The following is a 47,934-nucleotide window of genomic DNA, read 5'->3' as shown; positions in this document are numbered from 1 at the left end:
CATGGTCAAAATCGGCGACCCTTGCTGCAGTCCCCAGATTGAGACCGGGCAATGATGCAGGAAAATGCCCAATCCCATCATCCGCAAACGAACCGCTGCCGTCGTTGGTCCACAATGTAACGCTGGTTCCCGTTCCTCCTTCCTGGGTCAGGATGTCAATATCGCCATCATTATCGAAGTCGCCCACTTGAAGAATCCCAAAATTGGATGTGCCGCTGTCAGTCAGCGGCAACGTGCCGGAGGTGAAGGTGGGGCTGGTGGAGGCGCTGACGTTAGCCGGCAGAGCAAAAAAATAAAGCAGCATTGCGGTAAAAGCCATGATTGCAACAAAAGTTTTCCTTATTGAACTAAGTATAGGCAAGTTTCTCTCTCCTATTGTTTTCAAGCTTCTATAACGATTCATAGTGAAATTCCTCCCAAATACTGTCTTCTTCGTCAAAATAGATACATCCAAGATAATAGTTGTTGTCCGATGACCGCCCCTCGCAGCGCAATCTTCTTCATTTCCTATGCCATCACTTTTCCATTCTGCCTAGCCACAATTCCATACACTTTCTCACCTACGGCAATATGCTCGCGCACGTCCAACTACAGCCGTTACCCGAGCTCCACGCAACTGTTCTTATTTCTAAATAACACCAGAACAAACATTAGCCTTCATAATAAACACTTATATTCGATTATTTTCTACACTAATCGACATTTTCAGCATAACATACCGTTCTGATCAAATTCTGAACACTTTCAAATCCATAAAAAAAGTAACGGCAGCGCCACGATCAATATCCTTGGCGCTGCCGCTCACAATCGCTGGTACAATTGAACCGTGGTTTCCATCGGATCAATTCCCAATTCTTCCTTCATCAACCTCGTATATCGTTCATAGTGACGGATCGTGGACGTCATCAACCAGAACCACTCGCAGCATATTCGCATCACCTCGTAGGAATTCGTATCTTTATTTTCGTACCGCTTCCCGGCACACTCCCGATTTCCAGTCCTGAGCCGTATAAGTTGTGCAATCGGCGTTCAATATTAATCAGACCTACGCCTCTGCGACCTTGTCGCCTTTCTTTCAGATCGGCCAACACGGCTTCCGGAATTCCCGGCCCATCATCACTTACGATAATGACAACGGCTTCCTCATTTGATTTTATTGAAATATGCAAGCTTCCCCCATCCAGTCGATGCATGGCCCCGTGCCTAACTGCATTTTCTACAATAGGTTGAATGATAAGCGGAGGAATCTCATGTCGGATATTCTCGTCAACATCGAGAACGATTTGCAACCGTTCCCCAAACCGCGCTTTCTCGATCTTCAAGTATGAATCCACCAGCTCCAATTCTTTGCTAATGGAAACGAGTCGCTCCCGATTTTGAAAATCGAAGCTTCCTCGCAAGTATTCGCTTAGGTCCTCAAGCAAAGCCTGCGCCTTGCCGACATCGGTATGGCTGACCGATATTATCGTCGTGAACGCGTTAAACAGAAAATGAGGCTTGATCTGCGCTTGCAAGAAAGCCATCTCGGAGCTGATCAGCTCGCTTACGGAAGTTTTCATGTTCAGCAACGTCCGGATACGTGCTCTGAGCTCCCCGGCCTCGACCGGTTTGCTAAGAAAATCGTTAACCCCGGCTTCGAAGGCTGACAGCATGTCCTCCGATCGGTTTTTCGAGGTCAGTAGCAGCACCGGGAGCTCGGACAATGAATACCGCTCGCGGATGCTGCGACACACTTCGTAACCGGACATGCCAGGCATCATCAGATCGAGCACGGCCAAGTCGATACGATGATTGCGTTCCAACGCCGCAAGCGCCATCATGCCATCCGAAACAGCGATAACCGAGCAGTTGTCCGAAGATAAGAGAGTCGTCAGCACATGCCGATTGATAGGATCATCATCCGCGACGAGAATAGTAAATTCTCTTCCACCGCTCGATATCAAAGTCTCCTCCGATGAAACCTCCACGCCTGCTGCCAGCTCCGTCAATCCGCGCGGCAGCTCAGCGATCACGCCGTGCTCCACCGGTTGGCTATTTACTCCGGTTGCCACAGGTAGAGTGAATGTAAATACCGATCCTTTACCGACGGCAGACGACACGACAATCGTCCCGCCATGAAGTTCAACCAGTCGCTTGGTGATGCTGAGACCAAGCCCTGTTCCGCCATATTCCATGGCAATCGTTCTGCCCGCCTGATCAAACGATTCAAAGATCGCTTGCAGATTTTCCCGAGGAATGCCGATTCCCGTATCGTGAACAGATATTTCCAACCATCCGTCCCTTTCGCTAGCCGTAATCCGGATCTCGCCCTCCGCAGTGAACTTGAGCGCATTGCCGATCAGGTTGTACATGATTTGCACAAGCCTGTCTTCGTCGGCATTCACGCTTGGAACTTCGAGCGGCAATCCGTCTATAAACCGAACCTGCTTATCTCCAGCCAGATGCCGGAACATCTCCAACACCACGCTTACCAACGGCCGCAATCCCACCGTATTCCGCCTAAGAATAAGCTCGCCATTTTTCAATTTGGAAAAATCGAGAATATCATTGATCAGATTGGCTAATCTGCGCGAAATGGACACGATTGCTCCCATATTTCCCTTTTCGGAGTCGTTCAATCGGTTGGATGCGCCTTCGAGTACCGACTGCGAGAGGTTGATGATACCGTGAATCGGTGTCTTCAACTCATGCGACGTATTGGCCAGAAACTCATCCTTCAATCGATCGAGGGAAAGCAGCTTATCCGACATCGTCTCAATCGTCCGGAAAGCGTCCGAGAATCGCCTCGCCAGAACGGCCGCCTCGATAAAAATCAGCGCGAACATACCAAAAGGAAATATGGGTTTGCCGATCCAGTAATATTGGTACGGGTTTTGCAAGAACAGAATGTCATGAACCATAGTCGCAATCAAAATAACCCCGCCGGTAATCTGCAGCCCAGCACCGCTTCGTTTTCTCCATACGGCCACAACAAGACCGAAAATATAATAAACGCAGCTTAATAGAACAAAAAAATGAAAGAGGTTCGTCCACTGCGTATACATTTCAGTCGGGAATACAACAATGGTCAGAATGAATCCGCAGCCGATCCACACCATCGGTCTGATGATCTTCTTTGAAAATTCTTCAGGGTAAAGCTCGCGAATGAACAGCGTCGTGAGCGTAAGTCCTCCGTAATAGGTAAGATATTCGAAGAAAATAAGCAAGCGTATATCGGTATCCGGGAACAGATGCAGCAGGAAAATCTCTTTTAACGACATGATCCGTATGACGACTAGCAAACAAATAAGTCCGAAATAGAGAGCAGACCTATTCGTTCTGCGTAAAATAAAAATGGCGATATGATATAATCCCATCATTAACGTACTGCCCAGAATAATCATATCTATTGCAAATTCCTCTTGATTCAAGTCAGCGATTCGTTCCACGGTACCGAGCTTCATCGCATTCCATATCCCTCCGCGGGCATACAGATAGTTGGATACTTGCACGACGATTTCAAATTCCTTGGCAGTAGGCTGAAACTCGATCGTTTGGGGCAGATAAGCGGCAATAGCCCGATCCTTGGATTCCGCCACCTTTCCGCCTACGGCTACCGTCTCGCATTCAATCATTACCTTATAAGCAGTGGATATCGTCGGGATTTTCAATGATAAAGTAGAAAGTTGACCATCCGTCTTCACCTTCAGTCGGTACGTCGCATACCCCTGTCCAGGCAAATGCTTTCCTTCCACTTGATACTTATTCCAAACACTCGGCACGTCGACATACTCGCTAGATTGTTGAAGGTCCAATCGTTTGAAATCATCCGTTGCAAGAAGCCGTTCCCAATAAAAGCCCCACTCCCCGTCAAGCTTAATCTCACCCTCTCTTTGGAGGTCCCATTGCGTCAAATCCAGTTCGCCATGTACGACCTGCGGGTCCTCCTTGTCAGGCTGCTGATTCGTGTTTGATCTGAGCAGTAGAACCGCACTAGATGCCGCCAACGTAATCAATACAATCATTGCGATTACTTTAATATAGCGTTTTTTAAATTGCACCCTATTACACATCCTTCTGGTTATAAGAAAAGCCCCAAAGACCGCAAGATCCTTGGAGCAACTATTTCTTCTTTTTTAATATGACCCAAACCCAGTTCACTTAAGGTTATCCCCTTGGCTCGGTTATTGTCAATGTGAACATTAAGGAATGCGCGCGTTTGAGCAGATGAAAAAGATACCCATTTTGTCGTCATGCGCGACGAAAAAACCCCGCCTTAGTCCGATACGGGACTAGGCGGGGCAAAGCTTCTTCGTTAAGTGACGGCAGACGTTGCGGCAGCGGCGGCTAGGCGCTGGCGCCTGCGCCGTACGACCAAGCCATGGGACGGCGAGAACAGGAACGTAAGCAGGAACAGCAGCCCCGCCGCGCATACCATGCAGCCGGCGATCGAGGCGTCCAGGAAGACGGCCGCGAAATACCCGCCGACGGCGCTGACGATGCCGATCGCGAGGCTTAGGCCGATCATCGCGCTTAAGCGGTCGGTGAGCAGATAAGCCGTCGAAGGCGGAATGATGAGCAGCCCGACGACGAGGATGGCGCCTACGCTCTCGAAGGAGCTGACAGTCGCCATCGACACAAGGCCCATGAGCACGTAGTGGAAAATCGCAACCGGTATCCCAAGAGCCGCAGCCAGCGCCGGGTCGAAGGCGCACAGCTTGAACTGCTTGTAGAACAAGCCGACGACCAGGGCGATCGCAAGCAAGGCGAGTCCGAGCAGCCAGACCGCTTTCGGTCCGATACCGACTCCCCCGATCGTGAGCGTATTCCATTGCACATAAGCGATTTCCCCGTACAGCACGCAGTCGAGGTCCAGGTCGACTTGCCCGGTGTTAAGGCTGACGAGAATAATGCCGACGGCGAACAGCGCGGTGAAGACGACGCCGATGGAGGCGTCGCTCTGCACGCCGCTCTGGTGGAACATCTGGATAAGAAACACGGTCAGGAAGCCGAAGGCTGCCGCTCCAAGGAGCATGAAGAACGAGTCCCGCGAGCCGCTGACGAGAAACGCGATGACGATGCCGGGAAGCACGGAATGGCTGATCGCATCGCCGATCATCGACATTTTGCGAAGGATGAGGAAGCATCCGAGAATGCCGCAGCAAGACGCGACGAGCACGCCCGTCAGAATGATCCACAGTCCGCTCATGATGCCGATACCTCTCTCTCTCCTTTAGCCGAAACGCCGGACGACGACACGCTCGTTTTCTTCTCGCTTTGCCAGCTTTTCTTGGCGTTCGACCTTCTCAGAAGCTTAGGGATGACGCCCCGGCGCGGACCGAACAGCACCGACGCCACGAAGAAAGAAGTCGCCGTAAGCACGCTGAGCGGACCCGTCGGAAGCTGGGCGACACCCGCGCTCACCCACGTACCGATGGCGCCGCTTAGCGCCCCGAACAAACCCGCGAGCACGGTCATCACGCCGAGCCGGTCCGTCCAATACCGCGCCGATACCGCCGGCGTAATAAGCAAGGCGGCCACGAGCACGACGCCGACCGCTTGAATGCCGACGACGACGCTTATGGTGACGAGGCAGAGCAGCAGCTGCTCGAGCGTCTTGACCGGAAAGCCGATGCCGCTCGCGAAGCCCGAGTCGAAGCTGATCAGCTTGAATTCCTTGAACAGGAGCGCGCAAGCGCCGATAAGCAGTATGGCAACGCCGCCCATAACGTACACGTCGGACAACGTCATCGACGCCGCCTGGCCGAACAGGAATTTGTCCAGTCCGCTCTGGTTGCCGTAGGAGCTATGTTGGATTTGGGTCAACAGCACGATGCCGATGGCGAAGAAGACGGAGAGGACGATACCCATTGCCGCGTCGGGCTTGATGCGGGAATGGCGAATGATCCAGCTCATGCCGAATGTGGCTAGCAGGCCCGAGAGAATGGCGCCGATCAGGAACAAGCCGACGGACTTCACGCCCGTCAGCATGAAAGCAATGCAGATGCCGGGAAGCGCCGCGTGAGCAAGCGTATCGCCGATCAGGCTCTGCTTGCGCAGGTAAGAGAACGTCCCGATCACCCCGCTGCTAAGGCCGAGGAGCAAACTACCGAACAGAATCCATTGCAGATTCGGATCGGTCAGTAGATTCCACATGGCTCGCTCACCCTCCCGTCCCGGCGGGTTGGAGCGAACCGGCGTCTTCCGCCGAAGCCGACTTGGTGACGAAAGCGAGTCGTCCTCCGTATGCCTTCTGCAAGTTTTCTTGCGTGAACGTGCTTGAAGTCGGCCCGAAGGCGACGAGCTCGCCGTTCAGCAGAAGCACGGAATCGAAATAATCGACAACGGTCGCAAGGTCGTGGTGAACGACGAGCACCGTCTTGCCTTGCCGCTTAAGCTCGTTCAGCAAGGTGACGATAGCTTTCTCCGTCGCGGCGTCGACGCCGGCGAACGGTTCATCCATGAAATACAGCGTCGCGTCCTGAGCGAGTGCCCGGGCTAGAAACACCCGCTGTTGTTGCCCGCCCGACAGCTGGCTGATTTGGCGATTCGCGTAGTCCGCCATGCCGACCTTATCCAGGCAGTCGAGCGCGATCGCTTTCTCCTTGGAGCCGGGGCGGCGAAACAAGCCCAAGTGGCCGTACCGCCCCATCATGACGACGTCGAGCGCGTTCGTCGGAAAATCCCAGTCTACCGATTCCCGCTGAGGAACGTACCCTACCGTCTTCCGTTGCAGCCGATACGGCTGACCGTAGACGGCGACTTCGCCGCCAAGCGTCGGCTGAAGACCCATGATCGCTTTGATCAGCGTCGATTTGCCCGCTCCGTTCGGTCCGACTATGCCGATAAGTTCCCCTTCGTTCACAGTGAACGTCACGTCGCGAAGCACAGGTTTTTTCTGATAGGCGACGGTCAGTCCGTACACCGCCAGCGGGGGAATCGTTGTCGTTCTCTCCTTCATCCTGACTCTCTCCTCCCGGCAATCTAGTTATTTTAAGGCATTAACGATCGTATCGACGTTATGCCGCACCATTCCGATGTATGTGCCTTCAATCGTGCCTTCCTTACCCATGGCGTCCGAGAACAGCTCTCCGCCGATAACGACGTCGTGCCCATTGCTCTTAGCCCCTTCGATAACGGCCTCGATCGATTTCTTCGGCACGCTGGACTCGACGAACACGGCTTTGATTTTCCGTTCCACCAGCATGTCGCGAAGAGCGATCACGTCTTTGGAGCCGTATTCCGAGGCGGTACTGATACCCTGCAATCCGACGACTTCGATGTCGTACGCAGCGCCGAAATAACCGAAAGCGTCGTGAGCCGTTACCATGACGCGTCCTTCCTTCGGAATCGTGTCGATCTGGGCGCGCGCATAGTCATCCAATTCCTTCAGATTCGCTAGATAGGCTTCGGCGTTCGATTGGTATGCCGCCTTGTTCGTAGGGTCCGCTTCGATCAACGTATCCCGGATCGTCTCCGCTGCGTTCATCCAGAGCGAGACGTCGAACCAGACGTGCGGATCGTGGGCGCCGTCAGCCTCGCGGAGCTTCTCTTCGGGAATGTTTTTCGTTACGGCGACGACGCGTTTCGATTTGCTCATTTTCTCGAACATTTCCGTCATTTTGCCTTCCAGATGCAGTCCGCTATAGAGGATCAGATCCGCGTCCTCGAGCTTCTTGATGTCTCCTTGGGATGCTTTGTACAGATGGGGATCTACGCCCGGTCCCATCAGCCCGGTTACTTCCACGTGCTCTCCGCCGATTTCCCGGGCAACGTCGTTGATCATGCCGATGGTTGTCGTTAACTTCAAAGCTCCGCTTGCCGTTTCTGACTCGGACTTGTTGCCGCATCCCGACAATAACAATAAGCCCATGGATAGGAACAAGACCGCCAATAGTAATCGTTTCACGGATGATGGCTGCTTTCTCATGATTCGCTCTCCCTCTAGTTATCTATTTTATTCTGTTGTCTACCGGCAAATATGTTGTGATTAGGACGAATACTTTACCTCGCACCTCTTTCTTTATAATACACAAAAATGTTTCATCAATGCAACATTTTATTTTAAAAGGCTGAGTTCCACTCTGTTGTGGCTAAAGCGGACAAACGAACTGTAAAACATACAGTTATTTCCCGGCAGAAAAGTTCGAATCGCATTTAATAATGAATACAACGCAAGGACAATAAAGAGACGCGCGGGAGTAACCCGGCGTCTCATTTAGGTTTCCCATACCAACAGAGTAACCGCCTCCATATGTGTGGGTTGCGTAAAATGGACAGTTCTGAGTGGCAGTATTCGCGGCTCCCTACATCATTAATTCATAAGTATGTTAGCGCATTCCTCTACCGCCACCTGCCCCCCCTCGACCTCCACCCCCGCGTGATGGGGTAATTTGAGTGATTTTTTCTCCATTGACCGTAACTTCGCCGCCATTTAATTGAGCAGTACCATCAGGGTCGAAAGCGGAAGCTGCTTCTACATTAATGGTTCCTCCATTAATGTAGATATCTCCGTTCGAATCAAATGCATCCGTATCACCGCTAGCCATACTTACGTCTATGGTACCGCCATTGACTTCAATCGCCGCATCAGAGTTGACTTTTGGCGAGGCATTTATGCCATCATTATTCGCATTCAAAGTAATCTTTCCATCATTCACCTTGATATAGTTTGCCTCGATGCCTTCCTCACTGGTCTCTATGTTAATGGTGCCGCCATCTATTTGAACAAAGCTGTTGCCGCGGATGGCATCATCGGCAGCGGCGATATTTAATGTACCGCCTTCAATATAGATATACCCAAGGGAAGCATCTTCATCGTTTTCGCTATGCAGGGCATCCTTATCAGAATCTATTGTAATCGTTCCATCATTGATAAGAATGGCATCATTGGCCTCTATAGCATCCGCAGATGAATGAATGGTATACACGCCTCCAGTAATTTTGAGATCATCTTTCGAAGAAATACCATTACCTTCATTAGATACAATTTCTAAGGTTCCGGTTCCATTCAGTGTCATATCTGCTTTAGAGAAAATTACTGCATCCAAATTGGTATCTCCATCCGCCCCATAGCTTCCTGAAACCTCCATATGGTTCTTACTGTCAGTGGATGTAACGAATACTTTATCCGCTGCTTTCACATAAATGGCGGGTGAATCTTCATTGGTTATACTGACGCCGTCAAGGACGATTTGAACTTTTGCATCCTCGGCAGCATCAACCACTACCGTCACATTTTCTACCTCGCCGCTTAAGACATAGACGCCTTCCTTATTCAATGTCACATCTTGATTGCTTTCCAAATCCATTTGTGTTGCAGCTGCAAGATCCGCCGACTGTTCTAAATCCCGATCACTGAATAATTCCGATGTGTCTAGAACGGAAGCTTCCGCTGCTGACGTTGCGCTTGACGTTGCGCTTGACGTTGCGCTTGACGTTGCGCTTGACGACACGGTCGAACTCGATGTTTGAGTGGTTGCAGTAGCATCCCCGCTGCCGGCTTGTGCCTTAGAGCATCCCACGGCAGATACGCAAAGTAATGCGGCCAAAGTAATGGCGCTTATGCTTTTCAGCTTTTTGTTTTTCATGAATTAACACTCCTCGTATAATTAGTAGCAATCATCTGTTTATTATTCAGAAAGCATTACCGCTTCATGACTTATTTAAATCTTAGTGCAGATATCTTAAATCAAACTTAAATAACGAATCCTAAAGTTCTCTTCCATGATTAAAGTCAGCCCAAAAAACAAAATTCCCTCAGACTTATCCGTCTGAGGGAATATAAAGATCGGGCTATTTCCTGTCTAGCCATATAACGCACTCCACATGGCTCGTATGCGGGAATAACCAAAATCGCCTTTTATGCAACCTGTTTCACATAGATGGCCATGTGACTTGCTTTTCGTTAGATGTTGAATCCGTGTCCAAAACGGAGTTAAGGCGTCCGGGCCAGAAACTCCACTTGCCCTGGATCAGCGTAATGGCCGGTACGAGGAATGGACGTACAACGAACGTATCGAGCAGAATCCCGAGCGCGGTAATGACTCCCATTTGCAACATCAACTGAACCGGCATCGTGATCAAAACGGCGAACGTACCCGCAAGAATGAGGCCTGCCGACGTAATGACGGACCCCGTCTCCCCCACGCCTTCCAAGACTGCTTGTTTCAACGGCATTCGCTTGCTTTTTTGCCATATGGAAGATATCACGAAAATGTTGTAATCCTCGCCCAGCGCGATTAAAAATACAAACGAATATAACGGTATCGTGCCTTGAATCACGTCCATGCCCAGGAAGTGGTGCAAGACGAGCCACCCTAATCCCAAAGCCGACAAATACGAGAGCAATACGGTTAAAATAAGGTAAGCCGCGGCGATCAAAGAACGTAGATACACGACTAGGAGAGTTGCGATCATGATAATGATCAGCGGCAAAATGATGCTCATATCCCGTATGTTTGTTTCTTTCGTGTCATATTGCTCCGCGGTCTCTCCGGAAATCCATACATGTTTCGCAGCGTCCGTGTCGCCTGACTGACGCAACGTGCCTTCGACCGATCGGCGGAGTTCCGGAATCACCTTCATCGCATCCATCGAATAAGGGCTCATGTTAAGGGATACGTCATACGCCAATAGTTCCGGGTTCGTCCGCCCGGCCAGCGGCTCGGATACTTGTGTCACGTAAGGAAGCGAGGCCAAAGTCTGTGCAATGTCCCGATCCTTGCCGTCGGTATCCACGATCACTTTAACGGGAGCGAGTTCGCCGGGCGAGAACTGCTCGCCGATGACGGAGAATCCTTCTATGGATGCCATCGTTTTTGGGAACATGGCCAGCTTATCAAACGTGAACTTAACCTGAGTCGAGAATACTGCAAATCCGCCGAGCACCATGCAGGTCAGGACGATAATGAGCCAAGGCCGACGTACGACAAGGGAACCGATAACATTGCGCGAGGGCTTGCTTGAAGCCGGGGCCGGATGTCCCTTACGCTTGGCTCGTTCGGCCAGCATGCCCGGCGTCCTCGGAATGAACGGCCAGAAGGAAACGCGCCCCATAATGGCGAGTAAAGCAGGTACAAGCGTCAAGCTGGCCAGTCCCATAATGAAGATGGAAATCCCAAACGGTGCGGCGAGTAGTCGGAACGAACCGTACTCCGCTGCGATCATCGCTAGGAGCGAGAGAATGACGGTTAAACCGCTCATCGCGATCGCGCCTGACGATCCGGTAATGGCGCTGCGAAGTGCCTTGCCCTTGTCCGGTTCAGACTTGAGCAGTTGACGGAACCGGTAAATGAGGAACAAGCAATAATCCGTACCGGCGCCGAACAATAATACCGTCATGATATTGGTTCCTTGCTTTTCCACCGTTATCATGCCGCTGTGCACCATCCACCCCAAAATCGGACTGATGACGAAGTAAGCGATGCCTACGGCAACCAGCGGGTGCATAGCCAGAATCGGCGAGCGGTAAATGAGCAGCAGCAGCACGAGCACAAGAAGTGCGGTACCGAAGAGCAACGTTTTGTCGGCCTGTTCGAATACTCCGGTTGCGTCGATCTGTATGCCGACCGGACCGGTCACTCTTGCGTTCAAGTCGGCCGGAGAATCGATGGCGACGGCGAACGGATCTGAACCGAATAGGACGGTTGCTTCTTCTTTCGCTTGATCTACGCCTTCCTTCCACTCATTCGATTGCGTGCTTTTACTGAAGAATACTGGCGAGACGATGGTGCTGCCATCCTCCGACAGCCTCGTTTTCAAATCCTGAAGCGGCATTTCATGCAAAGGCGGTACGGATGTCTGATACGGTACGGGATGTGTCGATAATCTTTCGGTAAATTGTTGGATGCGCTGTAGATCGGTATCGGTCAGTCCTCCTTGGCGGTGCCACACGAACAGAGCAGGAGCATCTTCCGCCTTCGGATATTCTCTTGTAACCAATTCACGTGCTTGTACGGATGGCCTGGTGTCAGCCAATGGGGGAGCGTTATTTACGACTTCTTTGCTAATGGAAGGTGCCAGCGTGCTTAACAGCCCTGCTGCGACTAACCAAATAAGCAAAGTAACCCATCTGGTTGTTGGTCCTGCCACCCATTTATCGATTCCAAATCGATTCTTCATTCCTGAGTCTCCTTTTTAAAAAGGTAATGTTCTCTCCATCATTTGCTTGGAGGCTCGAAGAGTTCGATAGGATTACCTGCCGGGTCATCTAGTAGGATCTGCCGCCGAGTTCCGGTTTTCGCCCATCCGGCATGGCTTGAGCGGCTCCACCTGGACCATTCGCGGCATTCACAAGAAGATTCAAGTCACCATTCTGCAAAATGGCAAAACCAGGCGCAGGATGTACTTTTACAGTGAAGTCCAGATGCTGTGTATAGCATGCGATAGTCAGTCATAGTCTTGGAATAAAATTAAAGAGAACAAGGATACCGGACATCCCATATAGAACAATTACAACGATTCGAAACCAACGCGTTCTATTCTCATAATCATGCGCAACCAGATACAGCGATACTCCAGACACAATAAGGAATAGAAAGATCAATAGATATTCGGATAGATAGGGTGGCATCATTTCCTCTCCATCCATGTTGAAGATTGTGATCAAAACTCAATTCAACCGCTTTTCTCCGCAGATTCTTGCTTTTTTTCTTTTTTGAGGGCATCGGTCTTCCTTATGAGGGACACAGTTCCAAAAAACAACAGCAGAGCGAGTACCGGATGAAGAGCAGATAAATATCCAATTCCAGACGGTAATTTGGCGCTGACCGCTATCAAAATGATGATGCCGAACAAACCCGCACTACGCAGTCGAAGAGAAAGCGGCAGCCGAGCGACGAAAGACATCACGAGTATCAGGATCGAAACAATGATCAGCAATCTGGAAAAGCCTGTATGGCTCGCCCATTGGGCCGAATCCCAAAATACTGCGAGACCGGCAAGAAACACCTGGATCAAAATGCAAATCGCAAATATCAAGACCATTGCCTTAAACATCAAACGCGATATAACCACCAACGGTGAAAGATTGGTTAATTCCACCGCGCGATCCCCGGCTTCAGGTTTACTGCGGTTTACGGGTAGGTTGCTCATCTTTGAATCCTCGCTTTCGTTAAATTATGATCGATCGGGTTTTTCTCTCGTTTCACAGTCAGTTTAAACAATAAATGTCGAGAACTTATGCAGATCCTCCCCCTTTTGTGTGGATTTCTTCAAGAACATGCTCAATCACGGTATAATTTTCGGTAAGCGGTGTATTCTCGCACTGGAAGCAGACTAAACTGGAAAGATGGGATTGGAATGGAACCGAAATTGTTGCTTGTAGAGGACGAACGGGGCATGCTTGAGGAGATGCGCACCTATCTGCAACGTGAAGGGTTTCGGGTATTGACCGCCTCTACCGGCAAGGAAGCGCTCACGATTGCCCGTTCTGAACGGCCTGATCTCGTCGTGCTTGATTGGATGCTCCCCGAGAAAAGCGGCATCGACGTATGCCGCGAATTAAGGCAAACCTCGCATTGCGGTATTATTATGGTCACGGCCCGATCGGATGAATCGGATAAAATCGTCGGTCTGGAAATCGGTGCGGACGATTATTTGACGAAACCGTTCAGCTTGCGAGAGCTTGCTTCGCGCATCCGGGCTTTACTTCGCCGCTTGCGCGGACCTGAAGACAGGTCGATTTTCTTGGAAAGAGACAACCTGATCATTTCCGAGGCCAAATGTCAGGTATTCAAGGACGGCCAGGAGATCCAACTGACACCGACGGAATTCAAAATTTTGTACACGTTGGCTGCGCGTCCCGGAATTGTTTTCAGCCGCCTGCAATTATTAAAAGCCGCACTCGAGGACGAATATATGGGATACGAAAGAACGATGGATTCCCATATCCGGAATCTTCGCCGCAAGTTGGGAGACGATCCGACCAATCCTCGTTATATTCAGACGGTATACGGTTTCGGTTACCGATTCGGTGAACAATCATGAGGTTGACGGTACGTATGAAAATATTTGCCTGTATGGGTCTTCTCGTGCTCATCGTAAGTTTCACTTTCTCCCTTACGACGCAAGTTTACACAAGCGGCTTGATCGATCAATTTCAAAGGGAACAACACGATGCCGACTATTTGAGCTTCTCGCCCGAAGAGCGAATCGAAATATTCAAATCTTATATCCTTGAACATACGCGGCTGAACGCGCTGCTCAAAGTCACGAATGGCGTGCGCTTGTTCTTTTTTGTTGCGGTCGGGTTGTTTTTCAGTTTTTGGATCTCGGGGGTGCTGACCCTTCCGCTCAAAAAGCTTATTGCCGCCATAGAGCGCGTGGCGCAGGGCGACCTGAACGTCAAAGTGCCTGTAGACTCGAAAGATGAGTATGGGAAAGTCGCCCAAACGTTCAATGATATGACATTTCGCCTGCGTGAAGCCGAGGAAGCCCGCAGACGGTTGGTAGCTGATGTCGCTCATGAGCTTCGAACTCCGCTGTCTATCATGCAGCTCAAATTAGAAAACGCTCAACAGACCGGTCAATACGTCCCTCCGGAAATGCTGCTTAGACTCCATGACGAAGTAATCCGCTTAGGCCTGCTTGTGGAAGATCTTCATGTCTTGTCGCTGGCTGAGGCGGGCCGGTTGGCATTGGATCGCAAACCGCTCGATCTGTCGGCAAGACTCGAACAAATCGTTGATGATGTGAAAATGGAGGCTGAGGATAACGGACTGGAAATACGCTTCTATTCGAACACGAGGCCGGTAACGGTGATGGCCGACGCGAGACGGATCACGCAGGTGTTCATTAATTTGTTGACTAATGCAATCCGCTACACGCCGGAAGGCGGAAAGATTTCGGTTGTCATTGAAGACAAGGTCCTGAATCGGAATGCAGTCTATACATGTGTCTCTGTGATAGACACCGGCATCGGTATTCCAGCCGAAGAGCTGGCCCACCTATTCGATCGTTTTTATCGCGTGGAAAAGGCCCGTTCGCGGCATACAGGCGGAACGGGGCTCGGATTATCGATCGCTCATCATTTTGTCAGAGCCCACGGCGGGTTCATCCGCGTCGTGAGTGAGCCTGATCAAGGTACGACATTTACCGTTTATTTGCCTTTGGATAAATGATGAAACTCGAGGAGGTTAAATAATGAACAGTTAATGAGGCGGCGTTGTCGGGTATCAAAGCGTTAAGATCGGTTGGTTGGCATATTCCATACCCCCCTGACTTAAGTATTAACGGCGGGCATGCTGCACTTATTTTGCGAAATCCACAAGTTAATCACATTCTTATGTATTTGCGAATACAATTCGCCGTTACTTGTGATAGGGTTCAGCTTATCATCCTAAAGGCGAAAATTATAGGGCACCCTCACTGCCCTGATTCATGCAAAAGTGTGTTACGATTCGGCTTGAACGTGCCGTCGGGATAGCCGCTGACGATTCCATCACTAACCGCTTGCTTGATGTTAGCCTCCGCCCAGTGTCCGGAGATATCGTTAAAGTTGATTGGCTGTATCGGGACTTCCGCATGCTCGTCCACCGCAAGCACAAATACGAGTTCGCCTCCATCATCTGGATGTAGCTTCCTTCCGGCATATGCCGGTCGAAAAGCTTCGTATATTCATTTGCTCGCCTAAAGTCCTTCCGGTAAACAGAAACAGCCGCCGACAAATAGAGAAGTGTTCCTGTGTATGGTTCCCACTCCGGCTTCGGAAGCTTGTCTTCTATCTGACGAAGCCGGGATTCCGCCGCCTCCATTTCGCCCGCTTCCACCAGCACTTTGACATAAAGAAACTGAATGCCCGGCTTTCCCGCCAAACAGGACTCCGGTAGCGCGCGCAAAGCGCGCGAATCCCAAGCGCGAATCCATGCTCCTCCAGCCAATCGGCCGCCTTGACATGGAAGGGCTTCGACGCTGCCGCATACTTCTGCCGAAAGAGCCTTCCCTGACTTTCAGCCTGTCCGGTAACCGCCTCGCACAATGGGTCGTTCATCCTGTCCAAGATCGAAGTTTGCAAGAGGAAGGACTGCATATCGTCGGACAGAATAGCGAAAGCCTCCTGAAACAGATAATCGGATATACTGCGGTGTTCCCCGCTAAAAGCGCGGATAAACTCAGGATAATTCCCGCTTTTTTGCAGCGAAAGGGCAGCTAGATGCAGTCCGCTGATCCATCCCTCCGTGCGGCTGACCAGATTCACGATCTGCTCAGCCGACAGCGACAATCCCATGCAGTCCTGAAAGTAGCGAATCCAATACCTTCGCGACCGCCGCTCGCTCGACCAGACTTTGCCAGAATGACGATAAATTCGGGCGCGTGACGTTATCCGCCGGGAGGTAGCTGCCGTTCCTCAAGCCAACCGACGAATTTCTCCGCAATAACGGGGTCGAACTGGCTTCCGCTGCCGTCTTTGATTCGGGAGATCGCTTCTTCCCTGCTCAAAGCATTGCGATAAGGCTGATCGTGCGTCATGACGTCGTAAGCGTCCACCACGGCGAACAAACGCGCCGGCTCGGGGATTTGATCCTTCATGATGCCGTGAGGATAACCGTTTCCGTCCCATCTCTCGTGCAAGGACAAGATCGACTCCGCCAATGCCGGTTCGCCCAGCGAGAATACAAGCCTATAACCGATTTCGCTATGGGTTTGCACAATCTCCCGCTGGTAAGGAGTCAATTCCCCCGCGTTCAGAAGGATATCCTTCGGAATTGCGATTTTACCCACATCATGCAGAGCGGCCAGCTTCTGAAGCAACTCCGTCTGGGAAGAATAACGAGGAATGTCCATCCGTTCCGCAAGCCCCAGTGCCATATCGGTAACTCTCGCAATATGGGCGGGATCTTCGATTCCCGACGCGTACATCTTTCCCGAGATGTCTTCGATCAATTGTCGGCGGACGTTACGGCTTTCAATTAGCTTTCTCTTGTACATCTCTTTCTCCGCCCGGACAAACAGCTCGGAGAAGCGTTCCTCCGGGTGGGTGAGCGTAGCCGTTCCGACGGCCATGCTGATCTTAATCGGCGAAGGTTCCGAGTCTTCGAACGCTTCCATCAAATGCCGGACTTTGGATTGACACGCTTCGGCGTCCGTATCCGGCAGCAGGATCAGGAATTCGTCGCCGCCCCAGCGTATGCAAACCGCTTCTTCGCGGAATATCCGCAGAATCAGTTCGGACGCGCGGATCAGCAGCCCGTCGCCCGACCGATGCCCGAAAACGTCGTTCACCAGCTTCAACCCGTTCATGTCCGCCATGACGACGCTAAGCGGAACGCCGCTCGTCTGTCGGTACTCCTTATCCACCCATAAGTCGAGATAATTCCGGTTATACATCCCGGTGAGGGGATCATGCGTACTCAGAAACTCCAGCATCTCTCTCGATTGGTGTTGTTCCGTCTCGTCCGTCATAATAATCATAATGCGGGGTTCCTCGATAACTCCCGGCATATCGATCCGCTTGTACTCGATGCGGATGCGCATTCCATCCCTTTCGATCATGGCTGGCAGCTCTGTCGATATCCTCTCGGGCCGCTTCTCTCGACTTGGCTCCAGCAACTGAAGCAGTTGCAGCTCCAAATAAGCCCGGGCGTCCGGTTCGTCCGGCCAGACAAGCATGGCAAACGGCAATCCGCCGATCTTGCGGCCGAATATTCTTGCGCATTCCGCGCTGTACTGTTTTTGCACTTTCAAGCTGCTGTCTATCATCAAAAATCCTTGTCCCGCATTATCGAGCAAAGTCTTTATCTCAGTCTCCATCCGGATCATGGCGAGGCTCATCTTATCGCTGATGTGAAGCACCTTGTTCATTTCCCGCAAAATTTTCTCATAACGGGACGAGAGCTTCTCATAGCCGGGCAGAAGCTCATTGTAGCGATGCTTGTCCGCCTGCATCTCCTGTCGTGCGGACAACAGCGACTCCTGCTCCTCGCTGAATACCGCTCTGATCTTTTCGTGTATTCCCACTCGTGCTGCCCCCTAACCGGCATTCGAGGACGCCGCTCTGAACGCAAACAGAGCGATGTCGTCGCGCTGAGGCTCGGTCCCCATATATTCCGCAAGCTTCCGTTCGAAAAGTATGCGCTGCTCCTGCAAAGAATACCCGTTGAATGATTCGATCCATCTCATGAGGAGAGATCTGCCCATCGAGATGTTTTTGACTCCGCCGTTCTGATCCGTTACGCCGTCGGTAACCAGATAATAGGCAGCATCTGCATCCGCGTCAAGCTGATGATTCGTGAACTCGCAATCGAACGGCGTTCTGCGGTAACCGATTTTAGGTTTGTCCCCCTTCACCCTCCGCACTCCCGCCGCATCCGCAATATAGATCGCCATGCCCGCTCCCGCGAATGTTACGATATTCCCATGGACGTAACAAAGTCCCAGATCAAGCCCGTCGTCGGAAAGCCCCTCCCGGTCTTCCTGACGAAGCATTTGCTTCAGAAGGACATTCAGCTTGCTGAGAACCTGCGAAGGAGCGTCGTTCCCGCCTTGATCGGCAATCCGGTTCAGCAGCGCAATCGTAAGCATCGACATTAGCGCCCCCGGTACGCCGTGACCGGTGCAATCCCCGACCGCCACCCATCGGACATCGCCGACCTGCTTCGTCCAGTAGAAGTCGCCGCCGACAACGTCCCTCGGCCTCCACACGACCAAATGCTCGGCAAACGCGCTTTCCAGGATGGAATCCTCCGGCATCACGGACTGTTGGATACGGTTCGCATAGGCAATGCTGTCCGTCATCTCTCGGTTGCGGACCGCCAATTCCCGAGTCCGGTCAGACACGGCAATTTCCAGCTCTTCGTTAATCCGCAGCGCGCGTTTATAAGGATCGGCCAGCTTTCGCGAGATGTAATAGAAGAAGAAAACGATGACAGCCAGCGTGAAGATGACGGCGACCGTCGTCTGCACCCGGATCGTATTCAAAAACCCGACTGTCTCACTCCGCGGCACGAGGACGAGAAGGCGCGTCTCCATCGAACGCATCGGATAGCTGATCATGTCCGTCAGCCGGCCACCCCTGTCCTTCGCTTCCAATACCAGCTCCTGCCCAGGGTCTGCAAGGGCAAGCTTGTCCTGCGCAGCCGGAGATATAAACTCGGAAATGTTCCGCCCTGTCTGTTCGAATCGGTCTGACAAGAAAATGGTGCCGTCCTTGCCGACCATCCACAAATTGCTGTCTTCCCCATAGCCGTATGCAGCGAAGTCGCCGGACAACGCCTTCAGACTCATGCCCATGGCTGCGATTCCAAGCGGTTCGCCAACATCTCCGATCAGGACATTCGTAAAGACAAACGTATCCTTGAGATTGTCGTTCCAGTCGATGTCCACCGTCGTTTTTTGTCCCGAAGCGATGTCCCTGAAAAACCAATCGTCATCCGGATCGTCGGGGCTGACGACTTGCAGCAGGCCCCTGTCCGACCAATATTGCTTCGTCCCAACGCTTGTAACGCTGGCAGTCGTATAATCCAAGGAAGCGGGGATGTTTTTTAACTTCTTCAGTATTGCTTCACCCAATCGCGAGTCCCTCTCTCCTCCCTTCAACCACTCGAGGACGATCGGATCGTCCGCCAGCATCGTAGAAGATTCGACAGCCCGAGCGATTCTCTCCTCGACCCGGGAAGAGATTGATTTCGCAATCGTATCCAGTTCATTCGTTTTCAGCTTTTTGACGACCTCGTTCCGGGTGATCCGGTAGGATAAGACGCCGACGAGCGTAGTCGAAAGTACGAGCAAGACAGCAGCAAGCAGCATTACTTTGAAGACGCTCCCATCGTATAAGGGCAGGTTCCGATCCAAAGAACTTCGCTTCTGGAACAACAAACTCTCATCTCCCATTGATGCGCTTTACTCTTCTTTGGCAATGATGTGAAACGGCAGAGTGAGATCCTCCTTAAACTCTTCGGCGCATTCCAACTCGCTTTCGTTATCTTCGTCATAGCGCCAATAAACCGTAATATTTTTGCCGCTTAGGTGCCCGGCCTCCATCTTCTCCAGAAGCATCATGAAGCATTTCGTGCTGGACGTGTTGATGTAAGGAAGCTCGAGTTCGAAATGAACGGTTGCTTCTGTGGAGAGCTGCACCAAATATTCGTCCACCCATTGAAGCAGCGGCTCGTAGAAATTGAACGCATTCTCCGGGTAAGATTGGCCGCGAATGAGCAGAGTACCCTGTTCCGGATCGAAATGTACCTCCGGCGAGGTTCTCGAGCTCTTAATGCTTATAGGTTGTAACTGATTCATCGCTAAACCACCGCTTTCAATATAAAAAATGATAGAAACTCGTCGACTTTCGTGACGGAATATTCGAGCGGCATCGTCGCTTTCCGCGCCATGTCGATAAGGCCGACGCCGGCGCCGCTTGCTCTATCCGGAAGCTCCTTCTTCAACTGTTCCTTATACGCTCGCTTGAGCCCGTCTTTGTCCAGCTTCACGACCGATTCTACGCGGGTGATAAGACTGTTCAAGTCGTCGTTTTCCACTAGATTTCCGGAACAGATATAAGTTCCCTGCTCGGTTTTACCGATCGTAACGATACTGGATTGGGAAATGCGGTCGCACACTGGGAGAACGCTCTTGGTCGCGCAGTAATTATTGATATTTTGCGTTTGCTCGATATAAATGGAAAAGATGTGCGATATTTCATTTTTCGGCTTATTTTCCGCTACCAGATACTTCTTGATGGCTTCGCCGTATTCTTCGATTAAATGCTGGGAAAGCCAGCCGGAGAAGCTGATCAGAATGCCGTTGTTCCGAAGCAGCGTTTGAACTTCGAGCAGATGGTTATCGATCATCTAAGTCCCTTCCTTTACGCGTTACTTGACCTGAACGTGCAGCCCTAATCCTCAAAATTATATACTTTTTAATAGGTTTAGAGAAGACCGTCCCGAAATTCGATTGTGCCTCCAAGCGCAAGAACAGTCTATCCGCAGGCAGAAATTTCTGCCTGCGGATAGACTGTTTATATCGTCGTGAGTGGTGCTGCTACAGGAGAGAAAACTTTTCTATTTTGACAAACGAATATCGTTACAGTAAACTGTAAACAATACACTAAAGTGTAACACAGACAGTCAAATGTCTTGGAGGTGTACCATGAATAGCTATACCGCTAAACAAATAGCTGAAATTCTCCAACAAGATGACCCACGCATGAATCTCCGAACGGTCAGGTACTATACGCAAATTGGTATGGTACCGCCCCTTGAATTATTAGGGAACAAGAGGGTTTACACGGAGAATCACATCCACTACTTTCGCGCCATTATTACCTTATCAAGGACTGGGGAGACATTGGCATCCATACAGGAAACATTGAAAAAACTTTCCTTGGAGGAAATTGAAAAAATAGGTCAGCAATTAACTTTGTATGAACCTAGCCGAATTATTGAAAACGAAACTCTGAAGATAACGGACGATGTCATTATAACGATTAGCCCTCGAATTTCTGCGGAGTTAAAACAAAGAGTAATTGATTCGGTATCTCAAGCACTAAGGGGTGAAAATCAATAATGCTTGACATTAAATTAGCCAAGTCAAAGATGGAGAACGAAGAAGGAATGAATCATTTATGGGTTCAGTTACTTCGGGATGAAAAAGTTGAATCCCAAAAGTCCGAAATCCAAATACGACTACCAAAAGGTATTTACCGCTCGCATAACCTCAATGGTTTTGTTGAGAATGAACGAGAACACATCGTAGTTGATGCCCTCGACCAAGATGTTATCATAGAAATTTTTACCCAAGACGCGATTCAATGTGGTGAAATGACAATCGTAGTATGCTTATTGACAGCCGCGACCACGGTAAGCAGAGAAATTTCGATTCAAGTAGTCGAAGAAGATGAAATGGATATGGTTGAGATTGACGAACAAGTTGTCGATCGAATCAAAGAGTTAAGTAATGCTACTCCACCCTACGATGAAGGAACAAATATTGTATCAATTCAACCAAGGATATTTGAGAAAAGTGATAATGAATTTTCGTACTTTGAAAAGAAATATCGTATTGACTACTGATGATAAAGGGGACGTAGCCATGAATCTGATTCCATATGTTGTCGAGCAATCCTCTAGGGGTGAAAGAGCCTACGATATTTACTCAAGGCTCCTGCAAGACCGCATCTTATTTGTGTCCGGAGAAATTACAGACGATGTTGCCAATAGCGTCATCGCACAGCTTCTATATTTAGATGCTATGGATTCGGAAAGAGACATCAACATGTATATCAACTCACCAGGCGGTTCAATTACAGCAGGCATGGGAATCTATGACGCCATGAATTTAGTAAAGGCTGACGTAACAACACTATGTGTTGGAATGGCGGCTTCAATGGGTGCCTTTTTATTGGCAAATGGAGCGAAAGGTAAACGGCTTGCACTTCCTAACAGTGAAATCATGATTCACAAACAAGATATTATCTCAACAAACAGGCCAAGAACTTGAGAAGATTGAAAGAGATACCGACAGAGACAACTTTATGGATGCCCACGAAGCAAAGGCATACGGGTTAATTGACAAAGTGATATATGTAGCACAATAAAGAACGGATTGGTGGTGAAGTGCGTGGAGAATGAACAAATCGAATACACCGTTGAGTACCAAGATGGTTACGGTGTGCTTTATTTTGAAAATATCAAAGCCTCTGACCTATCCGATGCAAAAATGCAAATCCGCCAAAGATTCCCTGATGTTACTATTAGAGCAGTTACCGTTGTTCCACACAACAATAGAGATGAACAACCTTAATTATAAGAGACCGTGCATTTATTGGCGGTCTTTTGTACGCACAAGCAGTTTTGAAAAAAAAAATTTGTACAGAACAAAGAATGAACGCCATGCATTAGAGGAACGAGCGGCACGACTTCAAACCGAAATCACCCACGAACATGATACGGAATCGCGAGTAACGAGGCGGAATTAATGATCAATCGAAATCAGTGTTACAACTTCCAAAACCCACCAAAACAGGGGGCGTAGCCTTTATACAGGTTCGCCCCACCATTTCATCAATATTACGCACTCCACATGTGTCGAGTGGGCGGAGTCAAGTTGTACAATCTTGACTTCTCCGCCCTCTAAAGCCATCTGCAGATGACTATGTAAATTTGTATGTTGATTATGGACTAAAAGAAACCGCTCTAAGTAAAGCCTGATCATTTAACTCAAATTTCGTTTATTTTTTACGCTTTGATCCGACAACGTCACACATCGTACATTTGATAAATGACATGTTGCGTTTTTTCTCTCTTCAATTAAATCCTCTCCGTTCGAACCAAACCGAGATTAATCGCTTCCCAAAGGTATAGCGATGCAATGGTAGAATACGGCTTCCAACAGGCTTGTTTACGATGCAACAGAGGCTGACCGCCGCTTTCTTCCGATGCATAAAGCCATTCCGCAGCCCGCTGAAGACCGATATCCCCATATGACAGAACATCCTGTCGTCCAAGATAGAAAATGAGAAACATCTCCGCGGTCCATCGGCCAATCCCCTTTAATGAGGTCAACAAACGAACGACTTCCTCGTCATCCATATCGCTGAACTTTCGAAAGTCGAGCGCCCCCTCCTTCACATGCTCGGCAACATTTCGGATATAACTCGACTTATTTTTGGACAATCCTACTGAACGCATGTCCTCTTCTGAGGTTGTCAAAATGGCATCAGGTGTAACATTCCCGCACAATCGTTCAAATCGAAGGAATATCGTCTCTGCAGCCTTGGCCGAAAGCTGTTGGGCGACTAACGATCTCACCAGGTAAATGTACCCATCCTGCTGAACAGGTATGCGGACGTGCTCAATCCGATGAATGAGTTTGTTTAGTGCAGTGTCGTTTCTACCCAATTCACGCACGCGATCATCATTTGGATGAAGATCGAAGAGATACTGCATGCTATACATCCTTTCTTGTCGCGGTCCATCCGAACAAGTGGGAATCAACGAGCATGTGAGCCGCTCTAGAAAAGTGATCGGGGTTAAAATCAGACTTTTTCAAATAAGACATGGTAATGGCGCCGCTGCATAACAAACGTAAGAGTTCCGCCAACTCGAACGGATTGGCGGCTCCGGCCTTTTCTGCTATTCGCGCGATGGCACTCCAATTTTCTTCCGTGCCTTTCACCGCGTTTACATGATGATGATGGGAAGTATCCGGAAATTCTACTGCCGTATTTACAAACGGACATCCTCGATAACCGGGCTCTTTTATTTTTCCCACAAATTTGTCAATTAGCGCATGCAGTTGCATGGAAGCCGATTCCGGATGCTGGACCCCCACTTCTTCCAGATCATTGGCATTTAAAGCTTGGTGATATTCCAAATAAGCCGTAACCAAATCATCCTTTGACGCGAAATTTCGATAAAAACTCGCCTTGGCAATCCCCGATTCGGCAATAATGCGGTCGACCCCTACCGCACGGATTCCTTCCCTGTAGAACAAATCCGAGGCAACTTGAAGAATATGACTCCTGGCTGATTTTCTCGGCATATAATCCCCCATTGATTCGAATACACCATCTATCAAAAATAAAGGTACAGGTCAGTTCAATACAATATTACAATTATCGCTGTGTACATGTCAAATCATTGTTTTTATGCCGAAAACAAGCAACTTGACAAAGAATCTCAATTCCTGTAGCATCGTTAAATAGAGACAAGTCTGTATCTTTATTCAATACCATGATACAGTCAGTCTACTTCAACATAACCAATTGGAGGTCGTTTGGAATGACGATAACGGAACAGTTAGTTGATGCTTGGGATTCCTGCTTTGACAAGGAGACTGGTTGGTACCCATCACTTGAACGTGGACTGCAAGGGTTAACGGCTGCACAGGCAAATTGGAAATTGGAAGGGAAAGAAATGAATACGATTTATGAATTGATCAGCCACATCACGTTTTACAAGTCATCTTTGTTTGCCGGTCTAACGGGCGACGGAGATGCTCCATCCTCGGATACAAGCTTCAATAACAATCTTACCGCTAGTACCGAGGAAGAATGGAATGCAGCCATTGCAAAATTGAAAAAAATACATAATCGCATACATGAAAAGCTGGCTGCGCTGAGCGATCAAGACCTGCAAAAAGAATTGGATGGAGTTACAATTTCCCAGTGGGTATCGGATCTTGTTCGACATGACATCTACCATACCGGGCAAGTAATTTTCATCCGCAAATTGCAAGGTTCATGGTCTTGCTGAAGATACATCTATCTGTTCCAGGACTCGATCAATTTCATTCTGGTTGATACATGGCAGCACTCGTCTGTCACGTACCCTTGGCATAAACAGAGCCGCTTCTTATTTAATCTCAAGCAAATGATGCTCTCTCAAATTAGCTGTGGAATTTGCGAAGCGCTAAAACAACGTAGTCCAAGCTTCCGCAGTGTTCCGGCGAAACATCAATGATGAATTACCGGATGTCACTCGTATTAACGGAACTTATTTCGCTGACACTGTTAGAATCCAGATACGTCAAAATTTTGCGTACAATTGAGCTGATCGAATTATTATTTCGGTTTAGGCACCCTATTATTTGTAAATTCGATGTGTTGACACTACGCACTCCACATGTGTCGAGTTGACAGGGAGTACAAACATTAAAATCGAACTGGAATGGCATTTGCCGGGCTTGTAATATATGGAACCTGACATTTCGATAAATTGCGTATAAATTAAGTGCGCCTTTAGCAGCGTCGACATACCCGTTCCCCCGGTGTACCCCTTCGCGATTACGTTTGAATTTCAGTTTCAAAAACGAATAGACGCCGATCATTTAGACCGACGCCGATTAGTTCTTCAAAAAACGGCAACCCCCCTTTATTTCGTCACGAGAAAGTTATGGAGATTTTTTTCAAGATACTTAATTCTTTCCGAATAATCTTGTTTTGCAAGAGTTTCCGAAAGTATATTGTTCGACACTAACAAGTCATAAAATGATTTCAGCATCTGGGCTGGTATAGCGGAAGTAATCATCATTCTTTGACCGTCGATCAGAACAGAAGATATTTTTTCAGGCTGTACAAGTTCAATCTGTACGCCGTTCCTGTCGATTATGAAATACATCTCCTTTACATTTTCAAACACTAAATGTTTTACTTCTGCCCCGTTTGCCAAGCGACTCTGAACTTCTTCCATTGAATAGCCCGGAATCGGATCATTTATCAGCAGCCATTTTGCAAAATCTTTTGCATCGACTTCATCTGTATCATATTTTTTCCAAACTGCGCCTTTATCTTTGCTTATCTGTATTGTGTTATCCATCATGACACGAAGATATATTTCGTTGTCCATATAAACTGCACGATATTTTGAAACCATGAGGCTGTCTATCAACTTCGGTACATCATATTTCTTGTTGAATGTTAAATCTTGCGGCATTAAATCGTTAGTGGTGCCACCTTGAGATAATGCGGGCACAATATCTGTAGTGATGGCACCTAGATCTAATTTGGACACTCTTTCGACTTTAGGTTCGGCTATTGGATTGTCGACACCCGTAGCATCTTCCGTTTTGTCCGATGCAGAAGTCGCGAAGATGATAACGACACTGGCTACAAGCCCAATAGCGAGCAGCATCGTGGCGATAGTGATTTTCTTGGTTTTCATGATCGATATAATCCTTTCTTCGGTTGAGTTTTTGGAAAAGCTACTAATCATCGGTGACAAGCCGATTTTCTTTTCTTCCAAACGTACAAGTGCCCTAGCATAAGTAGGTTTCGTGTTTTCCCCAAATTTTCGTATGACTGTTTCATCACAGAATAGCTCGATATCACGGTTGGCAAGGATATACATAACCCATACAAAAGGGTTGAACCAATGGACGCATACGCTAGTGGCAAGAATCCATTTCTTTAGTGTGTCGAATCGCTTGATGTGCGTAAATTCGTGGGTCAGGATAAGCGCAAGCTGTTTCTCTTCGTTATAATCTAAATTTTTCGGCAAGAGTACAACAGGCCGAAAAATACCGTATGTAAGCGGAGTTGAAATATTATCTAGTTGCCTGATTTGAACATCTCGCCATAACAAATTTGAATGCTGCCATTTTCTTATAAAATCGTTTCTAATGGGCACAGCCATTTTGTAGATTTTGCGATACCTTAAGTGCGGAATGATAAAAAATAAAGCACATAACGAAAATCCAACTAACCACACCCATACAAAAGGCGATATTGGTGAAGCCGTCTTCAATGGCATAATCGGCGCGGTCAAATGTTCTGCAATTGGTGGCATGATTACCGTAGTTCCATTAATAAATGTTGAACTTTCTGGCGTGGGAATCCATTTTGGCGCTGTAAACATTCCGCTTAAATGTTCCGCTGCCGTAAAAATGCTAAATTGCGAGTGAACTGAAACAGGCACAAGCAATTGAATTAATGCAACACCCCAAAGAAACATAAAGGTCATTTTGGGCAGCTTGTGAATAAGCAAGGAACGTAAGAAGATAACTGCAAGAATAAAGACAGAAGCCGAGATACTTATTTGAAGTAACGACATTCCCCCACCTCATTCCATGCTATCGATAAGACGTTTCAAGCGGCTAATTTCTTCCGTCGACAGTCGTTTCTGTCCCAACAATGAAGCAATCAGTCTGTCGGGGGCGCCATCATACATTTTATTAATCAACTCTGTTGTTTCGTGTTCTTGCGCTTGCTCTCGTGTAACAACCGCATGGCAAACGAAATTAGGCTCATGCCGCTCGATCGCCCCTTTATCAAGGCATCTCTTGATGATGGTATAAGTTGTTGTTTTACTCCAACCTACTTTTTCTTTTGCAATTTCTGCAATTCTCTTTGCGGGGGTATCGCCTTCTTTCCACAAGATTTCCATAATATTAAGTTCGCTATCGAATAACTTCATTACCAAATGAAAGCACCTCGCTCTTATTTATTCTACTGCTGTAGAATTCCATATCTACATTCTACTGCAATAGAATCGATTTGTCGATAGAGTCCTATAATTTACTTACACCAGTTCCCTCTTCCACATGCAGCCTTTCTTGATTGTCTTTGTATTTTAATATTCAAACCGAAAAAGACGCCGATTATTCGACGTCAATCCATCGTTTCATATCGTCCACATACGCCCATTCGGTCTTAGGGCGCCCCCTCCGTTCCTTCCACGCGCTCTGGCGGCTTCCAAACCCGCTACGGTACGTTCCCGGATAATGTCCCGTTCAAACTCTGCAAATTGTACTCCATCAAAACGGGATTTTTTAGGGACCGCTGATCGTTATCAGTCCGTCATTCCAAGCGCTTGCAACATCCTAATGAACACAACCGCCGCCTGTGCCCGTGTCGTTTCGCCCTTCGGGCTGAACGAATTTGCGCCTGTGCCGGTCATGATTTGAAGCTTGACCATCAAACGAACGTCCTCGAGATAGGCTTCGTCCACGCTTACGATATCCTTGTAGCCGTCCAAGCTAACGAATTCCTTGGTGATCGGCAGCTTCTCCAGTGAAATGACTTCCGCCAGCATACTCGCCATTTCCTCGCGGGTCAGCGGCTGATCAGGCTTGAAGCTATTGCCGTTTACAAAATTCAATAGTCCAAGCTCCTTCGCTTTGGTTATCTCGTCGAAGTACCATGCGCCGGACTTTACATCGTCATAGGGCGATGTACTGCCGGTTGACGTGCCTCGTCCCAGCGACCGGACTAACATGGCAATAAACTCCGCTCTGGTGACCGTCCGATTCGGGTCGTACTTGCCACCGCCAACCCCGTCAACAAGTCCTTTCGCCGCGGCAAGCTGGACAAACGATTGGCCCCAATGCTTCGGCATATCGGTAAAGCTCAAGTTATTTTCTGCCACGACGTACACGCTGTTCGAATATGAGCTGATCATCACATACCACACACCGTCGACCTGTACCTTCTTGGCTGAGACAAACTCAAACTTCTTGGTCGTTTCGTTATAGCGGAAAGCGCCCCATTGCGCAGGCATGACTGTCATGTTCTTTGGCATTGAAATAACCCGCGTAAGCGCACGGTTGAACTGATTTGCCGTTCCAACTGTTTTCCCCGTCTTGGCGTTGATGATGTCGATGTGAAAATCCACGATTGCGCCCATCGCTATTCCATTAGGCAAGCCGTTCTCGAACGCCGCTTGTATATCCTTGTTACCCGACTTGTCGGTCAAGGTGATCTTAAAGCTGATATCCTCTGCTTTGAGGTTGTTATTCGCAAGCAAATCCTTAAGCCCCGGAATGAGCGACGCCAGATTGACCGGTACTTGATAGCTGCCGTACGGCGCCTTGATTTCGATGATAAAGGCGGCGTTCTTGCCCTCAAAGCCGGTCAAAATGCTTGCCGGTATGCTGACAAAGGCTGCGCCATCTTTCGGCGTAACTTCAAGCGTGAAAGACGACTTCGTCGTGTCTATTTTATCCGGGTTAAGCATTATACCGTTCTGGTCGATAACCGGATTGGCGACGGTAGGCATTGAGTCGCCGCCCCCGTTGCTATTCGAAGGCGTCGTATCGCTCACCCTTATCGCAAACGTCTGCTCAGTTCCTTCGCTGAACGTGAACGTCAAACTGGTCGTTCCGCCCGGCTGCGCCGCCAAGTATGCCTTCAGGATCGTCACCGTGTTGCCCGATACGGTATAGTCCGTTCCCGACACGAGGTTCGTCGAGCCGCTCTCAATGCCGGTCAGCGTGTTGCCGTTCAGCGTCAGTGTTGTCGTTACATCGTGATTCGCCGCTGATCCGGCGTATTTGTCGAAGCTTGCGCTTGTCGGGCTAAGGAATGGAGCGCGCATATCAAGAAGTGTTACCGTTCCGGACGATTGCGAACCTTCTACGGCATTGCCTGCCAGATCATAGATGGATGCGCTATCCGCCGGTACGACTTCGATGGTTTCATCCCCGGTCGGAATACCCGTTACGTCAAGCATTACTCGAATGGCGGTCTCTCCGCCAGTCAAATCTCCTCCATCTGTTTTCTTTAAAGAATGAAGAGTAACTGAGGTAGCTCCTCCGCCATTTCTAGCGAAGTTCAATCGTAAGTCGCTTGAAGTCATAGCGCCCGAGCCATTACTCGTTGTAAATACAGCTTCACTAAACATCACGTCAACATAAGCATTACCATTGCCTAAAGTGTGGCCTGCAATCGTTGGGGCTGTTGTATCAATTAACACACCCGACATATTGCCTACGTTGTTTAACGTTAAGTCCGCATCGTTGCCTATCGCATCCTCCATCGAACCTCCATTCAGCGACAATGCTCCAATGGCAATACCGTCGTTATCATGATCTCCGGCTTGCACGGTGTAGCTGAATTGTAATGCGTTTATATTTGACAACGTCCCGCTAATTAAGAAGGCGGTACGATTCGTTCCTCCTATATTGATCTCAAGCTGCGGTGTCCCTATTCCCGTAACCGTAACATTCTTACTCATATTCACAGTAAAATCCAATGAATCGCCGGTATTATACGTTGCAGCGTTCGGTACCGCTACGCTATTGATCGTTGGAGCTGTTGTATCCACTAATACGTTCGCTGTACTGCCTACATTATTTAGCGTTAATAACGCATCGTTGCCTGCATGATCCTTTATCGACCCGCCATTCAGCGTCAAGGCTCCAACGGTTATACCGTTAGTATCCTTTTGTCCTGCTTGTACGGTGTAGCTGAATCGCAATGCGTCTGTCTCCGAACCGCTTTCATAATTAGCTTGAACAACTGTTACTCCTATAACCAATGAGATACTTGGAGTGCCCGTAACGAATACGGGCTCACTCATGTGTACTGTAAAATCCAAGTTTTTTCCTGCACCATAATAGGCATTGACAGGAACCGATACGCTCGCCGTGGTTGGTCTCGCCGTGTCAATGGAGTAATTGTTAGAATAGGTGGTTCCGATTCCCGCTTCGTTTCCGATATTTCTCACGCCTGCGTTGTCGAGCGTGATGATATTCGTGGGGTCGTTGATGCCAGCGGCCGGTGTCAGGGTCGCGGTATAGGTAATGTTGTCAACAGTTGTGAGGGTACTAAGGGTGCCGTTCTCCACTGTCAGGTCAGCAATGATGTCAAATCCAGTCACCGCTTCCGAGAAGGTAATCGTCACCAGCGAGGTTTCGCCGATAGCCAGATTATCGTCAGCGACTACAATAGTAGCCGTCGGAGGGGCGGCAGACGCTTCTTCGGATAGGTACAAAGGTAGTAAACCTAAGATTATTAATCCTACAAGTAACTTCCTCATTCTACTTATTTGATGCATATCCTTATTCCCACTTTCGAAGTTAGATTCCTTTGCGATTAGCCGTTCCTTGAAAGCCTTGCAACAAGCGACTTTCCACGGATTAATTCTTTCAAGTTTATTCCTTCCTGTTGTCGTGATTTCTGCTTTCATCGACCGTTCTATCCGATCTTTGTTTAACCCTTCATTCGACATACACTGGAATTATAATTGAATTCCTCGAGCATAGAGTCTAACTCCGGTTATAGATCCGGTTATAAATAAGAGACTCGCCTGAGAGGCGAATCTGCTTCGAAATTTCCCGGCTAGCCTTGCATTTCCTTGCCGCGGTTGATTGCTTCCACACGATTGGTTACCTGTAACTTGCTGTAAATACGATTGATGTGAGCTTTAAGAGTACCCTTGCCGATGCCTAGCGATTCGGAGATTGCCGTGTTGCCCATTCCTTCTTCCATGCAGCGGAAAATCATGAGCTCTCGTTGGGTCAGAAGCGTCTCCAAAGCGGCTTCCGATGGATGGAGCGAGACGCCCTCCCCTCCATAGCAGGATAGAATCTTGCGCACATAGACTAGCGAAGGCGCATTCTTGTCACGGATATTTCCTTTTAGGCGCTGCTGAACGTACTCGATTAATAGCTCTGCGACCGGCTTACCCTTATCGACGAAAACGCGAATATAATCGTCGGGTTCCGCATATTGAAGCACCTCTTCCAGCTTCAGCAATGCTTGTTCCGGCTTCCCCATAAGCCGCAATGACGTCGCCTGCAACACTTGAATTTCAAGCGCATCCATCGGACGATGGCCTTTCACCGCAATGAGAAGCAGCTTCTCGGATAAGGCCCAAGCTTCTTTGACATTATCGGTTTCTACCAATACTCTGACTAGGAAAATATAAACGAACAGTTGGTACACGGACACCGGATCATGCGCCGAGATCCTGTAACGCTCCTGCCACTCAACGGCTGCGGCCGAGTCCCCCAGGTCCAGCCTCAAGGCGGCCTTCTCCGCTTCGATCAGAATGGAAGCGGCCTCCACGCCATCCTCCATCGCTTTCCGCCCGGCCTCTTCCAACCATTTCTCGGCTTGCGCAATGTCTTGCTTGATTTTGCTTATACGCGACAGTAGATGGTATGCGGGAACGTATACTTTCTCCGGCTGATAACGCGTCTGGCCTTGGCCTTGCAGTCCCAGCTTCAAGTAATGCTCCGCTTGCTCCAATTCGTTGCGTTCGTACATCAGTTCCCCGTAGCAGACAAGGATCGAATGCTGCAATCCCATAGGCGTCATGAATTCAATCATATTAAGGAAAAAAGTATCCGAAAGTCCCCTGGGCAAATGTTTGCCGCGCTTACCGTTATACGACCTGTAAATGGACGGACACAGCGGCATATGAGGGGATGCAAAAATAAGATCGGTTCCCGTTGGGCTGTGTTGAAGCGATAGACGGATGTAGTGAAGCCCCTTGACCATATCCATGTCGTACTGGGTCGCCTTAAAATTCATGACATAATACAGGTAGCCCAAATAGCGATTTTTCGCTTCCTGACTCCAGTTTGCGGAGGATGTCTCATAATATTGCTCAGCCAGTTGCAAGTGCCGTTCGGCCATATCGAGATCATGAGCCCATAACAAGGAAAAAATATACGAAAAGTAAAGGTAAGGGTGCTGCATGAGAAGCTGCTCGGGGATCGCCGACAGCCAAACTCTCAGCGTCGAGAACTCTCTGCGAATCATAATGCTCCTCATCTGTTCAAGCAAACGTATCGCTTCCGTAAAACCGTGTCCCGCCAGGTAATAATCTATAGCTTCTTCCATCAATCCCTGCGACTCGCACCATACGGCGGCTGCTCTGTGCAGCTCCTTTGTTTGGTCAGGCGAATGGCGTCTCTGCTGCTGTTGCAGAAACTCGCCAAACAGATGGTGAAACCTGTACCATTCCCTGTTATCATCGAGTGGAATAAGAAACAGATTGATGCCTGCCAGTTCTGCCAGCTTGTCCGTGCCGTCTCTCCCGGCCACCGCTTCGCAAAGCGGTCCGTTCATACGCTGAAGAATAGATACGTTCATCAGAAATTGCTGTGTTGACTCGTCTAGCGCTTCAAACACTTCCTCCAGCAAAAATTGCTCGATTCGCCCGCTGTCTCCGGTATGGCGGCGAATAAATTCCGCCGGTCGCCCGCCATTACGCAAATACAGCGAAACAAGCCTAAGCCCCGTTACCCAGCCCTCGGTTTTGTGCAGAAAATGTTCAATCTGCTCTCTTCGCAGCTCCTTCTTCACGCAGATCCGGAAGAAATCTACCGTTTCCCGCAGATCGAAGCGCAAATGTTCAATACGAACCTCATGAATCCATTCCCTGCTAATCCATCTTGCCTTCTGAAATTTGGCTGCGGTACGACTTGCAAAACAAATATGCACAGATGACGGCAAGTACTCCAGGAAATAAGAGACGGCTGTTATGATATTCTTGTCGTCAATGACATGCCAATCATCCAATACCAACGCAAACGATTCCTGCAAGCCGTTCAATTCATTCAACAGAGCGACGAGAAACGGCTCGTATTGACCGGGGCTTATCGTTGCGACTGCCGAATGGAGCTGATCGGACAAACTGCCAAGAGCTTGCTCGACAGCCTTGGTGACATATTTCCAAAATCTGATCAGATCGTTATCCTTGTCATCCAGCGACAACCATCCGACAGGCACGTTCAGTTGTCTTGCCCAATCGCCGACCAGCGTTGTTTTACCGTAACCGGCAGGAGCTGTAATAAATGTTGCCTTGCGGGTCAATCCCTCATTCAATCGCTCAAGCAGATGGGGGCGGGGGACGGAAAAGTATAACGCCTGGGGGATTTGTAGTTTGGATAAAATAAGGGTATTGGTTTCATTCATCTCATGATTCATAAATTCCATCCTTTTCGAACGTTTCCCTCGGAAATGACAGCATTCCCCCACTAATGAAGAAAGAATAAAAATTGCCGTGCGATTTCGACCCTTTAGGCCGCGCTTTGCCCACTCGCCAGTTTTTCTTCCATGTTCCTAACGCTTTGGGCAGGAAATATGAATTCCAGCGACACATTGGCATTGTGAAACTCATGAACGGGATACTTGGTAAAATGAGAAAGCCCGCCAGGCTTAAACTGAAAAATAATGGTTCAGAGTCAACACATTATCTCATTTCTGGGCGCCAAAATAAAACAAGGGTTACCCTTTAGCAGTTGGTTCAACCGCCTTCAGGATAACCCTCTATTTGTTGCTTACTTACTCTTTTGCGCGAGCATCTTCATCAGAACCGTAACGGCTTCCGCTCTGGTCGCTTTGCCTGCCGGATCGAACGTATTGCCGCTTTTGCCGCCGATAACACCGAGCTGCTTCAGCACGGCGACTGCGCCTTTCGCCCATGACGGAATGTTCTTGTCATCAGCGAAACCAGCTACCGCATCGGAATCAATGGTCAACTTAAGCGCATTCGCGATCATTGCTGCCATCTCAGCGCGCGTAATCTCAGCATTCGGACGGAAGGATCCGTCCTTATAGCCTTTAATAATGCCTGCTTGTACCGCTTGCGCAACTGCTTTCTGCGCCCAGGCTCCAATCTTAGCCGAATCTGTGAAGGCCAATTTCGCTTCTGCTTCTTGCGGCTTCAGCGCGTTCATCAGCATAACTGAAAATTCAGCACGCGTTACGGTTTTGCCTGGCCTAAATGTTCCATCGGCGTAACCCTTAACGATTCCTAAGCTCACCGCCTGCTTGATGCTTGCTTCGGCCCAGATTCCGGAAATGTCGCTAAAGTTGACTTCAGTTGTTGGCGTTGGCGGCACATCCTCCGCCGAGTCGACCGCAATTACCGCATATTTCGTAAAGTGATTGACCTCAACCGTAATTTTATTGCCGTTTACATTACCGCCGACTTTCACCCATTCCTTCTTAACTTCGTCGTAATAGAATACGACCGGCTTTTGATTGCCCTTCAAGCTGGCCGGATCGAAAACAAAGCTCAGCGTCACCGGTTTATCGAAGTTCTCTGGGAAGTTTTTCAGAATCTCATAGATCTGACTGAGGAGAACCTCTTTTTTTGTTAATAGCTTTTGAGTATCCAACACTTTATCGATCGTTACTTTCTGTTCTTTGCCTGAAGCACCGGCAGGAATAGAGATCGTGACTGCATCTTCCAAGCTAACCTCGCCCGTTTTACCAACAGGAAGCGTTAGATTGCCATTCGTGGAGATAACTTTGTCACTTGTTTTACCACCATCACCACCACCGCCGCCAACGCTTCCAGTTGTGGATGCAGGCGCCCGTGTTACCGTTACCGTATACGTTTTTTTGCTGATTCCATCCTGGGCTGTTACTACGATAGTAATTGTGTTGTTGCCTACATTCAGGTTAATAACACTGCTTGCAGCTGCAGTTCCATTCACAGTCAGCGTTGAATGGCTGTCATAGACGCTTCCCGTAACTGTAAGGTTCGATACGCCATTAGCCACATTGGCACTGTATTCCGTTTTCTCGGAGGCGAAGTCAGGACTTAGCGTCCCGCTCGACAGCGTTAGTCCGCTCAAGTCGGCATTGCTGCTTATGCGATTCACCGTGAGTTGATACGGATTTTGCGTACCGTCCTCTGCCGTTACCACGATCTGAATCGGGTTAGCCCCGACATTCAGGTTCGAAGCGCTGTAGGAATACACACTATCCGTAACCGAAACGAACGTCGCGCCGGTTACCGTTATCGTTTGACTCGGATCCGCAGGGGTGAAGGTAAAATCGAGACTAGTTGCTGCGTTAGCCACATCCACCGAGTAATTCAGAACCGTTGACGAAAATGCCGGTGATAATTCACCTTGACCAACGGCCATATCGGACAACAACGCGTTATCATTGAGCTTGTCCGTCGTAAAGGTAACATCCGGACCATAGCTAGTTACAAGATCATTGATAGCATAAGCTCGCAAATGATAGGTGGATACGGGTTGAAGTCCGGTGAGATTCACCGAGAAAGTTCCTGTTCCGCCTGAATCTGCTGCGAATTTGCCATCATTTACTGTCGGGTTGGCGTTCAGTGAATAGACCACACCCCGCTCTGTAACTGTACCGCCCCCGTCTGAAGTTACATTCCCTCCGGCAGTTGCTGTCGTTGAAGTGATCGAAGTCACGTTCGCGTCAGTATCTACAGTTGCCGGAAAAATGGAGGTTGCTACAAAACTAAATGTGTTTGAAAAGGTAATTTCATACAGATTGGTAGCCGCTACTTTCCAATAATATGTGGTTCCTTCCAGTAAACCAGTCACGTCAACGGTATTTTGCGTAATTCCACTTTGATCCTGCACAATAGAGGTGGACAAAAACTCAGGATCAGTGGCTATCAATAATCGATAGGAAGTCGCACCGGTTGCATTATTCCATTCTAATGTTGGATTCAGCGACGCAAAAGAACCATACGTCGGACTTACTAATGCGGGTGAGCCTGGAAACAGACCATCGTTTATTAAAATGGGCTCATAATTGGCCTGCCCTGTCAATTGATAGCTGCTTAGATCCGTATTAGGGCTAAACCGTATTGCCTGTTTCTCGCTTATACTATCTGTCGCTTGAGAATACTTTACGTAATTCCCTGTTGGGCCTTGTATGGCGATTGTTGCGTGAGAGCTAAATGCCCGATCGCCATCTTGGGTGCCGAGCAGATTAGGGTACTGGAATTGAATTTCATTGGTCGATTCATATAAGACAGCTTGAAAAGTTCCCCATGGGTCACCGCTGTCGTCACAACAGAACTTCATATTCGTATATTGAATCACAAATTTCCGATTCGGTGCATCTCCAATCGTTGTATACATGACTTTACTATGTTGATCTAAATAAAGATCATCCGAAAAAGGCGCTATAAAATGATCCGGATTACTTGAAGGCAATGACCCAACTCCAGTTGTGGATGATGGATTACTGAACATTAATAAGCCATTGGTTGAAGCGTAAATTTGGTTATAGGACGTGCCATAGAAATTGAAATCAAACCCAATTGGGAGGGCATCGGATACCGAATCATCAAGACCGTTGGGAAAGGCCACATCCGTGCCGGGATAGACCGTCTCCGCGGGTATATTTCCTTCGCCTACATAAGCTTTCGACACTGTCTGAACCACCGTCGCATCCGCATACCCGGTTGCCTTTATCGTGATTGTATGACTGCCTATTGGAAGCACGCCGGCGTTTATCGTGATCTTCCCGGCACTGACCGTGTAATCCGTTCCCGCCGTCAGCAATGTCGTTCCGTCCTTCACTGTCGTGATCGCTCCGCGCCACACCGCATCGTCCGTGAACGTAACCTCGATGTCGTGCGCCATATCAGCGTCCGTCGTGTCCGCTGTCAAACTCGGCGATGCAGTAACATTGTTCAGACGCATCACCGTGGCTTTATTGCTATTCCCCCCGTCCATATAGGCCACATAAGGGGTTCCGTCAGCAGCTACATACAGGGACGTGAAATATGCCGAACCAGCCGAAAAACCAGCGCTGCCCACGGTTACCCAACCCGTCGTACCCGTTCCATCATACTTCATCACCGTGGCTTTATTGCTATTCCCATCATCCATATAGGCCACATAAGGGGTGCCGTCTGTAGCTATAGACAGGGACATGTAATTTACCATACCCGCCGAAAATCCAGCGCTGCCCACAGGCACCCAACCCGTCGTACCCGTTCCATCATACTTCATCACCGTGGCTTTATAGCTATTCCCCAAATCCCGATAGGCCACATAAGGGGTTCCGTCTGCAGCTACATACAGGGACGTGTAATTTGCCTGACCAGCCGAAAATCCAGCGCTGCCCACGGGCACCCAACCCGTCGTACCCGTTCCATCATACTTCTTCACCGTGGTATTATAGCTATTCCCCGCATCCCTATAGGCCACATAAGGGGTTCCGTCAGCAGCTACATACAGGGACGTGTATTCTGCCTGACCAGCCGAAAATCCAGCGCTGCCCACGGGCACCCAACCCGTCGTACCCGTTCCATCATACTTCTTCACCGTGGCTTTATAGCTATTCCCCGCATCCATATAGGCCACATAAGGGGTTCCGTCAGCAGCTACATACAGGGACGTGTATGGTGCCTCACCAGCCGAAAATCCAGCGCTGCCCACGGGCACCCAACCCGTCGTACCCGTTCCATCATACTTCATCACCGTGGCTTTATAGCTATTCCCCCCATCCATATAGGCCACATAAGGGGTTCCGTCAGCAGCTACATACAGGGACGTGAAATCTGCCGAACCAGCCGAAAAACCAGCGCTGCCCACGGGCACCCAACCCGTCGTACCCGTTCCATCATACTTCATCACCGTGGCTTTATTGCTATTCCCCGCATCACTATAAGCCACATAAGGGGTTCCATCAGTAGCTACATACAGGGACGTGTAACCTGCCTCACCAGCCGAGAACCCAGCGCTGCCCAAATCCTGCCACGCCTGCACGGTAGCCGCATACGCTTTGCTGCCCCCAGGCACAAGAAGCCCCGGCATTCCGCCCAACACCATCAACATAGCCATGACCATGGCCATTACTTTATTGCCTGTTCTACGCATGCTTCGAATACACCTCTTCATTCATTAGGATGATCTTGTCGACTTTTGTCGCTCTTGTCCTACTATAAGACTACTTGAACATAAAAAAATCCCCCTTCAAAGGGGGAGGGACGTAAAAAATATGGGGGATATACTTAGTACCAATATCTATTGTATAATAGCTTTCCTCAACTGCGATCAATCGCTTTCTACAGCAATTTCAATTCTTTTCCTTGGCTCAATGCCTGTTCTCTGCTGTTCGTATCGAGTTTTCTGTACAGACTTTTCAGATGGCTCTTGACCGTCTCGGCTGTGACTTGGAGCTGTTCGGCGATCTGCTTATTCGACATCCCCATGTCCATCATCCTTAATATTTTCAATTCCTGTTTCGTGATAAGGGCTACCGAGCTTGCATTCTCATTCCTATGATCTGTCATCAGCAGAAGCAATTCTCTAGCGTAACGTAAGGATGCGCCCACTGACTTCCGATTCGAGTGAAGCTGCCCTTGTCGCAGGTATTCACGCAGCAACTCAGCCATATGCGCCCCTTCATCCAGGAAACTGCGAATGTATTTTCCCGGTACCGCCATCTGGAGTGCCGCTTCCAGCTTCATTACAGCGTTCGTTGCATCTCCGTTTCGATAAAATACCATGCTTTGCAGGACGGCCACCTTCACCTTATCCCACAACCGGTCTTCTTCATCGACAAAACGGTACATTTGCTCAAGCAGCTGTAAGGCATCGTTTTCCCTGCCGCATTCCATAAGCGCCCGGGCCAAGTGAAGATATTCCTTGATGGAAGCGAACGGAGCCGTATCGGTATAGTGGATCCCGTTTGTTAGCAGCCATCCCGCATCGAACGAACCGTTTAGCAGCGACAAATACGCCTTCTCCGACTCAATCTTCCTTATAAAAATACTTTTGTCCGGGGAATGGATCTTGGATTTGAGCTGCTCCAGCAGATTAAACGCTTTAGCCGATTCTCCCTTGGCCTGATAAATCCGGACGGCAACCGCTGAGGCACCTAACAAAATGAGGCCATAGGGCTGCATGCACTTGGTCTGCAGCGCCCTGTTCACATAAACTTCAGCTTCTTCCAAGCGATTCCGCTCATATAACAGCAAGCTGTACGTAACGTAGTAAAAACCGACAAAGGGATAATCTTTGCGATCCTCCCACGTCTTGACCCATTTCGAAAAGTATCTCTCCGCTTCATGCAAATCGTTGATAAAACTCAATAGCGTATCGAAATTGATCGAATACGAATTCCCTTCAATCATCTGGATGTAGCTGCCTTCCGGCATATGCCGGTCGAACATTTCCATATATTCATCCGCACGCCGAACGTCTTTCCGATATAAAGTAACCCCGTAAGATAAATAGAGAACAGTTCCAACGTGCTCTTTCCATTCCGGATCCGACAGCTTGTCCTCCATGAGACGAAGTCTGGCTTGCGCGAGCTCCATTTGACTCGCTTCCATCATTACTTTGATATAAAGAAACTGAATTCCCGGTTTCTTCGCCAAACAGGACTCCGGCAGCTCGCTCAGCCATCGGTAAAGCACCCCTCTTTTCACCCGAAAGTCTTGCAGATGCTTCTCGATAAAATCGCTTACTTCAACATAATGGCCGTCCATAAACAATTGCTCTACCGCTTCTTCCAACAATCCGTGCGCCTCCAGCCAATTGGCTGCCTTGACATGCAGTTCCTTGGAACGTACCGCATACCTCTGCCGGAAGAGCCTCCGTAAAAACTCGGAAAACAAATGATGATAGCGGTACCATTGCCGCTGATCATCCAAGGGAACGATGAACAAATTTTGCCGCTCCAGTATTTCCAGCAGCTCCTGGCAATTCGCTTGTCCGGTAACAGCTTCGCACAAAGAACTGTTCATCCTGTCCAAGATCGAAGTTTGCAAGAGGAAAGACTGTGTCTCTTCGGACTGGAGACTGAAAGCCTCCTGAAACAGATAATCGGATATACTGCGGTGTTCCCCGCTAAATGCTCGGATAAATTCAGGAATATTGCCGCTTCTTTGCAGCGAAATAGCCGCAAGATGCAGTCCGCTGATCCATCCCTCCGTGCGGTCGACCAGCTTCGCAATCTCTTCTCCCGACAGTGACAATCCCATGCAATCCTGGAAGTAACGAATCGCTTCATCAAGTTGAAACCGCAGCTCCCGAATCGTGATTTTCACCATTTGGCCGGTCGTCTGCAGCCTTGCAGCAGGAAAGGGCATTTCAGAGCGACTTGTGACATAGAGGTGGATATGAGCGGGCAAATACGCTAGGAAATAGGCCACCGATGCATGTATGGAAGCACGATCAATAGAGTGATAATCGTCCAAGATAATAATCAATTCATCCGGATAGCTATCAAGCTCGTGAATCATTGCTGTAATGAAAGGCTCAAAAGCTCCCGACTTCAGGGAGGGTAGAAACGGGTTGACCGCTTCAGCAAAATGAGGGTTCTTATGATTGACTGCAGCAATCACATAGCTCCAAAACTTAATCAAATCATTATCTTGCAGGCCCAAGGAGATCCATACGGCAGGCATGCCGGACTGTTGCAGCCAATAACTCAAGGCGGTTGTTTTACCATAACCCCCGGGAGCTGTTACGGCTGTCAGTTTACACTTCAATCCTTGATTTAATAGCACGGTGATAGCCGCTCGCTCAACATGGTCATCAAGCCGCGTTTGCGGGATATGAAGCTTGGTACTCAGGATCATGGTCGGCACCTCGAATCTAGCTCTGAACATCTCTCCTAATTATATCTTATTTTGACCGGAAGCTAACCTTTAACATGAGCGATACTGTCACATCTCAGTTTTTACGAACCATCAATATTACGCACTCCACATGCCCCGTATGCGGGAACATATCCACCGGCTGAACCTCGACTGTCCGGTAGCCGCCATCCTCGAGAACTCTCAGATCCCTAGCCAACGTGGACGGATTACACGACACGTACACGATCCTCTCTGGCCTCAACTCCAACATCGTCGCCAACAATCGCGGGTCGCAGCCTTTGCGGGGAGGGTCGACGACGATGACGTCGGGCAAGACGCCTTCCTTCTGCCAGCGGGGCATGATGTCTTCGGCGGCGCCGACGGCGAACTCGGCGTTGGCAATGCCATTGAGTAAAGCATTGCGGCGAGCGTCCTCGATCGCTTCGGGGACGATCTCGACGCCGTAAACGCGGGCGGCGTGCCTCGCGAGGAAGAGCGAGATCGTGCCCGCTCCGCAGTAGGCGTCGACTACGGTTTCGTCCCCCGTTAACGCCGCGTACTCGACCGCTTTGCCGTAAAGTCTGACCGTCTGCTCTGGGTTCACTTGGAAGAAAGATCTAGGCGAGATCGCGAAGCGAATACTGTCGATCTCGTCATAGATGTATTTTTCTCCCCACAGTACGCGGGTCTCTTCGCCGAAGACGACCGGAGTGGCCGCCGTATTCACGTTCTGGCAGATGCTGTCGACGCCGGGTACCGCCTCGCGTATCAGCGATACCAGTTCCTGAGCGTGCGGGATATCGCGACCGTTCGTGACGAGCACGACCATCCGTTGGCCGGTGGAGCGAGCGTGCCGTACAACGACGTGCCGTAACAAGCCGCGTCCGGTGACCCGATCATACGCGGATATCTTTAATAACCGCGCCGCTTCTTTCACTGCGCGAACCGATTCTTCATTCTCTTCTTGCTGGATCAGGCAAGCGTCCATATCGACGATATCATTGCTGCCCAACTCGTAGAAGCCGCCGATCAGACGATCCGCAAGCACGCCGATCGGCACTTGCGCCTTGTTACGATAGCGCCATGGCTCGTCCATCCCGATAGTCGGATGGACGACGACGTCCTTCAGCTTCCCGATCCGCTCGAGGTTATCGACGACGTGCTGCCGCTTCCATCTAAGCTGGGCGGCATAGTCCATATGCTGCAGCTGACAGCCGCCGCAAGAATCGTAGATCGGGCAAGGCGGCGTCACGCGAATAGCCCCGATTTCCTTACCTTCCGCCCCCATCAGCACCTGCGTCATCCGAGCTTTGCCGAACGACTTGCCGATGCTGACGACGATGGCTTGCACCCGTTCGCCCGGTAACGCCCCACGAACAAAAAGGGTATAGCCGGCAACCCGGCCTACCCCTTCTCCGTCATGCGTTAATCCGATAATTTCGCAATCGACGCTCTCTCCGACCGCGACCGGAACGCCGGAAGGAACGGCAGAACGCTCCCGCTCCCGCTCCCGCTCCACCCTCTTCCCCCGACCGCCGCGACCGCCGCGGCCGCCGGCCGATCCGCCTTTCGAACCGCCTCTGCTTCCGTTCCCCGATCCGCCTCGCGAATGCCTCATAACATCAACGCCCGGTTCGGACCGCCGTTCTTCCGATACGACGACTCGCCAAGCTCGTCCACGACGACTTTCAGGTGCCCCGGCAGAATCTCGAAAGAGCAAGGAAGCGTGCCGCCGAACTCGCCGTCGAGATTCAGCTGAACGCGGTCGTTCGATTCCACGACGAGCTTCCTGCATTGGAAGTGGATGAAGTGCGGGTCGTTCGTAATCAGTTCGCCCCGCAACACTGTCGTGGCGATGCGCAAGAACTCCGGCAGGCTGCACTTGCGCAGCGCAAGCACGTCGAACAGGCCGTCGCTCGTGCTGGCGTTCGGCGCGAGCCGGTCGAAGCCGGCGACGGAGTTGCTGTTCGCGATCAGGAACAGCATGAACTCCTCGTCGTATTCCCCGACGCCTTCCGCCGTCAGCTTCATGTGCATCGGATGGAGTCGGGTAACCTTCTCCAATCCCTTCATATAATAGGCAAGCTGGCCGACCATCGTCTTCAGCTTGCTCGGTACTTCGTATGTAAGCTCCGTCAACGAACCGCCGCCGGCGATGTTGATGAAGTAGCTGTCGTTCGCGCGGCCGACGTCGACGGCGGTCGTGTAACGCTTCGTGATCAGCTCGCACGCGTCTTCCCACTTACGCGGAATGCCATGGGCCCGCGCGAAGTCGTTCGTCGTCCCGAGCGGCAAGATGCCGAGCGCGGGTCTCTTCTCTTCCCCGTGAATGGATATCCCGTTCACGATTTCGTTCAGCGTGCCGTCGCCGCCGGCGGAGATGATCATGTCGAAGCCGCGTTCGACCGCTTCGGACGCAGCCTTCGTCGCGTCGCCAGCGCATTCCGTCGCGTGGCAAGATGTCTCGATCCCCCCGCGCTCCAGCTTCTGCAGTATCGACGCCAATCTTCTCTTGACTTCCTCCTTGCCGGAAGTCGGATTGTAAATCAACCGTGCCCGAATCGTGTCCAAGCGAATCCCCTCTTCTTTGTACGAACTCATAGCTATAACCCCAACGTTTCCGTCCATTCCGCCGCCTGCCGCGCGATCCATGCCGCCACGTTGCCATGAGGCATCAACGCGGATCCCGCGTAGACGCAATCATCGCCCAGCCCCGAACTCGCCAGCCGCCGCGGAACGACTTCCTTCGTAAAATATCCCTCGCTCAGGAACAGCGCCATGACCAGCACCCGCCCACCCGGACGCTCGACGGTCAGCTTCTTCAGCTTCTCTGGCACCTCGTTCGGTAGCAATAGCGCCGTCTCGTAGCCGGCATAGCCGCCGAGCTCCGCCGCCTTGCCCGCGACCGCCGCGAGCCCCTCGTCCCACGCTTGCCGGAAGCCGGCTTCTTCGCTACCGTGACCGACGAGCAATAGACTCTCCCGCGAAGGCTCAACGGACATGTCGCGCAACCGCTCCGCCACGATTCCGATTAACTCGGGAGCGTCGTCCATCGGACGGCCGTACGTCAGCGCCATGCCCTCCGGCACGCTTAACCTCTCTAGCTCCGTCTCCGTTCTCGGCCGCGCGTAAGCGCCGAGCGCCCAGCCGATCTCGTCCGCGTGCGTGCTGCCCGAAGAGACGAACAGCGGCACCGCGAGTACGTGCGTCGCGCCTTCGGCGGCCAACCGGTCGAGACCGTCCTGAATGAGCCTGCCTTCCACCAATTCGAGGAATGCGGCTTCGACCGCCAGGGCGCTCCCGGTCCGGGCGCGAACCGTCTCTATCGTCTCGTCGACGAGAGACACCCAGCCCGCGTCTCTGGAACCGTGACTGATGACAAGCAAGCCCGGCTTCATGGCATGAACGCGCCCCTTCCGTTAAGAATACTACCAACCGACAATATCATCACCTTCTCATGCTAGCGAAACGTAAAGCCAATGTCAACGCCGCGCCCGACGCATTCGGAAGATAGAAAAACCGCCAGACCGAAGGTCTGGCGGCATGGCGTCTAAAGGAGAATCGAACTACTTCTTGGCCAAGAACGCGTTAAGTTGTTTTTGTTTCTCGGCGAGAACTTTGCTCAAGCCGTTCTTTTCTTCATTCTTCTTGAACTCGGCTGCTTTGGAAGGATCGATCGCGCCCGTTTCGAGGCCTGCGATGTATTTTTTGCGAACGGTAACAAGCGCGGCGACTTGCGATTTAACCGGTTGAGCGTCGAACGTGAAGCCGAGAGCAGGGGACAATTTAGCGCCGTTGTTGAACTTTTTGAATTGCGCCCATTTGTCGGTGGCTTCCGTATTCCATACATAGTTCAGGAATTGGTTGCCGAACATCCAAGTCGCGCCCGGATTGTAGTTCGCCGAATTGGCAGCAGGCTTGATGACTTCTTTTGACGCTTTAGCATAGTGTTCGCCTTCGATACCGAAGTTGAGCAAGTTGTTCAAGTACTTGTCGGAGTGGAGCAGGTTAATGAACATCATCGCGCGAGCTGGATCCTTGGACGTCGTGGAAATCCCGAGCATCGAGCCTGCCGTTTCGCCCGTGGAGACAGTACGAGCGGTCATGTTGATTTGCTTCAGCTTCCCGGCCAGATTGGCAGCGATTGCGGTTTCGGCATCTTTACCTGGCTTCAAGGAAGCCGTAATCATGAACACGTTGCCTTTTTTCAACGCGTCTTGGCCGGACAATTGCGTCGTAGCCGCGTCTTTGTTGATGTAACCTTTCTTAAAGAAGGAACGGGTCAGTGCCAGTTGGTCCATGTATTGCTTGTCGTCGAACCGAGTAATGACTTTCGTGCTCGTGCCGTCTTTGCGGATCAAGCCTTCGATCGTCGTATCGCCGAGGAAGTCATGTTGCGCGAAGTAGTGAGCGTTGAAGTTGTCGCCGTCGCGAAGGAACAGCGGAGTCATGCTAGGCATTTTCGCTTTTACCGTCGCCAGAATCGGCTCCAGGTCTTTTACCGTTTTGACCGCGTTCAGCTTAGCCGTCAGGCCGAGCTTGTCGGCGATGTCTTTACGGTAGATCACGCCGCCTTGGGCCGCCAATTCTTTGTTCGTCGGAACGGCGTAGTTATGGCCGTTGACTTTGGAGCCTTTCAGGTACGCGGGGTCGAGCGACTTGGTGATGTCTTTGCCGTATTGCGCCAGCAGGTTGCCCGCAGGGCCTTTCGCGTCGTCGACGGCAAGGAACACTTTCTTCGCGACGTCGTTGGCGTGGCCGTTCCATTGCGCCGTGAAGATGATATCCATCGGCTCGCGGCTTGCTTTGAGCAAGTTCATTTTGCTGTCCCATTGGCCCCAATCGATCGGTTGCAGATCGACCGTCGCGTTGATTTTCGGCTTCAGGTACTCGTTGATTTTCTCCTCGATCTTCGCTTCGTCTTTAGCCGGAGAGCCCGGGTAGTAGAACGAAAGCTTGTATTCCGGAAGCGAGGTAGCCGCGTTAACCGAAATCGTCGGAAGGACCAGAGAGAGTCCCAGAACGACGGCCAAACTTGTCTTGATCCGTTTACTGCCTTTTAACATGCGATATTGCCTCCCTTTTCAGATAGGTGCCAATGTATACTCAACCGGCCGGTAACCGGATAGAGCCGTTCGTAATCTCGAGGCCGCGCGGCCTCAGAAAGCTGGCTAACCTTTCACCGCTCCGACGGTCAAGCCTTTGACGAAGAAGCGCTGGAAGAACGGATAAGCGAAGACGATCGGTCCGATGCCGACGACGGCCATCGCCATCGTGACCGTTTCGGTCGGCATTTGGAAATCCGGGTTCTGGGCCAGAATCGCCGAGTAAGCCGTCGAGTTGGCGCTGAGGAACGTGATGTCCAGCAACGCTTTGTACATGCGGTATTGGATGCTGATCAAGCTGTCCTCGTTGATGAACAGCAAGCTCAGGAACCAATCGTTCCAATAGTTGAGCGTACAGAACAAGCCGACGGTAGCAAGAACGGGCAACGATAGCGGCAACACGATTTGGGAAAAGATTCGCCATTCGCCGGCACCGTCGATCTTGGCGGATTCCAGCAGCGCCGTCGGTACCGAGTTCGTGAAGAACGTCCTTAGGATCAAGACGAAGAACGGCTGCACGAGTAATGGAATCATGAGTATCCAGATCGTATCCCGGAGATGAAACGCTTGCGTATACGTCAAGTAGAAAGGAACCAATCCGCTGTTGAACAGCAAGGTGAAGAACATGAAGAACGAGAACGCCTTGCGGTGCTTGAAGTCTTGCCGGGAGATCGGGTATGCGTATAACGCCATCGTCATTAGCGCGAGTACCGTGCCGACTACCGTGACGAGGATCGATATGCCGTACGAGTTCAAGATGGCCTGCCAATCGCTAAGGAGGAAATCGTACGCCCCCCAGCTGAATTTCTCCGGCCAGAACTTATATCCGTTAACCAAGACGAGATTCTCGTCAGAGAACGATACGGCGATGACAAGGATTAGAGGCAGCACGCATAGCGCCGTATAGACCCAGAAGAAGCCGTTGATGACGAAGTTGGAAAAGTTGGAAATGTCGTTAACGCCTTTATTTTTTTTCGCTGTTACCGCAGCCATATGAATTCACTCCCCTTAGAACAATGCATCGTCTTTGCTGAATCTGCGGATAATCAAGTTCGACGCGAACACGAGCACGAATCCGACGACCGCTTGATACAATCCCGCCGCGGATGACATGCCGATATCGCCGCTGACAATGAAGCCTTGATAGACGTAAGTGTCGATAACAAGCGTCGTGTCGTACAGAACGCCCGAGTTGCGGGTCACTTGGAAGAACAAGCCGAAATCCGAGTAGAAAATGCGGCCGATCTGCAGAAGGGTCAAGATGATGATGACCGGCTTGATCAGCGGGATGGTGATGCTCCAGATTTGACGCCACTTGGAGGCGCCGTCTAACGTCGCGGCTTCGTAATACTCGTTATCGATGCCGATGA

35 protein-coding genes and 2 pseudogenes (1 of these 37 running past the window's edge) are annotated in these 47,934 nt (G+C 50.1%); 7 read left to right on the top strand and 30 right to left on the bottom strand.

Annotated features, from left to right (window positions below):
• From ACFPPD_RS19555 to ACFPPD_RS19515, 9 genes are all read right to left on the bottom strand, one after another.
• A partial coding sequence (locus tag ACFPPD_RS19555; RefSeq protein ID WP_378082960.1) for an FG-GAP repeat domain-containing protein occupies positions 1-403 on the bottom strand: 403 nt, incomplete at its 3' end.
• 532 nt (positions 404-935) lie between these two features.
• A complete protein-coding gene (locus ACFPPD_RS19550; protein ID WP_209748041.1) occupies positions 936-4,040 on the bottom strand; it encodes a hybrid sensor histidine kinase/response regulator in 3,105 nt (1,034 codons plus the stop codon).
• 254 nt (positions 4,041-4,294) lie between these two features.
• Positions 4,295-5,188 carry a metal ABC transporter permease gene (locus ACFPPD_RS19545; RefSeq protein ID WP_209748039.1) on the bottom strand — a complete coding sequence of 298 codons (894 nt, stop codon included), beginning with the start codon at positions 5,186-5,188 and terminating at the stop codon, positions 4,295-4,297.
• Positions 5,185-6,135 carry a metal ABC transporter permease gene (locus tag ACFPPD_RS19540; protein ID WP_209748037.1) on the bottom strand — a complete coding sequence of 317 codons (951 nt, stop codon included), beginning with the start codon at positions 6,133-6,135 and terminating at the stop codon, positions 5,185-5,187. The genes ACFPPD_RS19545 and ACFPPD_RS19540 overlap by 4 nt, the downstream gene beginning before the upstream one ends.
• A 7-nt stretch (positions 6,136-6,142) precedes the next feature.
• Positions 6,143-6,940, bottom strand: coding sequence for a metal ABC transporter ATP-binding protein (locus ACFPPD_RS19535; protein ID WP_209748035.1), 798 nt, complete (start codon positions 6,938-6,940; stop codon positions 6,143-6,145).
• A gap of 27 nt (positions 6,941-6,967) precedes the next feature.
• Positions 6,968-7,909, bottom strand: a complete 942-nt coding sequence (locus ACFPPD_RS19530) for a metal ABC transporter solute-binding protein, Zn/Mn family (RefSeq protein WP_209748033.1) — start codon at positions 7,907-7,909, stop codon at positions 6,968-6,970.
• 400 nt (positions 7,910-8,309) lie between these two features.
• The gene (locus ACFPPD_RS19525; protein WP_209748030.1) at positions 8,310-9,569 is read right to left on the bottom strand and encodes a carbohydrate-binding domain-containing protein; all 1,260 of its coding nucleotides are present in this window, start codon (positions 9,567-9,569) and stop codon (positions 8,310-8,312) included.
• A gap of 286 nt (positions 9,570-9,855) precedes the next feature.
• Positions 9,856-12,102: an MMPL family transporter gene (locus ACFPPD_RS19520; RefSeq protein WP_209748028.1), complete on the bottom strand. Its 2,247-nt coding sequence runs from the start codon at positions 12,100-12,102 to the stop codon at positions 9,856-9,858.
• A 495-nt stretch (positions 12,103-12,597) separates the two neighbouring features.
• Positions 12,598-13,074 carry a DUF6220 domain-containing protein gene (locus tag ACFPPD_RS19515; RefSeq protein ID WP_209748026.1) on the bottom strand — a complete coding sequence of 159 codons (477 nt, stop codon included), beginning with the start codon at positions 13,072-13,074 and terminating at the stop codon, positions 12,598-12,600.
• A 207-nt stretch (positions 13,075-13,281) separates the two neighbouring features.
• Between ACFPPD_RS19515 and ACFPPD_RS19510 the strand changes: the two genes are divergently transcribed.
• Together ACFPPD_RS19510 and ACFPPD_RS19505 are read left to right on the top strand one after the other, a co-directional pair.
• Positions 13,282-13,968 (top strand): response regulator transcription factor, encoded by a 687-nt coding sequence (locus ACFPPD_RS19510; RefSeq protein WP_209748024.1) that lies wholly within the window; start codon positions 13,282-13,284, stop codon positions 13,966-13,968.
• Positions 13,965-15,101 carry a sensor histidine kinase gene (locus tag ACFPPD_RS19505; RefSeq protein ID WP_209748022.1) on the top strand — a complete coding sequence of 379 codons (1,137 nt, stop codon included), beginning with the start codon at positions 13,965-13,967 and terminating at the stop codon, positions 15,099-15,101. The genes ACFPPD_RS19510 and ACFPPD_RS19505 overlap by 4 nt, the downstream gene beginning before the upstream one ends.
• A 244-nt stretch (positions 15,102-15,345) precedes the next feature.
• On the opposite strand, the gene ACFPPD_RS19500 is transcribed toward ACFPPD_RS19505, so the two are convergent.
• The 6 genes from ACFPPD_RS19500 to ACFPPD_RS19475 form a co-directional block, all read right to left on the bottom strand.
• Entirely contained in the window at positions 15,346-15,525 is a 180-nt protein-coding gene (locus ACFPPD_RS19500) for an S-layer homology domain-containing protein (RefSeq protein ID WP_378082954.1), read from the bottom strand.
• A 175-nt stretch (positions 15,526-15,700) separates the two neighbouring features.
• Entirely contained in the window at positions 15,701-16,207 is a 507-nt protein-coding gene (locus tag ACFPPD_RS19495) for a winged helix-turn-helix domain-containing protein (RefSeq protein WP_209748020.1), read from the bottom strand.
• A 92-nt stretch (positions 16,208-16,299) separates the two neighbouring features.
• Positions 16,300-17,937 carry a bifunctional diguanylate cyclase/phosphohydrolase gene (locus ACFPPD_RS19490; protein ID WP_209748018.1) on the bottom strand — a complete coding sequence of 546 codons (1,638 nt, stop codon included), beginning with the start codon at positions 17,935-17,937 and terminating at the stop codon, positions 16,300-16,302.
• Positions 17,938-17,949: 12 nt separating this feature from the next.
• Positions 17,950-19,725 (bottom strand): SpoIIE family protein phosphatase, encoded by a 1,776-nt coding sequence (locus ACFPPD_RS19485; protein WP_209748016.1) that lies wholly within the window; start codon positions 19,723-19,725, stop codon positions 17,950-17,952.
• A 93-nt stretch (positions 19,726-19,818) separates the two neighbouring features.
• On the bottom strand, positions 19,819-20,214 hold the full coding sequence (locus ACFPPD_RS19480; protein ID WP_209748013.1) for a DUF1987 domain-containing protein: 396 nt from the start codon (positions 20,212-20,214) through the stop codon (positions 19,819-19,821).
• A gap of 2 nt (positions 20,215-20,216) precedes the next feature.
• Positions 20,217-20,765, bottom strand: a complete 549-nt coding sequence (locus ACFPPD_RS19475) for a SiaB family protein kinase (protein WP_209748012.1) — start codon at positions 20,763-20,765, stop codon at positions 20,217-20,219.
• Between the two features lie 298 nt (positions 20,766-21,063).
• Between ACFPPD_RS19475 and ACFPPD_RS19470 the strand changes: the two genes are divergently transcribed.
• From ACFPPD_RS19470 to ACFPPD_RS19455, 4 genes and pseudogenes are all read left to right on the top strand, one after another.
• The gene (locus ACFPPD_RS19470; RefSeq protein ID WP_209748009.1) at positions 21,064-21,480 is read left to right on the top strand and encodes a MerR family transcriptional regulator; all 417 of its coding nucleotides are present in this window, start codon (positions 21,064-21,066) and stop codon (positions 21,478-21,480) included.
• Positions 21,480-21,986 (top strand): hypothetical protein, encoded by a 507-nt coding sequence (locus ACFPPD_RS19465; RefSeq protein ID WP_209748007.1) that lies wholly within the window; start codon positions 21,480-21,482, stop codon positions 21,984-21,986. Before ACFPPD_RS19470 ends, ACFPPD_RS19465 begins: the two co-directional genes overlap by 1 nt.
• Positions 21,987-22,005: 19 nt before the next feature.
• Positions 22,006-22,510: pseudogene (locus ACFPPD_RS19460) on the top strand (ATP-dependent Clp protease proteolytic subunit).
• Between the two features lie 23 nt (positions 22,511-22,533).
• Positions 22,534-22,716, top strand: a complete 183-nt coding sequence (locus tag ACFPPD_RS19455; RefSeq protein WP_209748005.1) for a hypothetical protein — start codon at positions 22,534-22,536, stop codon at positions 22,714-22,716.
• Positions 22,717-23,222: 506 nt separating this feature from the next.
• Here the strand turns inward: ACFPPD_RS19455 and ACFPPD_RS19450 are convergent.
• Positions 23,223-23,861 carry a DNA-3-methyladenine glycosylase family protein gene (locus tag ACFPPD_RS19450; protein WP_209748003.1) on the bottom strand — a complete coding sequence of 213 codons (639 nt, stop codon included), beginning with the start codon at positions 23,859-23,861 and terminating at the stop codon, positions 23,223-23,225.
• A 1-nt stretch (position 23,862) separates the two neighbouring features.
• On the bottom strand, positions 23,863-24,456 hold the full coding sequence (locus tag ACFPPD_RS19445; RefSeq protein WP_209748063.1) for a TetR/AcrR family transcriptional regulator: 594 nt from the start codon (positions 24,454-24,456) through the stop codon (positions 23,863-23,865).
• Positions 24,457-24,695: 239 nt separating this feature from the next.
• On the opposite strand from ACFPPD_RS19445, the gene ACFPPD_RS19440 reads away from it, so the two are divergent.
• Entirely contained in the window at positions 24,696-25,169 is a 474-nt protein-coding gene (locus ACFPPD_RS19440; protein WP_209748001.1) for a DinB family protein, read from the top strand.
• A 618-nt stretch (positions 25,170-25,787) separates the two neighbouring features.
• On the opposite strand, the gene ACFPPD_RS19435 is transcribed toward ACFPPD_RS19440, so the two are convergent.
• From ACFPPD_RS19435 to ACFPPD_RS19375, 13 genes and pseudogenes are all read right to left on the bottom strand, one after another.
• Positions 25,788-27,464 (bottom strand): M56 family metallopeptidase, encoded by a 1,677-nt coding sequence (locus ACFPPD_RS19435; protein WP_209747999.1) that lies wholly within the window; start codon positions 27,462-27,464, stop codon positions 25,788-25,790.
• A 9-nt stretch (positions 27,465-27,473) separates the two neighbouring features.
• Complete coding sequence (locus ACFPPD_RS19430; protein WP_246608777.1) at positions 27,474-27,827, bottom strand: BlaI/MecI/CopY family transcriptional regulator; 354 nt, start codon at positions 27,825-27,827, stop codon at positions 27,474-27,476.
• 246 nt (positions 27,828-28,073) lie between these two features.
• Positions 28,074-28,157 (bottom strand): annotated as a pseudogene (locus ACFPPD_RS19425) (recombinase family protein); the annotation flags it as partial.
• Positions 28,158-28,202: 45 nt separating this feature from the next.
• On the bottom strand, positions 28,203-31,319 hold the full coding sequence (locus ACFPPD_RS19420) for an S-layer homology domain-containing protein (RefSeq protein ID WP_209747994.1): 3,117 nt from the start codon (positions 31,317-31,319) through the stop codon (positions 28,203-28,205).
• Between the two features lie 152 nt (positions 31,320-31,471).
• Entirely contained in the window at positions 31,472-34,069 is a 2,598-nt protein-coding gene (locus ACFPPD_RS19415) for a winged helix-turn-helix domain-containing protein (protein WP_209747992.1), read from the bottom strand.
• A gap of 353 nt (positions 34,070-34,422) precedes the next feature.
• On the bottom strand, positions 34,423-38,748 hold the full coding sequence (locus ACFPPD_RS19410; protein ID WP_209747989.1) for an S-layer homology domain-containing protein: 4,326 nt from the start codon (positions 38,746-38,748) through the stop codon (positions 34,423-34,425).
• Positions 38,749-38,936: 188 nt separating this feature from the next.
• Positions 38,937-41,459 (bottom strand): winged helix-turn-helix domain-containing protein, encoded by a 2,523-nt coding sequence (locus ACFPPD_RS19405; protein WP_209747987.1) that lies wholly within the window; start codon positions 41,457-41,459, stop codon positions 38,937-38,939.
• Between the two features lie 94 nt (positions 41,460-41,553).
• A complete protein-coding gene (gene rlmD / locus ACFPPD_RS19400) occupies positions 41,554-43,077 on the bottom strand; it encodes a 23S rRNA (uracil(1939)-C(5))-methyltransferase RlmD (protein WP_209747985.1) in 1,524 nt (507 codons plus the stop codon).
• Positions 43,074-44,060, bottom strand: coding sequence for a diacylglycerol kinase (locus ACFPPD_RS19395; RefSeq protein WP_209747983.1), 987 nt, complete (start codon positions 44,058-44,060; stop codon positions 43,074-43,076). The genes rlmD and ACFPPD_RS19395 overlap by 4 nt, the downstream gene beginning before the upstream one ends.
• Positions 44,061-44,062: 2 nt before the next feature.
• Entirely contained in the window at positions 44,063-44,857 is a 795-nt protein-coding gene (locus tag ACFPPD_RS19390) for a sirohydrochlorin chelatase (RefSeq protein WP_209747980.1), read from the bottom strand.
• Positions 44,858-45,025: 168 nt separating this feature from the next.
• Positions 45,026-46,525, bottom strand: coding sequence for an ABC transporter substrate-binding protein (locus ACFPPD_RS19385; protein ID WP_209747978.1), 1,500 nt, complete (start codon positions 46,523-46,525; stop codon positions 45,026-45,028).
• A gap of 105 nt (positions 46,526-46,630) precedes the next feature.
• The gene (locus ACFPPD_RS19380) at positions 46,631-47,557 is read right to left on the bottom strand and encodes a carbohydrate ABC transporter permease (protein ID WP_209747977.1); all 927 of its coding nucleotides are present in this window, start codon (positions 47,555-47,557) and stop codon (positions 46,631-46,633) included.
• Between the two features lie 15 nt (positions 47,558-47,572).
• Positions 47,573-47,934: the 3' end of an ABC transporter permease gene (locus ACFPPD_RS19375; RefSeq protein ID WP_209747974.1), read on the bottom strand. Its footprint extends 625 nt past the window's final position; 362 of the gene's 987 nt are visible here — the last part of the coding sequence; the start codon falls outside the window, past its right edge; its stop codon occupies positions 47,573-47,575.

It is taken from the genome of Cohnella suwonensis, from assembly GCF_042655365.1.
Classification (GTDB): Bacteria; Bacillota; Bacilli; order Paenibacillales; family Paenibacillaceae; genus Cohnella; species Cohnella suwonensis.
This window is presented reverse-complemented; position numbering and strand designations above follow the sequence as displayed.

Bases quoted from the DNA above. Each gene is read 5' to 3' on its own strand.
- ACFPPD_RS19510 (WP_209748024.1), top strand. From the start codon at position 13,282: ATGGAACCGAAATTGTTGCTTGTAGAGGACGAACGGGGCATGCTTGAG.
- ACFPPD_RS19380 (WP_209747977.1), bottom strand. From the start codon at position 47,557: ATGGCTGCGGTAACAGCGAAAAAAAATAAAGGCGTTAACGACATTTCC.
- ACFPPD_RS19410 (WP_209747989.1), bottom strand. From the start codon at position 38,748: ATGCGTAGAACAGGCAATAAAGTAATGGCCATGGTCATGGCTATGTTG.
- ACFPPD_RS19530 (WP_209748033.1), bottom strand. From the start codon at position 7,909: ATGAGAAAGCAGCCATCATCCGTGAAACGATTACTATTGGCGGTCTTG.
- ACFPPD_RS19470 (WP_209748009.1), top strand. From the start codon at position 21,064: ATGAATAGCTATACCGCTAAACAAATAGCTGAAATTCTCCAACAAGAT.
- ACFPPD_RS19415 (WP_209747992.1), bottom strand. From the start codon at position 34,069: ATGAATCATGAGATGAATGAAACCAATACCCTTATTTTATCCAAACTA.
- ACFPPD_RS19430 (WP_246608777.1), bottom strand. From the start codon at position 27,827: ATGAAGTTATTCGATAGCGAACTTAATATTATGGAAATCTTGTGGAAA.
- rlmD (WP_209747985.1), bottom strand. From the start codon at position 43,077: ATGAGGCATTCGCGAGGCGGATCGGGGAACGGAAGCAGAGGCGGTTCG.
- ACFPPD_RS19465 (WP_209748007.1), top strand. From the start codon at position 21,480: ATGCTTGACATTAAATTAGCCAAGTCAAAGATGGAGAACGAAGAAGGA.
- ACFPPD_RS19440 (WP_209748001.1), top strand. From the start codon at position 24,696: ATGACGATAACGGAACAGTTAGTTGATGCTTGGGATTCCTGCTTTGAC.
- ACFPPD_RS19535 (WP_209748035.1), bottom strand. From the start codon at position 6,940: ATGAAGGAGAGAACGACAACGATTCCCCCGCTGGCGGTGTACGGACTG.
- ACFPPD_RS19405 (WP_209747987.1), bottom strand. From the start codon at position 41,459: ATGATCCTGAGTACCAAGCTTCATATCCCGCAAACGCGGCTTGATGAC.
- ACFPPD_RS19390 (WP_209747980.1), bottom strand. From the start codon at position 44,857: ATGAAGCCGGGCTTGCTTGTCATCAGTCACGGTTCCAGAGACGCGGGC.
- ACFPPD_RS19445 (WP_209748063.1), bottom strand. From the start codon at position 24,456: ATGCCGAGAAAATCAGCCAGGAGTCATATTCTTCAAGTTGCCTCGGAT.
- ACFPPD_RS19395 (WP_209747983.1), bottom strand. From the start codon at position 44,060: ATGAGTTCGTACAAAGAAGAGGGGATTCGCTTGGACACGATTCGGGCA.
- ACFPPD_RS19435 (WP_209747999.1), bottom strand. From the start codon at position 27,464: ATGTCGTTACTTCAAATAAGTATCTCGGCTTCTGTCTTTATTCTTGCA.
- ACFPPD_RS19420 (WP_209747994.1), bottom strand. From the start codon at position 31,319: ATGAAAGCAGAAATCACGACAACAGGAAGGAATAAACTTGAAAGAATT.
- ACFPPD_RS19480 (WP_209748013.1), bottom strand. From the start codon at position 20,214: ATGAATCAGTTACAACCTATAAGCATTAAGAGCTCGAGAACCTCGCCG.
- ACFPPD_RS19475 (WP_209748012.1), bottom strand. From the start codon at position 20,765: ATGATCGATAACCATCTGCTCGAAGTTCAAACGCTGCTTCGGAACAAC.
- ACFPPD_RS19520 (WP_209748028.1), bottom strand. From the start codon at position 12,102: ATGAAGAATCGATTTGGAATCGATAAATGGGTGGCAGGACCAACAACC.
- ACFPPD_RS19450 (WP_209748003.1), bottom strand. From the start codon at position 23,861: ATGCAGTATCTCTTCGATCTTCATCCAAATGATGATCGCGTGCGTGAA.
- ACFPPD_RS19485 (WP_209748016.1), bottom strand. From the start codon at position 19,725: ATGCTGCTTGCTGCTGTCTTGCTCGTACTTTCGACTACGCTCGTCGGC.
- ACFPPD_RS19505 (WP_209748022.1), top strand. From the start codon at position 13,965: ATGAGGTTGACGGTACGTATGAAAATATTTGCCTGTATGGGTCTTCTC.
- ACFPPD_RS19540 (WP_209748037.1), bottom strand. From the start codon at position 6,135: ATGTGGAATCTACTGACCGATCCGAATCTGCAATGGATTCTGTTCGGT.
- ACFPPD_RS19525 (WP_209748030.1), bottom strand. From the start codon at position 9,569: ATGAAAAACAAAAAGCTGAAAAGCATAAGCGCCATTACTTTGGCCGCA.
- ACFPPD_RS19385 (WP_209747978.1), bottom strand. From the start codon at position 46,525: ATGTTAAAAGGCAGTAAACGGATCAAGACAAGTTTGGCCGTCGTTCTG.
- ACFPPD_RS19545 (WP_209748039.1), bottom strand. From the start codon at position 5,188: ATGAGCGGACTGTGGATCATTCTGACGGGCGTGCTCGTCGCGTCTTGC.
- ACFPPD_RS19495 (WP_209748020.1), bottom strand. From the start codon at position 16,207: ATGGGATTGTCGCTGTCGGCTGAGCAGATCGTGAATCTGGTCAGCCGC.
- ACFPPD_RS19515 (WP_209748026.1), bottom strand. From the start codon at position 13,074: ATGAGCAACCTACCCGTAAACCGCAGTAAACCTGAAGCCGGGGATCGC.